The following is a 55,530-nucleotide window of genomic DNA, read 5'->3' as shown; positions in this document are numbered from 1 at the left end:
ACGACCACCCGCGAACGGGAGTTCATGGCGACGTTCCTCCCCGGCCCCGTCACCGTCCTCTGTCAGCGGCGAGAGAGCGTCCCGGACGAACTCACTGCCGGTGCTGATCGCGTCGGCGTTCGCGTTCCGGATCACCGACTCGCGCTGGCGCTCTGTGAGAAGGCCGAGACGCCGATCACGTCCACGAGCGCGAACGTTAGCGGCCGCTCGAGCGCCAGGCGAGTTGCGGATCTCGACCCGGAGATCCGCGACCGAGCGGCCGTAGTGCTCGACGGCGGCGAAACCGCGGGCACAGAAAGTACCGTCGTAAACGTCTCGACGGGGGAGATCCACCGCCGCGGCGCGATGGCCGGCGAGATCGAGCAGTGGCTCGAGACGCGGTGAGTCGGCCGAGCGTTACGGACCCGTACGACCGCACGAGACTCTCATCCCAGCCCGAGCAACGAACGGAGCGTTCGCGTTCTAACGCCACACTCGCCCGCGTACTCGCATGCTTCGCACTTCGAATCGTTTTGAATGCGCGCGGGAGGGCCGTCGAGTTCGCGAACCGTCCGAAGCACCCGACGGTACCGGGCCTTCCGGCGAGTCGTCATCTCGAGCCGTCGAACGACGCCGTATGAGGGGTACTCGAGCCAGACGCCCTCGACCGGCGTTTCGTGCTCCCAGGCGATCGCCTTCGCGGCCGCGACGGCGTGGACCGACTGGGACTCCCAGACGCCGGTTTCCGGCGGCTTTCCCGTTGAGACGAGCGTCGGCTCGAGTGGATCCGACAGAACCTTGTGAACGATTCCGCGCACGTCGCGTCCAGTGGCGAGGACGGATTCGGCAGCGGGGTTACAGATAGGGTCCCACCGGTCCGCCCGCTCGAGTTTGGACCGGGTGTGCTCGAGCGCACGTCGGAAGGAGTCTGGATCAGTTTTGATCGGCTCGCCCGCGAGGGCGTTCGCGTCGGCCTCGAGCAGGGCTTCGTACCGAAAAGCGAGCGACCGGATGTGTTCGACGGTCGCGGGCGGGTCGCGTTCGTCGCGGCGACGGTCGTAATAGCATTTGCGCGGACAGTAAGCGGCCGATCGGAGATCGCTGAAAGCGACGCGGGACACGGCCGTGTTGGCCGCCCGATCCGATAAAAAGGGTAGCAGGTCCTAGAGCGAGACGTCGGTTTCCATTCCCTCGGTTGCGTCCTCGAGGCCGTCCTCTCGAACGTCGCTGGCCATTCGATCCGTCAGATCCGAATCCGCCAGAACGCTATCGAACTCGTCCCGGTACCGATCGTTGGCCGCCCGGGATTCGTCTCGAGCCGACGCGATTCGACGGTATCGTCGGATCTGCTCCTCGCTGGCGTCGTACTCCGAAGCGATCGTGGCTGGGTCCTCATCACGTTCTCGGATCGCAACGAGGTCAACCTCGTCCGCGTCGACGTCGTCCACCAGATGAAGCGAGAGCCTCGCTTCGAAGATGCTCTCTTCCGTGGCATCAAGCTCCGAAGCGATCTCTTCGTCACTCGTCCCCTCGTAGAACTCCTTGGCCACGTCGATCAACTCCTCGTCCGTGAGCGGGGTATCGAACTCGTATCGCTCGCGCATCTGGGTGACAACGTTCTCGAGGCGCTCGTCGATCGTTCGCTCGTCTTTCTCGAGCGAGCCCCGACTCGCCGTCTGGGACTCAGTGACGGTCTCCTCACCGTCGGTAACGCTCGTAAAGAGATCGCGAAGTTCCTCGGTTTTTTCGTTCATGAGTGGACACTGGAGATAGGACGCTATATAAGCCTGTTGCCAGATATCGTCGCAAGGAGGAAGAAACGTCCCACAGTTGTAAACTCAAAACATAAATAACATTTTACGAAGAGGGCATCGGGTAGGGGTACCGAACGTGGTGATAAGAGTTAAGTCGAATCCCCGCACGTGATAGAACATGAACATTGTCGCACAGGCGGGCGCGTCGAGGGACATGTATCTTGGGCTTCACGGCGTCGAGATACTCCTGTTTTACTTCCTCGTCGCGGTCACGCTCTTCGTCTTCGCCTACGGAGTGTACCGCCGATTCGCGCGCTACACCCGCGGGAACGAAGATCCGTTCGCTCGACTCGACGACCTGCCGAACCGAATCGTGAGCGCAGCGAAGATCGTCCTCTCGAACGAGAAGCAGTTCAACAGAGATCTCTACGGCGGACTGATGCACTCCTTTATTATGTGGGGTTTCCTGACCCTCCTCATCGCGACGCTCATCATCGGCTTCGAAGCCTACGCGACCGACATGCTGTTTGGCATCCTCTTCTGGGAAGGCGACTTCTACCTAGCCTACCAGTTCATGGTCGACGCGATGGGGCTGCTGTTCGTCGTCGGTATCGGCATGGCGATGTATCGCCGGTACTGGGTCCGAAATCACCGCCTCTGGGATCGCCATACCTCGAGCGAGGACGACATCTTCATCTGGACGCTGTTCGGTCTCGGCGTCGGCGGCTTCCTCCTCGAGGGGTTCCGTATCTATATCACCGGGATGCCCGAACACGAGATCGTCAGCTTTGTCGGCTACGGCCTCGCAATGCTATTTGGTGCGATCGGGATCCCGACGGTCGGCGGCGCGGACGTCGCTCAGGAATACGTCGCAATGGGCGCGTTCGGCGCGAACGCCGAAACCCTCCACTGGCTCTCATGGTGGTCTCACTCCTTGCTGGCGCTCTTTTTCATCGCCTGGATCCCCTACGCCAAGCCGTTCCACATGATCTCCTCGTTCGCGAACGTCGTCACGCGCGACGAGAAAGCGGGCGCACGGCTCCCCGGCGTCCCCTCGGATCTCGACGCGACCAACGCCGAGGATATTGACGACTTTACCTGGAAAGATATCCTCGACCAGGACGCCTGCACCAAGTGCGGCCGCTGTTCGTCGGTCTGTCCCGCGAAAGCCTCCGACCGCCCGCTCGACCCGCGAAACGTCATCCTCGATCTGAAACAGTACCGCGAGGAGCTCGACGCTGGCGGCGAAGAGCAGCCGATAATCGCCGATGGTGGCACCTCGGTGATCAACACCGAGACGATGGAGTCCTGCATGGCATGCATGGCCTGTATGGACGCTTGCCCGGTCGAAATCGAGCACCTGAACTCCTTCACCAAGCTCAACCGTCAGATGACCGATCAGGGCGACATCGCCTCCTCGATGCAGGACGTCTTCCAGAACGTTATGCAGGACGGCAACACCTTCGGCAACAGTCCCCGAAACCGGGGCGACTGGGCCGATGAACTCGAGTTCGATGTGACCGACGCTCGCGAGGAGGAAGTCGACTACCTCTGGTACGTCGGGGACTTCCCCAGCTACGACGAGCGCAACAAGCAGGTCGCGCGCTCGCTCGCGACCATCCTCGAGGAAGCCGACGTGAGCTTCGGGATCCTCTTCGAGGACGAGAAGTACGACGGCAACGACATCCGGCGAGTCGGCGAGGAGTTCCTCTACATCGAACTCGCCGGCCACCACGTCGAATCCTTCGAAGCGTGCGAGTTCGATAAAATCGTCTGTACGGACCCCCACTCCTACAACACGTTCGAGAACGAATATCCGGAGGTCGACTTCGAGGAGTTCGCCGACGATCCGATCATGCCCTTCGAGTACGACGAGTTCTGGAACGACGACGGCGAGATCGACGTGCTCCACTGGACCCAGGCCGTCGAGGAGCTGGTCAACGACGGCAACCTCGAGCTATCCGGAACCGAGCTCGACTACACCGTCACCTACCACGATCCGTGCCACCTCGGGCGGTACAACGACGAGTACGAAGCGCCTCGAGAACTCATCAAAGCGACGGGCTGTGAACTCGACGAGATGCCGCGCAACCGTTCGAACTCGTTCTGTTGTGGCGGTGGCGGGGGCGGGCTCTGGATGGACTTCGAAGAAGAACCCAAACCGAGCGAAGAGCGCATTCGGGAAGCGCTCGAGGACACCGACGCGGGAAGCGGCGTCGAGAAGTTCGTCGTCGCCTGTCCGATGTGCATGACGATGTACGAGGACGGGCGCAAAACGGGCGGCTTCGAGGACGACATCGAGGTCGTCGACGTCGCCGAACTGATCGTCGAAGCGATCGGGAAAGAAGACGAAGCGAGTCTCGAGGTCGCGGCCGACTGATCGGGTCGGCTCAAGTCGGGCTCAGCTACGAATCGGGCTCGGCTACGAATCAGAGTCGTCCCGAAAGAGTTCGATCGTGGCCTCGTTCGATTCGTGTACGGTTCGAACGATTCGCTCGAAGAGTATTCGTTTCGGTATCGTGCGTCCCGTCTCGAATGTCTTCCTGTAGCTCCTCGAGAACGTCGGTAGTCTGTTCGCTGATTTCGATGGATGGACACATGGACTGTTGGGAGAGAGCCTCGCAAATCGATCAGCGACCTATCGAAGGGAGAGTTACCACCGACATTCGGTGTTGGCACTGCCGGTATCAACGATGTCGCCGTCTTCGTCGCGCAGGAGGATGTCTCGCTCCTGGCTATCGGTGTCATCGCCCGCTGACAGTTCGAAGTCCGTAACCTCGCGCTCGTCTACGTCGTGGGTCCGGACAACCTCGCCGTCGGGCGTTTGTACCTCGATCACATCGACTACGTCCGGATCGACCTCGAGGTGGCAATCTCGGCGTCTGGTTCCGACAAGATGAGAGAGAAAACAGGCTGTGTATCCGCCGGTAATCAAGGGACGGCCGTACTCATGCCGAGGCGTCGCGAGACGCCCTCCCGCCACCCTCCTCGAGTCGCACGTCGCGAACGTACTCGAGGAAGTTCTCGAAGACCAGCTTCGCCTGACAGGCTCGCTGGTAGTTCTCGTCGGTGATCTCACAGAGGACGGATTCGCGACGTTCGTCGGAGAGTTTCTTTCGGTGGACGAGTTCGCGTGCGGTTTTCGTATCGTACTCTGGATGGAACTGAACGCCGAAGACGCGGCCTTTGTTGAAACCGTGGTTCGAGTACTCGTTTTCGGCGAGGGGCTCTGCACCCGCCGGAAGCTCGGCGACTTCGTCGGAGTGACTCGTGAAGGCGGTGAACTTGCCGTCGATGCCGTCGAAGAGCCTCGAGGATCCGGTGTGTTCGATCTCGCTGTAACCGATCTCGTAGGCACCCATGTCGGCGACGGTTCCCCCGAGGACGTCCGCGAGGAGTTGGTGTCCCCAACAGATACCCAAAAACGGTACGTCGGCGTCGATTGCTTCACTAACCCACTCTTTGACCGGAAGGATCCACTCGTCGTCCCAGTAGACCGACGAGCGAGAACCGGTCACGATCGCGCCGTCGAAGTCGACCGTGTCGGGGAGCTCGCCGCCGTTAACGTCGAACTCCACCAGGGAGGCGTCGAGTTCGCGTCGAAAATTTCGCGTCGTGTTCGCGTCCTCGTGTGCGGCGTTGAGAACGGCGATACGAAGTTGACTCATTACCAGTTGTAGACACCTCGGTGGAAAAAGGCCTTGCGCCCACCACGGGCGTTGCCGTGACCTACGTCGAGGCAGAGTCGGAGCGACATTGTCCGAAACGTAGTCAAAACCACGGCCGTCGAAATCGTGGTTACACCCCTCGAGAGGGGTCATCGCTATCAGGACCTCGAGAGGAGCCACAGCTGTTACGAATCAGTGTCGCGTTTCCGGAAACGGCTATCTTCTCGAGGGGACTTAACTGATCGAACTGTGCAGTACGAGTTCCCATCACGGTTCGGATGATACGTTTCCGTAGAAACATGGATACAGGCTGGCTCTCCGGTGTGAATAGAAGGGATACTGTAAAGACAAACATCGCCGACCGGCTCTGGCTCACGCTCGGCGCTGCGACGCTCGCAATCGTAGTGATAATTGTCGCCATCTCCGGATACATTTTCACGGTCGGTGACCCGACCGTCGAGCCGCCGACCGGCGTCGTGTATGGCTCGAGCGCTATCGCGCTCGCGTTGGCGGCGTCCCTACTGTGGTGGCAGTTCGACGAAGCCGAACGGCGATCGGCGTTTCCGCTCCGTCGACCGACTCGAGCCGAACTCGCCTTGACGCTCGTTTTCTTTCCTCTCGGGTTGGGTGCGTTTCTCGGCGGCGAGTGGGTTGCAGGATTGCTCGGATTCGAAATGGAGCCGTTCTACGCCTACGATCTAACCGATCCGGCGACGTTCGTCGGAGTGGTGGTGGGTGCAGTGATCGTCTCGCCGGTCGCCGAAGAACTGCTCTACAGAGGTGCACTGATTAGTTCGCTCGGCGACCGCGGGTGGTCTCCGGTCGCCGCGGGCTTCGGTTCGATCGCCGTCTTCGCCGGGTATCACGTCTTCGCGCTCGGCGTCGCGGGGGTGTTTGCGATCGCCGCGTGGGCGGTCTTCCCGACGATACTCCGGATCCGTTTCGACAATCTCACGGGTGCGTGGTTACTGCACCTGTTAAACAACGTGTACGCGTACGTGATCGTGGCCCTATTCGTCGTCTAAGTGAGAAAACTGACAAGAGGCATCCCAGGAGACGGCGAGAGCATCTACCGGTTCTGCGACGGAACGAGCGCGTGAACGATCTCCCGCTCCGCTCGCCTGAGTAGATCCGAGGCGGTGCTCTCGGAGCAGTTCAATTCCGTTGCGATTTCGGCGAGCGACCCCTCTCGAGGGACTTCGTAGTATCCGACGTTCTCGGCGGTCCGTAAGGCGCGATACTGTCTCGCGGTTAGGCGATCGGTGATCCGTCGATCACGACCGTGGTATTCGCCGACCGACTCGATTTCGATCGACACCGCTTCGGAGAGATCGGCCACCACCTCGCGGAGTTCCTGAAAGTCCCCGAGAATCGTGACCGTGACCGTTCCGTCCTCGATGACGACCGGCGGAACGTGGATGAAATCGTGGCCCAAAAATACCGACCACCACGAGGTCCGCTCGTGGGCGTCTTCCTCCTGCGTGTAGACGTAGAACCTGCCGTCACTGACCGTCCTGATCTCGTGTTTGCGTATTTCGGGAGCGTCCGCCAGCGAATTGGCATAGACATCTGGATCCCCGTGAACGAAACACAGCTGATTGAGAATCAGTTGACGACTCATTCGCCACATGAGCAGTTCTTCCCTGATGATCGTATCACTGGCGGCCAGCCGGCGACTCAAATCGGACTGAATCGACGGGTCAGGAACGACGGTGAGATCGATAAACTGCATTCGACAAACCGTTCAGGTGAGTAATACAAAAATTTGGCTGGTGGGAGCCTGTCTCGAGTCCAAAACGGTGACTATCGGAATCAGCGCTCGTCTTCCTGTGACTCAAGAAAGCCCAGGAGCCAATCATTCACGGTCCGAGAGCGTTCGATAAACGCGAGGTGGCCCGCGTCATCGACCGCTTCGAACTCGCCCCGTGGGAGCCCTCGAGCGAGTCGCTCGCCGCCCTCAGGATCGACGAGTTCGTCTTCGGATCCGTGGACGACGAGCGCGGGCTGGGTGACCTCGACCAGCCAATCGGTCGCATCGAATCCGGAGAGTGCACCGAGTTGGGCCTCCCATCCCGTTCGGGAGGCGTCGCCGTCGGCTCGCCAGTCGACGATTCCCTCGAGAACCTCGGGCTGGCGTTCGCGAAAATCGGCCGACAGGACGGTCTCGAGCGACGAGCGGATCGCCTCACGGTCCTCTGGTGGGGCGAACAGGGGCTCGAGGTCGAACGCTGATTCCGTCGGTGCGGTTCCGAGCAACGTGAGCGTCTCTACTCGGTTTGTCGTACGTGCGGCCGCGAGCGCGACGGCACCGCCGAGTCCGGCACCGACGACGTGGGCCGATCGGGTTCCGGAGTCAGCGATAACGGCCTCGAGGTCCGCCGCGAGCGTCTCGAGGTCGTAGGGTCCAGACGGGGAGTCCGATCGCCCCGTTCCGCGAAGATCCCAAACGATGGTCTCGAACGGGCCGGCGAGAGCCGCGTGTTGCCAGCCCCACGACCAGCCGCCGAGGCCGGCTTCGGGGACGAACACGACGGTATCGGAACTACCGGCGGGACTGTCCCGATAGCCGTCGCCGTCGACCTCGTAGTGAAGCGAGACGTCTCTGTTCGACGCAGTTGGCATGTTCGACTCAAGGTGTTGGAGACGGGCACCGGTTTCGGTTTCGGCTTAACTTCGAAAAACGATATCAATCACACGACGCGTTAGCGCCACGCCGGAAGCTCCGGTGCGTCGTCGGCCTGCATCGAAAGCCACGCACCGTCGGCTGAAATGTCCGCGATGACGTACTCGCTGCTCGATCCTCCCGAATCGATGGAGCCAACGACGGTGTCGTCGGACCCAACCGAGTGTGCGTGACTGTTGGGCATGGGAGAAGTTCCCACCCACACACGTATAAACGCATCGAAATTGACTGTCCAATGGAAATGACTGTCACCACAATTGGCTCGATAGGGGAGATCGTAACGACCCCGAACAGACGAGGAGGGCTCCCGTCAGATCCGACCAGTGAAACACTGGGTTTATACTCATTTTAGCCGTACAAGCGGGACATGAACGTAGCCGACGCGATGACGCCGCGCGAGGAGGTCGTGACCGTCGAACTGCCGGGAACCAGAACCGACGTGCTCGAGTACTTGCAAGAACAGTCGTTCTCGTCGGTCCCCGTCGTCAAATCCACCGACGAGGAGACCGAATACCGCGGGCTCGTCTCCCGAGACGCCCTGATCGAACAGCCGGACGAAGACCAGCTCGTCATGCTGATGGACGACGTGCCGACGACGACCGCGGAGACGTCGCTCGAGGATGTCGCGCGCGAGATGGTCGAAACTGGCGCGCGGCGCGTGCCAGTGGTCGACGGGGAGTTTGAAGGAATCCTCACGGTAACCGACGTTATCCACGCCATCGCGACGGGCGATCAGGAGACCGACGACGTCGTCGGCTCCTACGCGAGCGAGAACGTGAACACGACCTACGAGGGCGCTCCCCTGGCTGTCGCAGAGCGCGAGTTGTACTACGCGAACGTTCCGTACACGGTTGCACTCGATGAGGACGGGAGTATGAGCGGCGTCCTCACCGAAGTCGACATCATCGACGTGGCTCGCATCGTCGAAGGCGAAGAGGAGACGGGGAACAACTTCCCGGATCAGGACGCCGACTACTCCTGGGAGGGAATCAAAGGCGTCGGGAGCCGCTACCTACCGACTCGAGACATCGAGATTCCGAACGGCCCGGTCGAGGACTTCATGACCGACGACGTCGTCACCGTGACGGCCAATCGGTCGGTACAGGAGGCCGCACAGGAGATGATTAGCAACGACGTCGAGCAGATTCCGATGGTAACCGGCGAACAGCTCGCTGGTATCGTCTGTGACATCGACTTGCTGGAGGCTCTGTATGAGTAACGAGAGCACAACCCAAGAGCAAGAACAGAACGGCGACGCCGAGCGGACGAGCGAACAGCTCGTCGAACTCGCCAAGCGTCGGGGCTACTTCTTCCAGTCTTCCGGAGCCTACGGCGGCGTCGGCGGCTTCTACACCTTCGGTCCGCAGGGAGCGTCGCTGAAGAGCAACGTCGAAGACGCCTGGCGCGATCGGTTCGCCCTCGAGGAGGGCAACATGGAAATCGACGCGCCGACGATCATGCCCGAACCCGTCTTCGAGGCCTCGGGTCACCTCGAGGGCTTCGACGACATGCTCGTCGAGTGCTCGGAGTGTGGCGAAAGTCACCGCGCGGACCACATCGTCGAGGACAACACGGACTTCGAGGACGCCGAAAGCCTCCCCATTCCGGAGGTCGAGGAGGTCATCGCCGAGCACGAACTCGTCTGTCCCTCCTGCGGTGCCGGACTCGCGGGCGAGGCCGTCGAAGCGTTCAATCTCATGTTCGCGACGAACATCGGCCCCGGCGACTCCCAGCCGGGCTACCTGCGACCCGAGACCGCACAGGGCATCTTCGTCGAGTTCCCGCGGCTCAAGGAGTACGCCCGGAACACGCTCCCCTTCGGCGTCACCCAGATCGGCCGGGCCTACCGCAACGAGATCAGTCCACGACGGTCGATCATCCGGACCCGCGAGTTCACCCAGGCCGAACTCGAGTACTTCATCGACCCCGAAGAGGACGAACCGGACCTCTCTGCGGTCGAAGACGTGGGTGTGCGGCTGTACCCCGTCACCGAACAGAACGCGGAAGACGGCAACGAGATCGAGACGACCATCGGCGACGCCGTCGCGAAGGGCGTCATCACCGACCCGTGGGTCGCCTACTTCCTCGGTATCGCCCAGGAATGGTACGACTCGATCGGCGTCGATATGGACCGATTTCGGTTCCGCCAGCACCTCTCGGGCGAGCGCGCCCACTACGCGAGCGACTGCTGGGACGCCGAGAGCGAGATAGATCGAAATTGGATCGAAATCGCCGGCTTCGCCCATCGGGGCGACTACGACCTCTCGAAACACGCCGAGCACTCCGGCGACCGGTTTACGATCTTCAAGCAGTACGACGAGCCCAAAACCGTCGAACGCGCCACCGTCGACCCCGATATGAGCTACCTCGGGCCGGAGTTCGGCGGCGACGCACAGGCCGTCGTCGAGGAACTCGAGGCCCTCGCGGGACGCGATCGGTCCGCATTTGACGACGAACCGGTCGAGATCGAACTCGAGGGCGAGAGCCACGAGATTCCCGTCGAGAAGACCGGTTTCGCCGTCGAGGAGCAGACCGAAGCCGGCGAGCACGTCGTTCCGAACGTCATCGAACCCTCCTTCGGCGTCGACCGTGTCGTCTACACCGTCCTCCACCACGCCTACCGGGAGGACGAAGTCGCGGGCGAGGAACGCACCTACCTCGAGCTCGAGCCCGAAGTCGCGCCGACGTTCGCGGGCGTGTTCCCGCTTCAGAACGACGACGAACTCGAGGCCCAGGCAGACGATATCGCGTCGGAACTGCGCGAAGCCGGGCTGTCGGCCACCTACGACGACTCGGGGAACATCGGTCGCCGATACCGTCGCCAGGACGAGGTCGGCACGCCGTTTTGCGTAACTGTCGACTACGAGACCATAGAAAATGAGGAGACGACGGTGACGGTTCGCGAGCGCGACTCGACCGACCAGAAGCGCCTGCCGGTGGACGGACTCGCCGAGACCCTCGTCGCGCTTCGGGAGGGCAACGTGGCGTTTTCGGAACTCGAGGGCGAGTAACCGTCGCGCCTGCGGCTGTCTCTGAACCGCTTTTTTGAACACCGTACGGGCTCACAGGCGGATCCGTTCCCAGAATAGGGTACGTTCGAAAAAAACGATCGAAAAGGGGGGAACGATCCGATCAGGTCAGGAAAGCGGCAGAACCGACGCGACGGTGACGATGATGAGGAACCCCGTAACCGAAATGATCGTCGTGAGCGCCGTCCAGATCTTGAGCGTCTCGGCCTGCGTGAGTCCGCCGATCTCCTTGACCATCCAGAATCCGCTGTCGTTGAACCACGAGAAGATGTTGCCGCCGGCCCCGATTATCAGCGCGAGGTAGACCGGGTGGACCGCGAGGTCGGGAACCTGCGGCGCCATGATCCCTGCGGTCGTGATCATCGCAACGGTCGCAGAGCCCTGCGCGATGCGGATCGCGGCGGCGATGAGCCACGCCGAGACAAGGACCATCACGCCGCCACCCGATCCGACGGTGACCAGATCCGTGATGTACTCGCCGATACCCGAGGCCGCGAGCAACCCGCCGAACGCCCCGCCGGAGGCGGTGATCGCGGCGATGTGCGCGCCGCTTTTGAGCGATTCGACCAGTTCGTCGGTCCAGATTTCCTGACTGATCTCGCGAACGCGAAGGTACGTCACGGCGGCGGCCAGCGCCGCGACGGTCAGCGCGAAGTTGGGGTCGCCGATAAAACTCGCGACGGGGGCGAACGACTCGAGCGGCCCCTGAATGCCGGCGAAGGGAGAGACCCCGTCGGCGGCCAGGTCGACCATGAAGTCCACCGTGGTGTTCGTGGCGACCAGAACGACGGTGAGCAGAATCGGGAGCAACGCTTCGAACATTCCGGGAAGGGTGCTGGCTGGACGGTCCGCCATCTCGTGAACTTCCTCGGCGGTCGATCCCATCGTCTCGCGTAGCGGGATGTCGTCGAGTTGGCTGTTGATCCACTTGCCGTAGAGGATTCCGGACACGGCGGCGGTCGGTACCGCGACGAGGACGCCCCCGAGCATCATCGCGCCGAGGTCGACCGCGTCGCCGAGTTCTCCCGCAACCGCCAGCGGGCCCGGCGTCGGCGGGACGAACACGTGAGTCGTCGCCGCACCGGCACCGACCACACAGAGGAACAGCGCGTAGTCGCGCCCGGTTCGGGCTCGCATCGAGCGAGCCAACGGCGCCATCAGGTAGAAGACGTTCTCGAAGAAGACGGGGATCGACAGCGCGCTACTGCTCCCCCACAGGGCGAGGTAGGACCGATCTTCGCCTGTCACCGACTGAAACGACCGAACGATGCGTTCTGCCGCACCACTTTCCATCATTCCCTTTCCGATAACCGCTGCCATCAAGATGGGAATACCGATCCCGACCATCGTGTCACCGAATCCGGCGGCAATCTCTTCGGGAACGTCACCGATCGGTACCGATGCCGTCGCAGCGCCGACGATAAAGGAGGCGACAACGAGCCCGATAACCGCGGGTAATTTCAACCAGACGAGTAGCGCGATAACCGCGACTAATCCGATTGCGAATACTATCAGTGGGTTAGCAATTGCCATATATGCTACAGATTATCTACCCTGACAGAGCGTATTATATTAATCGATAAGTAAACAACAGCAAATTTTCAAATATTAAATTTATAGGCGATCAAGTGCCAAGTGTTGTTTCAAACCAGTCTACTATAGGAATAGTAATTACTACAACCGTAGTAACAAGACGGGCGTCGAAAACTGTCTCGTATTGGTCAGCTAGCTCGGAATCAAACCGGTTTACTACGCCGGTTTCGCTCGAGACGCCCCAGTTCGAGTGCTCGATTCGTTCTCACAGTTCGTCGATCGCCGCGAGGATATCGACCGGCAACGGACGGTCCAAGGACGTCTGGCCCTCGTAGCTGTAGACGACCGACGGGTCTCCGTCGCGACAGTCCAGAACGAGCGTCACGGGAACGCGTCCGATCGACGCGACGAACCGACCGATCGTTCCGTACTGCGTCGGTTGGTGAAACTCCTCTCGGACGACACCGTCGTCGTCCGCCAAAATCGGAAACGGCGGGTCCACGAGTCGTCGCCAGGACCGGACTTTCGGGTGCGTTCCCGGAACCACAGCCGCAACCGTAGCGTCTCGCCGCCGAAACTCGTCGTACTCGGCCGCGATCTTGCGAACCTGCTGGCGACAGGTTCCGCTCCGATGACTCTGCATCAACAGGAGGACGAGAAACGCCGTGTCCGAGGCGAGTTCGGCCACCGACACCGGATCCGGCCCCTCCCCGACGTTCGAGTGCTCGAGTGCGAGAGAGCGTGATCCCATACCATACGTACGATCCGGCAAGCAAAGATGATAGCCCGGCAGTCGCAACGTGTCGAACGAGACGGTTCTGCGTCCGCCTCGGCGTCTCCGGGCCGTAAGTTACCGACGAGCGCCCGCGCGGAGAGTAATCCGACGAACTGAAGGTCACGTACTTCGAGGACTCACGGGATGGCCGACGAACTCAAGCGACGACTGGTCCACTCGAGCGGTGCCGGACTGGTCGCTCTCTACCTGCTCGCATCCTATCTCGATCTCGGATTGACGTGGGACCGTTTTCAAATCTTGATGGTCGTCCTCGCGGTCGGGACCATCGGCCTCGAGTTCCTCCGACTCAGGGCCGGCCTCGAGTTGTCGCTCTACGATAAACTCACTCGAGAGTACGAACAGGACCAGTTCGCCGGCTACGGCTACTACATGGTCTCGATGACCGTCGCCGTGCTCGCGTTCCCGTCCGAAATCGCCCTCCCGGCGATGTTGATGCTCGCGATCGGCGATCCGGTAAGCGGCGCGGTTTCGGACAACTCCCTCCGGCGATACAAGAGTCCGAAAGTGTTCGCGACGATGTTCGTCGTGAGCTTTCTGCTCGCCTTGCCGTTCCTGCGCGAACACCCCGAGGTCGCGGTTGCGGCGGCGATCGGTGCAATGGTCGCCGACTGTATTACGGTGAAAATCGGCGATTTCGTCGTCGACGACAACCTCACGATCCCGATCTACGCCGGGTTGTTGGGGTATCTGGTTCTCGAGTTCACACCGTTCTGATCGGTGTTGCTTTCGTCGGGGGTTTCAGCGAGGTGCCAGCTACAAGTCAGTCGCCCGGAACCGCCGATAGCCAAACCACGTCGCAAAGACGATCCAACCGAGGAGCACGGCGACTCGAGCATCGAACTCGAAACGTCTCGTCTGCCGACGACGCATCGCCGAACCGTCGTTTCAGTAGAAAAACCTATACCGTTACTGTAGAATCACGACGACAGATGGGTCCCACGACAATCACCTCCCTCCGCGAGTCGGGTAGCCGGCTTCGAAGTCGCCTCCGTGACGGCGTTCGAATCGACGCGCGAACGCTCGCGGTCTTTCGCGTGAGTATCGGCCTCCTCGTCCTCGCCGATCTGTTCCTCCGGGCGCGAAACTTCGGGTACTTCTACACCGACGGCCGCGTCGTCCCGCAATCGCTCGTCCTCGAGACAGCCACAACGTACCCGTTCTCGATCTACCACCTGACGACGGATCCGACCCTGATCGCGGGGCTGTTCGTCCTGCAGGGGCTGATCGCGATCCTGTTGATCGTCGGCTACAAAACGCGCCTTGCGGCGGTGCTAACATTTCTGTTCATCATCTCGCTGGACAACCACAACCCGTTCGTGTTGAGTTACGCGGACACGCTGTTTCGACTTCTGGCGTTTTGGGCCATCTTCCTCCCGCTGGGCGAGCGGTGGTCGATCGACGCCGTCCACGCCGACCGGGAACCCAGAACCGCCGTCGCGAGCGTCGCCTCGGCGTTGATACTGGGCCAGATGGTCTACATGTACTTCACGAACGGGCTGATCAAATCCCGATCCGACGTCTGGACGAGCGGGGACGCCGCGCCGCTTGTGCTCGGCCTCGACGAGATGACGTTCCTGCTGGGCGACACCGTTCGCCAGTTCCCAGTCCTGCTCGAGTACGGCGGCTTGCTCTGGTTCCTCATGCTCGTCTGCTCGCCGCTCCTGTTGGTACTACGAGGTCGTCCACGGATGCTGCTGGCCGGGATGTTCGTCGCGGGCCACCTTTCGTTCGCGCTGACGGTTCGTATCGGCGCGTTCTCCTACGTCTCGATCGCCGGCGTCCTCCTCTTCTTGCAAGCGCAGTTCTGGGACGATCTGGGCGCGGTAGCGACCCGGTTGGGAACCGGCGTTCCCGATATCGCCGCTCGAGCGACCCGGCGTCTCGAGGGGATCGCAGGGCGAGTTCCCAATTCCGGATTCGCCGACGAGCGGAAACGACTCAGCCTCGCCAGCGGGCGCGCGTACAGCCTTTCGCTGGGGGTCGTCGTCGTCACCGTCCTGTTCGTCGCTACCGTACTGGCGGTCAACGTCGGCGGGGCCGCACTCGACGTCGAGAGCGATCAGGAGTTCGAGGAACGAATCGAAGGATCGGTTCACGAGACCCTCGAGGAGCACCGAGGCGTCGCGCAGGTCGAGACGGTCGCCTCGAGTTTGGGAATTGACCAACCGGTGGGTTGGGGTGTCTTCGCCGGCCCGGATCCGCGGACGACCGACCGGTACTACGTCTTCCCCGCCGAAACCGAGAGCGGCGAGCTGGTCGACGTCTACAACGAACGGCCGCTGGCCTACGATCGTCCCCACGACGAGTTACAACTGCAGTACGACACCTACCGCGAGCGCTTCTACATGAACAGCGTCCGCCGCGGCGGCTACGGCGGCAACGACGTTCCCGGAACGTTGGCCGACAGTATCTGCGAGCAGTGGGCCGGAGAACACGACGAGGAGCTCGTTCGCCTGAACATGTACGTCGTCGAAGAGGACATCACCCACGAGACGATCGATACGCCCGGCGATCGCGACCGGGAATACACGGAGTTCTACCGCCACGGGTGTGGCGACAACGAACCGGCGACTGTCCAACCGCCGGAGTGACGGGTGTCCAACCGCTGAAATGACGGGCGTCAAACCGCTGGAGTGAGCGACGATCGAAGGAACTGAATATCGTCACGGTGCCCGAACTTGAGCGTCGACCAACCGCTTTTGCTGCGTTTCCGCCTATTGTGACTACTTCCACCGCGCTTTCTCAAACCTTAACCGCGGCCGCGTCGAACCGCCGGCAATGGCAGCGACGGACGAGGATATCCCCTCTATCGACCACCCCCTACTTGCGCCCGACTTTCTCGAGCGACGACTTTACCAGCTGAAACTCGCGGGAACGGCGGCGAACGACCACACGCTCGTCTGCCTCCCGACCGGGCTGGGAAAGACGACGGTGAGCCTGCTCGTGACCGCCCGGCGACTCGAGGAGGCCGGCGGCAAGTCGCTCATGCTCGCGCCGACGAAACCCCTCGTCCAGCAACACGCGGAGTTCTACCGCGAGGCGTTGCAGATTCCCGACGAGGAAATCGTCGTCTTCACGGGTGACGTGAGCCCGGAGGACCGCGCCGAACTCTGGAACGAGTCGACGATTATTATGGCGACGCCGCAGGTCATCGAGAACGACCTCGTCGGGAGCCGCGTCTCGCTTTCCGAGGTTACCCACATCACCTTCGACGAGTGCCACCGGGCGACCGGCGATTACGCCTACAACTACATTGCAGAGCGCTATCACGCGGACGCCGACCAGCCGCTCGTGACGGGAATGAGTGCTTCTCCGGGAGGCGACGAGGAGGCCATCCTCGAGGTCTGTGAAAACCTCGGGCTCCACGAGGTCGAGGTGATGACCGAGGAGGACGCCGACGTCTCGGAGTTCACCCACGACACCGACGTCGAGTGGGAGCGGATCGACCTCCCGGAAGACGTCATCGAAATTCGAGACGCGTTGAACGAGGTGATCACAGAGCGCCTCGAGAAGTTGAAGGAACTCGGCGTGGCAAAATCGACCCAGCCAGATCAGTCTCAAAAGGACCTCAATCGGATGCGTGCCGAGTTACAGGAGCTGATCAACAACGACCAGTCTGAAGGGTTCAAAGGGATGTCAGTCCACGCCGAGGTGATGAAACTTCGACAGGCGGTGACGCTGGTCGAGACCCAGAGTGTGGAGGCGCTCCGTCGGTATTTCGACCGACAGAAAAACCAGGCTCGCTCCTCCGGTGCCTCGAAGGCGAGCCAGCGACTTGTCTCGGATCCGCGGGTCAGGGAGTCGATGCGAAAGGCCGAAAAGTACGACGAACTCCACCCCAAGTATCGCAAGACGCGGATGCTGCTGGCCGAAACGCTGGGGCTCGACGGCGGCGAGCGCGTGATCGTCTTTACCGAATCGAGAGATACCGCGGAGGCGTTGACGGACTTTTTGAACGACAGCTTCGACGCCAAGCGCTTCGTCGGGCAGGGCGACCGCGAAGGGTCGGACGGGATGACCCAAAACCAACAGCAGGACGTGCTCAACGACTTCCGCGCCGGGGAGTTCGAAGTGCTGGTTTCGACCTCTGTCGCTGAGGAGGGCCTGGACGTGCCCGAAGTCGACCTCGTGCTCTTTTATGAGCCCGTCCCGACGGCGATTCGGTCTATCCAGCGGAAGGGTCGAACCGGCCGCCAGTCCGAAGGTCGCGTCGTCGTCCTGATGGCCGAAGACACCCGAGACGAGGCGTACTTCTGGATCTCGAGGCGGCGAGAGAAGGAGATGGAGAACGAATTACGGGAACTGAAAGGGATGGCCGACAACCTGGAGGAGGAACTCGACGACGCCCAACAATCGCTCGCCGCGTTCGAGAGCGGCGGCGAACGCACGGGGAGTGAGGCCAGCGATAGTGGTAGAATCGAAAGCGAAGCGGAAGTGAACACTGGTGCGACAAAATCGCCCGATGAAGCCGCATCTTCCAGTGGAAGTGGGGGGGTTTCCGGTCAGCCCGGATTGCAGGAGTTCGACGCCGAATCGGCCGACGACAGCGACGGAAACGAGGCGGACGGATCGACCGAAGACGAGGTCGAAACCCACGAGCCACACGCGGAGGGAGACGCGATCGAAATCGTCGCCGACCAACGCGAGATGGACGCTAACATCGCTCGAGAGCTTTCCAAACGCGAGGAGATCGACATCCGCCTCGAGACCCTCGAGGTAGGCGACTACGTCCTCTCGGATCGGGCCGTCGTCGAGCGAAAGTCGGTCGCCGACTTCGTGGACTCGCTGGTCGGCGGCGATCGGTCGGTCTTCGAGCAGGTCGGCGCGATGGCCAGACACTACTCCCGACCGATCGTGATCGTCGAGGGCGACGGGCTGTACGAACAGCGCGACATCCATCCGAACGCCATCAGGGGCGCGCTCTCGAGTCTCGCCGTCGATTTTGGCGTGAGCATTCTCAGAACGGAAGACGAAACCGACACGGAGGAGCTACTCGGCGTCATCGCCGGACGCGAACAGGAGACCTCGAGTCGCGAAATCTCGGTCCACGGCGAGAAACAGAGCAAGACCCTGGCCGAGCAACAGGAGTACGTCGTCGGTTCGATCGCCGAAATCGGGCCGGTGACCGCGCGATCCTTACTCGAGGAGTTCGGTACCGTCGAGGCGGTGATGATCGCGAGCGAGGACGAACTTCAGGCGGCCGACGGCGTCGGCTCGGTCACCGCAGAACGGATTCGGGAAGTTATCGGGAGCGACTACACCGGTTCCGGGAAGTAGCCGGGACCGAAGGGGTCGAACGGTCCTTACCGCAACGCCGACAACGCCTCGCTCGCCTCGCGGGCGGCCTCGAGGCACTCTTTGGCGTACCGCGGGTCGTCAGTTTCGGCGGCTTTCCGTGCGAATCGCTCGAGGGACTCGACCAGTGCGTCCTGTGCGACCTCGAGGTCGCCGTCGACGGGGGCGGGAGACGAACGGCTGTTGCCGGCAGGGTCTCGACTCGACCGGTCCCCAGAGGGGGTTCGAGACCGATCGAATGGTTCATCTCGAGCGTCGGACGGCTGAGCGGCCGTTTCGTTCGCGTTCGACGGCTCCGGTTCGTTCCGCGGTTGAGCGGGCGTGGCTCGAGACCCTGTCGATCGGTCGTTCGAAACCGATTCGGTCGGTTCGGGCCCGGATTCGGGAGCGTCGACGGTTCCGGATGCGCCTTCGGCGGTAGCGGGGTCAGCGCTATTCGATTCTGGTGATGCCGTCTGACCATCCGAAGCGTCAGTTCCTCGAGCGTCCTCTTCGGCCGACTGGTCGGCCACGGACGCCTCGACGCCCTCGGCGGTGCCGTGACAGGACGGACAGAACGTCGTTCCGTTCTGCTGGAAGAGCGGATCGCCGCAGGTGTTACAGTGGGTGTTGGTCATCCGCGCCCCCTTGAGCAGGAGGTCGCTCATCCGCTGGGTCGCCTCCCGCTCCTGTTTGTCGCGCTCGTACTTCTCTCGAAGCTTCTCGCGCTCGGCTTCCTTGTCGAAGTCGCTCATACTCGTCTCAACGGGCTGGAACGTCGAAAAGGCTACGAAGAGGGTTGAAGGGTTTGAGAAATCGGATACGAGCGACCGCGTCGCTATCGCTCCTCGCCCGTTCGGCGGTACATTCCCTTCGATTCGGGTCGCGTCTCCTTGAACCCGAACCGGTCGTAAAAGCCGTCGGTGTCCGCCATCAAGTTGACGTACGCCCGAGGAGGGGCGTTCTCCTCGAGGTGCGAAACGAGCGCGGCCATCATCGCCGTTCCGAGGCCGTTTCCCTGGTGTTCGGGACGGACCGCCAGGTCGCCAATCTGGAAGACCGTCCTGCCGTCGCCGATGATTCGCCCCATCCCCACGACCTCGTCATTGGGCCCGTACGCGACGGTCACGCCGTAAAGAGAGTTTGGAAGGCCGCGTTCGATTCCCTCGCGCGAGCGAGCCGGAAGTCCGGCGGCGTCGCGAAGCTCGGCGAACTGCTCGAGCGTCGGGAGGTCTTCGCGAAGGTCGTAAGATTCGGGAATGGTGGCGAAACCGCTCTCGGCATCACTAGTCATACCGGAAACGAGGGGTCCAGCAACCGAAGGAGCGCCGGCTTCGACGCAGCGACGACCGGCGACGGCGGCCGCCGGTAACGTCGACCGGTAAGTCCCTCGAGCCAGACATTATCTCTCCGCGACAGCTCGCTCGAGCGTCGCGACCGCCTCCTCGGGCGTCTCGACGGCATCGACGCCGGGAATCTCGTGGGTGTCGATTCCGACGACCGGGCGGTCGTACACCTGTGCGAAGCCGATTTCCGAGAGGGTCCCCGCACTGCCTGCCAGCGCGACGACCCCTTCACCATTCATCGGAACGAGGACGTTTCGGGCGTGACCCAGTCCCGTCGCAATCGCCGTGTCGACGTACTCGTTCGCATCGGTCCGACGATCCGTCGGGAGGATCCCGATGGTCGCTCCGCCTTCGGATTTCGCCCCGCGACAGACCGCTTCCATCGTCCCGCCGAGACCGCCACAGACGACGGTGTGGCCGTTTCGCGCCAGTGCCTTCCCGACCGCCACGGCAGTTCCCTCCTGTTCGTCGGTAATCGTTCCGCCGCCGACCACGCTGACTCGCATACTCGAGTCTCAAGGGCCGGCTGTATGATCGGTTCGGTCTCAGTCAGGAAGTCGACGAACACCAGTTCGATGATCAGTAAATCGTACAAATCGACGGGTTTCGACGGATTTAACGCGAGGGACGGTGCACCATTACGTGGTATGACGAAAGTTAGCGTAGTCGGCGCGGCCGGGACGGTCGGGGCCGCCGCAGGCTACAACATCGCGCTTCGGGACGTTGCAGACGAGCTCGTCTTCGTCGACATTCCGGACAAGGAAGACGACACGGTCGGACAGGCCGCCGACGCGAACCACGGCGCGGCCTACGACTCCAATACCGTCATCCGACAGGGCGGGTACGAGGACACCGAAGGATCAGATGTCGTCGTTATCACGGCGGGTATTCCACGGCAGCCGGGACAGACCCGTATCGACCTCGCGGGCGATAACGCGCCGATCATGGAGGATATCGGTTCCTCACTCGCCGAGCACAACGACGATTTCGTCACGATCACGACCTCGAACCCCGTCGACCTGCTCAACCGCCACCTCTACGAAACCGGCGACCGGGCGCGCGAGCAAGTGATCGGCTTCGGCGGCCGACTCGACTCCGCGCGATTCCGGTACGTCATCGCCCAGCGCTTCGACGTTCCCGTTCAAAACGTCGAGGCGACGATCCTCGGCGAGCACGGCGACGCGCAGGTTCCCGTCTTCTCGAAGGTTCGGGTCAACGGCCGGGATCCCGAGTTCACCGCCGACGAAAAGGAAGAACTCCTCGAGGAGCTTCAGACCTCCGCGATGAACGTCATCGAGAAGAAAGGCGCGACCGAGTGGGGTCCAGCTACCGGCGTCGGCCACATGGTCGAGGCCGTCATCCGCGACACGGGCGAAGTGCTCCCCGCGAGTGTCACGCTCGAGGGCGAGTTCGGCCATGAGGACACCGCCTTCGGCGTGCCCGCCAAACTCGGTTCGAACGGAATCGAAGAGATCGTCGAATGGGACCTCTCGGAGTTCGAACGCAACGAACTCGGCGAAGCCGCGGAGAAACTCTCCGAACAGTACGAGAAGATTTCCTAACTCGCGTCGATCGGCGCGACCATTTCTCGAGCCCGGCGTATCCGGGTCTCGAGCGACGTTTTCCAGAGAGGACAGTAGCAGGATTTCTCGACTATATCAATTGAGGAGACTGTCGGGTATCTCGACACCGGTGATTTCATACCCGTTCGCGAGAATAATACAATCATGGCTCCCGAAAACACAACGTACACACGGAGAAGATTCAGCGCTCTCGCGGGCGTCGGTATCATCGGACTGAGCGGCTGTCTCAGCGGAGACGATGACGACGAGCCGGAAGACGACGACGAGGAACCGAGCGAAGACGACAACGGCGAAGACGATAACGGCGAAATCGACGTCGGAGACCAGCCCGACGACGCAAGCGCGGTGTTTACGGCACCCGAGGACGGCGACACCGTCGAGTCGCCGGTCGAAATCGAGGCGGAAGCCGAGGGCATCGAACTCGCGCCAGCAGGAGAAGCCACTGAAGGTGAGGGACACCTGCACGTGCTGGTCGATCACGAGGGCTTCGAAGAAGGCGAAACCATCCCCGGACCAGGTGACGAAGCCGAAGCGGACGGTATCTATCACTGGGGTGACGGACAGTCCAACGGAGAGATCGAACTCGATCCCGGCGAATATGATCTAACCCTCCAGATCGCCGACGGACCGCACCGCGCCTTCGGTGAAACCGACGAAATAACGATCACCGTCGCGGAGGAGTGAGGAAGTCACTCCGTCGAAACGATTTCACCGCAAAACGACCCTACATCGAAACGATCCCGAAAAACGAGCCACTTCGTACTTGACGGCACTTTCGTAGACGACGTGCGGCCGAGATTTGAACGACGTTCGGGAGGTGATTCCGATTCAGCCGTTCCGACCGACCGTGTCCCTCGGCCGAGAGTCGGTGCCGACCTGGTTGAACGAGCGCCGCGTTATCGCTTCCGCACTCGCGCCTCGAGCGGGCCGGGATCGAGCGTCACACCGAGCGACGGCTCGAGGGTCTCCGTGAGGCGGCCGAACTCGACGCGGCTGACGATCGAGGCGAGGGCGAGTTGGAGTTCGACCATCGCAAAGCGCATTCCGAGGCAGTGGCGAGGCCCTCCCCCGAAGGGAAAGTACGCGTACTCGGGCCGATCGGTATCGGCGAGCCACCGCTCGGGGTGGAACGCCTCGGGGTCGTCCCACCAGCGTTCGTCGCGGTGGATACCGTACGCCGAGAGCTGGAGGGTCGTGTCGGCCGAAATTCGATACCCGGCGAGCACCGCGTCCGTGAGTGGTTCGCGATAGACGCCCGTTACCGGCGGGTAGAGACGCATCGCCTCCCTGAGAACGGCTTCGGTGTACTCGAGGCTGGCGAGGTCGCCGACTGCGGGGTCCCGATTGTCACAGACAGTCTCGAGTTCCGACTCGAGTTTTTCGCGAAGGTTTGGATTGCCTGCGAGGAGCCAGCACGCGACCGCGAGCGTGGTCGAAGTCGTCTCGTGACCGGCGAAGAGGAACGTGACGAGTTGATCTCGGATTTCGTCGGGCGAGAGTCGCGAGCCGTCCGGGTACTCCGCTCGAGCTAATACAGAGAGGAGGTCGTCACCCGTTGTGTCCGTCCGGCGTCGCTCCGTGACCAGTTCGGTGACGAGTTCCTCGAGGCCGGCCATCGCGGTCTCGTACTCGCGACCGACGCGGTCCGGAACCCACGACGGTATGAGCGAGCCGACAGCGAGGCGGCGGGGCGACGCATACTCGTTGACTGCGGTCGCCGCCCGCGTGACGGTTCGCGTGCGGTCGTCCTCGAGCGGGAGATCGAACAGCGTCCGGGCGAGAACGCGGACGCTGTAGGTCGCCAGACCGTCCCGAAGCGAGACGATGTCGCCGTCGTCCCACCCGTCGACGAGCGCGTCCGCCTCCGCGACCATCTCGTCGGCGACGGCGTGAATGCGATCGGGCGTAAACGACGACTGCAACAGGGTTCGCTGTCGACGCCACCGCTCGCCCTCCGTGAACGCGATTCCGTCGGGGGCGATGAGTTCGCCGAACTCGGTCTCGAACTCGCCTTTGTCGAACTCGTCCGATCGCGAGACGAGGACGGCCTCCACGACGTGGGGGTCGTAAACGAGGGCGAACTCGGTACCGTAGGCCCCGTAGGAGACGATATCACCGTACTTCCTGGCAGACTCGAGGAACGCGATCGGGTCGCGGGCGATCGAAAGCGTGCTCCCGATCAACGGAAGGCCGCGCGGTCCCGGCAGTCGGTCGGCGCTCGAGGGATCGGTGTTGGAGCCATCTACGCTCGAAGAAGTAGAAGTCGAGTGCTCATCGCTCGAGGAATCTGCCGCCAGCGACGCGGCATCGTCGGAGCGGAGCGAGTGCGGTTCGGTATCGGACATGTTCGTACGCAGGATGGGAAAGATGGTCGGCGTTTGCCCGAAGCACTGAACTTCTTTATTATAGAGCGTGACCAGCGAGTATGCAATCGACGGATCTAACGCTCCGACTGCCCGACCGAATGCAGCTGCCGGTTCCCAGGCCCGATTCCGAACTCGAGTTTCGCCGCGAGGAACTGCTTTCCTGGCACGTCGATCCCGAGACCGAGCGGGTGCGATTCCTCTCGCTGATCGTCGGCGACCGCGACAAAATCCGGGAGACGGCAACCGACCTGACCGTTGTCCACCGGTTCGAGATTACGCCCGTCGACGAGGACACGTTCTACGGCTACGCCGAGATGGACCTCCGGGGGGCCGACGAGGCGTTACTGGGAACGTTCGACGACTCCGGGCTCGTGATCGTGCCGCCGATCATCTACACCGGTCGCGAGAGCGTCCACGTTACCGTTCTCGGCGAGCCCGACGCGCTCGCGGGGCTGGTCGAACGCTTCCCCGATGACGTCGGCGTCGAGGTCGAGCGGGTGAGCGACCACCAGCGGAAAGCCGAGACCCTCGCCGGGCGACTGACCGCACGACAGTTCGAGGCGATGGAGACGGCTCGAGAACTTGGCTACTACGATATCCCCCGAACCGGATCGCTGGCCGAGGTTGCGGCGTCGCTCAAGTGTTCTGAAAGCGCGGCCTCGACGCTCCTGCGGACGGTCGAGTCGAAGCTTGTCGATGCAGCGTTACGACGGTGAGAAACGGAGCTACCTACGGAATCAACTGCTCGCCGTCGTCGTCGTAGATCGCGATCGCGTCGACGGGACAGGTCCGAGCGGCAAACTTCGCGTCGAGTTCCGCGTCGTCTGGCACCTCACGAACGAACATTCCCTCTTCTTTCTCTTCGCCCCCTTCGAGAACCGCCTTCCCGGCGGACTTGTCCTTCGAGAAGGCGTCCCATTCGGCGACACACTGGTACATGCCGATACACGTGTCTTCGTCGAATTCGACTTGCATACGCGACGGTTCGGGAGTCTTCGACATACCGCTTCCGGACCGAACCGGGTCCAAACCCGGCGAGAGACGATACTTTAAACCGCGGGACGGCACAAGAGCGAGTAATGAACGTCGAGGAGCTGTCGGGGCTCCCGCCGGGGGCGCTCGAGCACTTTCAGGACGAGGGGATCGAGGAGTTGTACCCACCGCAAGCCGAGTCCGTCGAAGCGGGGATCCTCGAGGGGGAGAGTCTCGTCGCCGCCGTGCCGACCGCGAGCGGGAAGACGATGATCGCCGCCCTCTCAATGCTTTCTGCGGTCCAGCGCGGGGGGAAGGCACTGTACATCGTTCCCCTCCGCGCCCTGGCAAGCGAGAAAAAGGCCGAGTTCGACGCCTACGAGGAGTTCGGCGTCACGACGGGCGTGACGACCGGAAACTACGAGTCGACCGACGAGTGGCTCGCCACGAAGGACCTGATCGTCGCGACCAGCGAGAAGGTTGACTCGCTCGTGCGAAACGGCGCGGACTGGCTCTCGGATCTCACCTGCGTCGTCAGCGACGAGGTTCACCTGATCGACGACCGGAACCGGGGACCCACCCTCGAGGTAACCCTCGCGAAGCTCCGGGAGCTAAACCCCGGATTGCAGACGGTCGCACTTTCGGCGACAGTCGGCAACGCAGACGAAATCGCGGACTGGCTCGAGGCTGACCTCGTCGACACGGATTGGCGACCGATCGACCTCCAGATGGGGGTCCACTACGGCAACGCCCTCGAGTTCGACGACGGCTCGACGAGAGAGGTTCCCGTCGAAGGATCCGAAAAGCAGGAGGCCGCTCTGGTCCGGGACATTCTACAGGAGGGGGGTTCGTCGCTCGTTTTCGTCAGTTCGCGTCGAAATGCAGAAGCCGCAGCGCGGCGACTTTCGCAGGTCTCGAAGCCGGAACTCACCGACGAGGAACGGAACGAACTGTCGGAACTCGCCGACGACATTCGGGACGTCAGCGATACCGAGACGAGCAAAGACCTCGCAGACTGCGTCGAACGCGGGGCCGCCTTTCACCACGCGGGACTCGCAAGCGAACACCGAACGATCGTCGAGGACGCCTTTCGCGACCGACTGCTCAAGATGATCTCCGCGACACCGACGCTCGCCGCCGGCGTCAACACGCCCGCCCGGCGCGTGATCGTCCGCGACTGGCGGCGGTTCGACCCCACTGCCGGCGGCATGTCGCCGCTGGACGTTCTCGAGGTCCACCAGATGATGGGTCGGGCCGGACGGCCCGGGCTCGATCCCTACGGCGAAGCCGTCCTGCTCGCGAACAGCCACGACGAGCGCCAGGAGCTGTTCGATCGGTACGTCTGGGGCGAACCGGAACCCGTTCGCTCCAAGCTCGCCGCCGAACCCGCGCTTCGCACCCACGTTCTCGCGACCATCGCCTCCGGATTCGCTCGGACACGCCGAGGATTGCTCGAGTTCATGCAGGCGACACTCTACGCGAGCCAGTCGACGGAGGGGAACCGACTCGAGACGGTCACCGACGACGTGCTCGAGTACCTCGAGTCGAACGACTTCATCGACCGCGAGGGCGGACCGACGACGACAGGAACAGGAGGGGCGACCGACGAGCAAGCAGAACCCGCGACCGACGCGTTTGTTTCCGCCGCGGAGCTTACGGATGACGAAACCGGCAGCGACAGGGATCATGATGCTGGCAGCGAGGTCGAACTCACCGCCACCAGCCTCGGACACACTGTCTCGAGGCTCTATCTCGATCCCATGACCGCCGCGGAAATCGTCTACGGGCTCGAGTCGGCGGACGATCGACCGACGGCCCTCGGGCTCTACCAGCTGATCTCGAGAACGCCGGACATGTACGAACTGTACCTCCGTTCCGGCGAGGACGAGACCTTCGGCGAACTCTTCTACAAGCGCGAGACCGAACTGCTCGGCGACGCGCCCAGCGAGTACGAGGACGGTCGGTTCGAAGATTGGCTCGCCTCGCTGAAGACCGGCAAACTGCTCGAGGACTGGGCCGAGGAACGCGACGAGGAGTGGCTCACCGACGAGTACAAGATCGGGCCGGGCGACCTCCGCGGGAAGGTCGACACCGCCGAATGGCTGCTCGGCGCGGCCGAATCACTCGCGAACGAAATCGGAAGCGAGTGGACCGTCGCGGTCCGAGAGGCCCGCGCCCGCGTCGAACACGGCGTGAGCGAGGACCTCCTCGAGTTGGTTTCGGTTCGGGGCGTCGGCCGCAAGCGCGCGCGCCAGCTCTACGACGTCAGCATCGAAGGTCCTGCGGACCTCCGAAACGCCGACAAGGGAGTCGTCCTCGCGGTGCTAAAAGGGGAGAAGACGGCCGAGAACATCCTCGAGAACGCCGGCCGTGAAGATTCGTCGATGGACGGTATCGAACCGCGAACGGACCTCGAGGGCGTCGAAGTGACGACGAGCGCGGGGAGCGACCGATCCGAAACGACAGCGGAGAACAGCGGAGCTGACGAAACCGATGACGACCAGGCCAGTCTGGGTGATTTCTGATGGAGTTACTCGAAGGCCGACTCGAACTCGAGGATTTGGACGCGTTCGTCGCCCGACTCGGCGAGTTGGGTGACCGCCACGGGGTCACGATTCAGGCCTTCGACGCGAGCTATATCGCCGGCGAACGCCACCTCGAGCGCTCTATCGAGCTGGCGGACCGAGCACGCGAGCGCGGCGAGAACGTCGCCCGCGATCGGGCCGTCGAAATCCTGCTGTACGCCGCCGGGCGCAGACAGATCGACCGAGCGCTCGAGATGGGCGTCAGCGAGGGAGGGAACCGCGTTGTCGTACTCTTCGATGCCGGTGGCAACGGCGAGGGCAGCGGAGATGATCGCGAAAACAGCGACAGTGGCGAAAGCGGCGAAACGCGGGCCCGCAAAGAGGTAATCGAAGCAGAACAGTTCGATCCCGAGCCGACGCTCGAGGGTCCGAACGAAGAGACGCTCCAGTCGTACTTCGACATTACGTCGGCCGAACGTGAGGCAACCGACGCGGGACTCGAGGATCTCGTCTGCGAGCGAGTTGCGTTGCTCGAGGTCGAAAAGTAGTCACCGGTGAGAGGGGTGACCGCACTCAGACTGCGACTCGACACTACGTTCTTGGTACTTCCGCCTGAATATACACCATGGCCAGTCTCGAGGATCCGATCGAAATTGGCGGAGTGCGGGTCCCGAATCGACTCTATCGAGCGCCGTTACTCGAGTGCGCCGGAAACGGCCCCGGCGCCATCGACGCGCTGATCGAGGATCTCGAGCCCGCGGCGGAATCGGGGGTCGGGCTCATCTGTCAGGGAGCGACCATCGTTCGCGGCGAGGGCGGGTGTGCCGCGCCGGGAATGACTCGCGTCCACGACCCCGAGTTTGTATCCCGATTGTCGCGGCTCACCGATCGAATTCACGAACACGGCAGTCGGATCTTCGTCCAGCTCGAACACGGCGGCCTCCGGAGTATGGAAACCTGGCACGCCGAGCACCGCGCCGAGAATCCGGATCTCGAGCAACTCGCCGTATCGAAGCCGCCGTGGCAGTTGCGAGTGCTCGATCGGCTCGGGTTTCTCTCCTGTGATCCTCACGTGCTGACGACCGAGGAGGTGTACGAACTGGCCGCGGACTTCGGCAGATCTGCAAACTACTGTATCGAAGCGGGCTACGACGGCATCCACCTCGCGGGGGCGAACATGGGGATTATCCAGCAGTTCCTCTCGCCGTTCTACAACCGCCGGGAGGACGAGTTCGGCGGGAGCCCCGAGGCTCGCCTCGAGTTTCTCACGCTGGTTCACGACGAAATTCGCGACCGGGCGGGGGACGTTCCGCTGTTGACGAAAGTGCCGGCCGAGACCGCCGCGCCGCCGTGGCCGGTCGTCCGGCGGACCCTCTCGCTCGAGGACAGTATCGAAATCTGCCGTCGACTCGAGAAAATCGGTTACAACGCCGTCGTTCCCGTCAACGCGTCGGTCGTCTGGGACATGAGCATCGTTCGCGGTGAATACCCCGACCGAGCCTGGGCGAACGAGGCGATGGTCGAGGGGTACGACGCGGCCTTCGGCGGTCCCAATCGCCGACGGCTCGTCGCCGCGGCGAACTGGGTACAATCGCTACAGTACGATTTCGAATCGGCCTGGAACGAAGGATTCTGTCGACGGGTTCGCGACGAAGTTTCGATTCCGGTACTCGCCGAAGGCGGAATACGGGAGCGGGACGAAATGGATCGGTTGCTCGGCGACTCGAGTCGTCAATCGGGTTCGAGCCGAAACGGCGGGTCGGCGGCCAGCGACATGGTCGGCATGGCTCGACCGTTCTACGCCGAGCCGAAACTGGGTGCGCGACTGCTCGAGCCCGAATCGGCCGAGACTCGCTTGCTGTGTGAAAGTTGCAACAACTGTACGGTGCCGCAAGTGACCGGCGCACCCGGTATCTGTCGAACGCCAGCCGTGCTCAGCGAACGCGGCGAACTCGAGCGCGCCGGCGTATACGAACGAGAAAGACGTGGGGGGTGAGACGGCTCAGCTATCGGCGGTAACGGGTTCGTCAGTCAACTCCTTGAGCGTGCCTTCGACGGTGTAATCGGGTGCCTCGACGATCAGTTCGGAGTCGTCAGTCAGATCGGGGAATCGGATTTCGGTTTCGTAGATTCCGTCGCCGTCGATTGGGGCGACCTCGTAGCTTCCGCCGTCGGCGGTAGAGATGTGGACGTACTCGTCCTCGTGGGACGGATCCGATTCGCCTTCGATCTCGTACGTTTCGACATCGGCATCGGCTTCGTTATACTCCGTCGGATAGCCAGCTTGTTCCCAGCCGTTGTAGCCTTCGTCGATCGCATAGACGTCTTCGAATCCGTCCGCCTTGAGATCGGCTCCGCGCCGGACGGCGAGCGAGTGCGGACAGTCACAGTAGGTTACGACCCGCGTGTCGGTCGACCAGTCGTCGGTCGGGTCGTCCCCTTCGTTATCGATTCCCGGACTCAGGACGGCACCGGGGATGTGTCCGGCGTCGTACTGACTGACGCCGCGGGTATCAACGAACTTCGCCTCGTCTTCCTCGAACCACTCGTGAACGTCCTCCGCGGGAGCGAGCGGGATCTCCGTTCCCTCGAAGGAGTCGGTTTCGTACTCCGACTCGTCCCCATCGCCGCTATCATCGTCACTCCCGAACTCGTCGAGACATCCGGCAGTGGTCGCGAGGGATCCACTCCCGGCGATAGCGAGAAACGATCGTCTATTCATACCATCGTGTACGAAATGTATTTAAATAGTTCTTCCGACAGATCGGACGCCGGTTGAGACCCCCTTGTTTCGACTGGAGAACAGGAGAGGGGAACGGTAAACTGCTCGAGTTGAAGTAAGAGGATAGTCCATCCTGGATTCGAACCAGGGTCTCGGCCCCCAGAAGGCAGAAGGATTGGCCACTACCCTAATGGACTTCGTGCGACCATAGATTGGGGAGGGTATAGTTTATCGCTTTCGGTTTGTAACCATTCAAATCCTGAGACGGGGCCGGGTTCAGTAGCGAATCAAAGCGAAAACGAACCGAGACGGATAATTCGTACTACGTTCCAGACGTGCGCGAGTGACCTTGTTCGATCCTGTGACAATTTGCACAAAGAACGATACAGTGGTCTATTTCAGTGCGTATGCGCTCCATCGATCGATTATCCGAAATTAGTTCGGACGAGGACGCAAATCAAATCAGAACCGATACCCCTTTTCCGCTCTCTGTCCATCCCCGAGTATGTACGTTGGACGCTTCGTCGTCGTCGGCCCCGATGTGGGAGCCTACCGCGTCTCCTCGCGGTCGTTCCCGAACCGAAAGATAACCGCTCGAGAGGACGCCTTGACCGTCGGCCCAACTGAAGACGCACCGGAGACCGACAATCCGTACGTCGGGTACAACTGCCTTCGCACGGTCGAGACCCCGAAAGGGGAGACGGCCGCCTTCGGAAACGGGTCACACGTCGATCCGATCGCGGAGAAACTCGAGCGGGGCTATCCCGCGCGGGACGCGCTCGCGACGAGTTTGCTCGCGCTCGACTACGAAAAAGACGATTACGATACGCCGCGGATCGCCGCGACGATCGGTGCGGACGGCGAGGCGCTGATCGCCACGGTTCGGAAGGACTCACTCATCGTCAAAACCGTCGAGGAGCCGACGCTCGTCGCGACCTACGAGACGGACACTCCCGGAGCGTTCGAGTTCGAAGCCACGAGTGCCAAAGAGGCCGCAGGCGAGGCCTACGACCTCGAGTTCGAACACGCCGTCTGTGCGGCGGGCGTCGTCCGAACCGAAGACGGGTTCGAGACGGCGATCGAAAACGGCGACTGATCGGCGGCGCTGCTTTTCCCAGCCGAGGTCACCGCCGAACCGCAGGAAGCTACAAACGCCTCGAGCGAGTTGTGTCTCCCATGAACGTCGGCCTCATTTCCGACATCCACGGCAACCGGATCGCCCTCAAGGCCGTCCTCGAGGACATGCCGCCGGTCGACGAGCTGGTGTGTGCCGGCGACGTGGTCGGCTACAATCCGTGGCCGGCCGAGTGCGTGGAAGCTCTCCGAGAAGGCGCGATGTTGAGCGCCGTCGGGACGCGGACGGGAGAGCCACGCGATCGCGACGTTCCGACGGTGATCGGAAACCACGACGCCGCCGTCGTCGAGGGAACGTCGTTCCGATTCAACGGAATGGCCCGCGCCGGCGTCGAACACGCGCAGGCGGAACTGACCGACGACCAGCGCGACTGGCTTAGATCTCTGCCCGAAGAACGCGTCGAATTCGACGGCCGAATGAAGCTGATCCACGGCCACCCCGACGATCCGGATCGGTACACCCGTCCGGAGGACTTCTCGCCGCGACTGCTCGAGGACGAGGATATCCTCATCCTTGGCCATACACACGTCCAGCACGTCGAGACGTACGCGGAGGGGATCGTCGTCAATCCGGGGAGCGTCGGACAGCCTCGAGACGGCGATCCGCGGGCGGGGTACGCCGTCGCGGATCTCGACGCCATGACCGTCGAAACCCATCGCGTCGAGTACGACATCGAGAGCGTTCAGGAGGCCGTCGACGCGGCCGGGCTTCCCGACCGTATCGGGACGCGACTCGCTCGAGGGAAGTGATCTAACGAACCTCGAAGCGCGAGAACGCTTGAAAGAGCGACCTCGAAGGGGTTTTCACAAAGCCGTTCGTGAGGTGGTGATATGGTAACCGCCTGCCACATCGGCCGAATCGACAGGAATCGACGGCGAACGACTGTGGCACGGTGTTGTAGCCGGCCCAGTATTGGGGATCGACTCGAACGGGCAAAACGGGTTGCTCACGAACAGCCGAGTTGGACGTCACACGAGAGCCGATGATCGGGCGAATACGCGAGGACGCGCTCACGATGTGCAATCGCGACCCCGCCGCAACCGGCTGTCTCGAGGTCGTGCTCTGTTACTCCGGATTGCACGCCGTCTGGGCGCACCGGATCAATCACCGGCTCTGGAATCTGGGTTTCAAGCTTCTCGCTCGAGTGTTCTCGCAGTTCGTCCGGTTCCTCACCGGCATCGAAATCCACCCCGGCGCGTCGATCGGACGGCGCGTAACGATCGATCACGGAATGGGCGTCGTAATCGGCGAGACGGCCGAAATCGGTGATGACGTGCACATGTATCACGGTGTCACCCTCGGCGGGGACACGAACAAACCCGTCAAACGACACCCGACGCTCGAGGACGGGGTCCAGATCGGGGCGAACGCGACGCTGTTGGGCGACATTACGATCGGGGAGAACGCGGCGGTCGGTGCTGGGTCGGTCGTGACGAGCGACGTGAGCCCGGAGACGACCGTCGTCGGCGTTCCCGCCGAGCCCGTCAACTAGAACGCAATTCCGGGGTCACAGCAGTTCAGGAATCGAACTGCTCCCAGATAGCGCCAATCCGGTCGTACACCTCGGGAGCGACCACCCGTGAGAGCAAATATAATTACTGGTCGCGTCTGTATCCCTGTTCGTTCCGCCTTATCCCTGCTCGTTACGACCTTATTCCTGCTCGTCGTCGACCGTCCCACCCGATCCCGGCGGCGTCCCTTCGCCAGTGACGCCGTCGTCCTCCTCGAGGCTCGCATCCATCTCATCACCGTTGGCGAAGCTATCATCGTCAGAGTGTGCTTCGCCACCGACATCGTCATCGGACGCCTCCACCGCAGGATCGGAGGTGTACGCAAGCTCTAGCGTGAGCTTCGCCGTACACTCCATGCGCCCCTCGTCGAGTTCCGTCTCACCTTCCTGCTGGTCGAGATACCCGTTACAGCGGTTGTGCTCGACGACGTTCATCAGCGTCGCCGCCGAGCCACATTCCGGGCAGTCGAGGTAGTAGTTTCCGTCGTCGTTCTGGTGCCAGGCGTCCGGCTCGAGTTCCATCCGGGCGACACCCGCCTGATCGCTCATGGAGACTGATAGGACGGTGAGACGGGTAAATTCGGACCCGGCAAACGCAACCAGGCGAAGTGTGATCGCCACCACGAATGGGGGAGAAACTGCCGAATGAGTCGTCCGCGGATTGTGGCGAGCGAGTCGTCTCAGACCAACGGCTCGAGCAGTTCCTCGCCAGCCGCGAGCAACTCCTCGATTCGTTCCTCGTCGGTCGCTTCGGCGTAGACTCGAAGCACGGGTTCGGTACCGCTCGGGCGAACCAAAAGCCACGAGCCGTCCTCGAGCAGGAGTTTGAAGCCGTCCGCGGTGTTTACGTCCCCGACCGCTGTTCCAGCGACCGTTTCGGGGATTTCCTCCTCGAGATCGAGGAGAACGCGCTCTTTTTCCGACTCCGGGCAGTCGACGCTGACCTTGTCCTGCGTGACGGTACCGTGTTCCTCGAGCAATCGATCGACGCGGTCGTCGAGCGGTTCCTCCGCGTGCATCGCCGCCGCGAGGAGGGCCATCAGGACGCCGTCTTTCTCGCGGACGTGGCCGCGAACCGTGAACCCGCCGGACTCCTCGCCGCCGACGACCGCGTCGTGGTCGGCCATCGCCTGGGCGACCCACTTGAAGCCGACGGGAACCTCGTGGACGGATTCGTCGTGTGCGTCGGCGACCCGATCGATCAGGTAAGTCGTCGACACGGTTCTGACCGCAGCGCCGTCGTTCGACTCGAGCAAGAAGTCATAGAGCGCGGCGAAAAACAGGTTCTCGTCGAGATAGCCCCGTTCGGGAGTGACGATTGCGAGACGATCCGCGTCGCCGTCGTTCGCGATGCCGAGGTCGACATCGGAGCGATCGTCCTCGGGTTCTCCCGAAACGATCTCGATCAACTCCTCGAGATTCTCGGGGGCGGGTTCGGGGCCGGTTCCGCCGAACTCGGGATCGAGGTCGCAGCGCAACCGGTTGACGGCGGCACCGGCATCCTCGAGGAGCCGATCTGTCGTCCCTCGACCGCTCCCGTGCATCGCGTCGTAGGCGACGGTGAGATCGGATATGGCGGCGCGAGTTCGAGTCGTCTCCTCGAGAACGTCCATCGCGGCCTCGGCGTGGGAGTCGACGAAATCGACCTCTCGGGCGGAGCCGTGTTCGGAGGCCGGAAGCGGATCGGGTTCAGCGAGCCGATCGGCGACGGCGTCCATCACGTCCGGGAGCGCAGGTGCGCCGTCTTCGGGGATGAACTTGACGCCGTTGTACTCTGGCGGGTTGTGCGAGGCGGTGACGACGAGCGCGCCGGCGAGATCCCTGTCGACGATAGCATGGGCGATCAGCGGCGTCGGGCGGTCGCGATCGCTGAGTAGAACATCGAACCCGTTCGCACAGAGGACACGCGTCAGTTCCTCCGCGAATCCGCGCGAGGTTTCCCGGGCGTCGTATCCGATCGCGACGGGTGCCTCGAGTCCCTCGTCCCGGAGATACGTTGCAACTGCCTGTCCGACTATCCGCACCCGAGGCGTGGTGAACTCCTCGAGTGTCGCCCGCCAGCCGTCGGTTCCGAACGAAATCGTCTCCATAGCGCGAGTATCAGCGGCCGGTGCGAAAAAAGCGACGACGTGCATCCGTTTCGAAGAATCGGCGGTTCCAGGCCGCTGTTCGAATCTCCGAACGACGATTGGGGACTCGAACGGCGATGACGTTTTCCCAACCGAGATGATAATCCACCTATGACACGTGGTCCCTCCGTCCTCGCCGTTTCCGGTAGCCTTCGGGACGAAAGCTACACCCGAACGGGGCTCAAATACGCCCTCCGGGCCGCTGAGCAAGCGGGTGCACAGACGCGTCTTCTCGATCTTCAGGAGTACGACCTCCCGCTCTACGACCCGGATATCGAAGGGCAGGGAGACGGCACGGAAGTCAAGCGGCTCGTCCGTGAAGCGGATGCCGTCGCGCTCGGAACACCGGTCTATCACGGCTCGTACTCCGGCGTTCTGAAGAACTTCCACGACTATTGTGGATTCGACGAATACGAGGACACGACCGTCGGGCTCCTTGCGACCGCCGGCGGCGGCAGTTACGGCTCGACGCTCGATCACCTGCGTATCACCGTTCGAGGGGTTCACGGCTGGGTGCTCCCACATCAGGTCGGTATCCGCGGCGCGTCGGGAGAGTTCGATGCCGACCCCGATGCGATCGACGGGCGGGCGTTCGTCGATCCGAGCCTCCAAAATCGCGTGGAGAAACTCGGACGGATGCTCACCGAGTACGCCTTCATCGAACCCGACGTGAGTTCGCCGCGGACGGCGAACACGGACGATTAGGGAGCCGGCGGCGGCAGGATCTGGGGTACTCGACGGGGCAGATCATCGACAGACCGGCTCAATCGAGGTCGACGAGCTGTTCCTTTTCGGTTCTCGAGCACTGCTTGATCTCGTACTCACGCGACATCGCAGCCGACTTCGAGTCGTATCGCTCGTGATAGACGAGCTCAACGGGCGTTCGCGGTTTCGTGTACTTCGCACCGTCACCAGCGTTGTGTTCGGCGACGCGACGCTCGAGGCCCGTCGTATAACCCGTGTAAAGGCTCCCGTCGGCACACTCGAGGACGTAAACGACGTGATCACTCATCGAGTATCGGTTCGCCGGCGGCGACAAAAAGTCCGACCTTTACCGTGTTCGGGGACGGTTCAGCGGTTGCGTGGTGATCGTCTCTGTTCGCGTTGGGATCAGACGCGTCGAGCGCGTTCTCGTGCAGCTTCTGCGATTCCTGCGTTCGCCGAGCAGCTGGTACACGCGTGGACGTCACCGTGTTCGTCTGCAAACACGCGAACGAAGCGCTCCGAGACGTGCGCACTGCAGTGGTTACACTCTGGCATAGTTCACCGGCGTTTGCCGGCACGTAGAAATAATCGGTAGTGTACTAAATAACCTTCCCCTATCGAAGACTCATATTTGGGCTATAGAAGAATATTTTTCCGGTATCAGTTATTCAGCGGGGTCGTCAAAAATCATTATCCCTCATTCGACTGTGTCACAGCTCGATCGACGGCCTGTGCGATAAGCGCCGCCTGGGCTCCAGCGACGAAGCCGGCATCGATGTTGACGACCGAAAGGACGGTACAGGACTGGAGCATGCCAGCGAGAGCGGCCTCACCATCGCCACCGTATCCGTAGCCACTCGAGACGGGCACGCCGATCACGGGTGCATCGATCAGTCCGGCGACGACAGTCGGCAACGCACCCTCGCGGCCGGCGACCACGATCACGACGTCCGCTGCCCGCAATCGATCGACTTGATCGAGTATGCGGTCGAGCGCGGCAACGCCGACGTCGTCGAGTCGGTCCACGGTCGCCCCCGCATCTTCACAGACGACCTGTGCCTCGTCGGCGACCGGGGCGTCGACGGTCCCTCCGGTCGCGATCGCGACCGTCGCTTCGAGCGACGGACGTTCGTACTCCGCTGTTCGGACGAGAGCCGATGTGCTCCAGTGATCGATGGTCGCGTCGGGTTCGGTGTCGTCGATAGCGGACTCGAGAACCCTGATTTGCTCATCCGAAAGTCGAGTTATGAGCGCTCGTCCCGTCGTTTCGAGTGCGGTCGTCGACAGCGACGCGACCGCTTCGGGTGATTTTCCCTGAGCGAAGATCGCTTCGGGAATCCCGCGTCGCTGTCGACGGGTCGCATCGAATCGACCGGCGTCGTCGGTGACGTACCCGGCGAGCTCGGCTTCGGCCTGGGCCGGGGAGAGAGATCCCTCCGCGACGGCCTCGAGAAGTTCGCGCATATTCGTTCTCGTCGGCGCACCTACTCGAATCCGTCGGCACTCGTTGCAAACCCACTCGAGGACCGCGCGCGAGCAGGTCTTCGGGGTATTTAGCCGGTCAGAGACCGATCGAAAACTCATAGGACATATATTTTCCGGTGAAATCAGGCGTCGGAACCGACGAATTGGCCCCTGCAGACCCGGTATTGGCGGTAGTAACCGAAACAATTATAAGAGGGAAACGGAAACGAACATTTCGTATGGCAGATCTGATCGTCAAAGCCGCCGTAAAAGAAGCGCTCGATGATAAGAACGTCGCCTCGGACTTCTACGAAGCACTCGACGAGGAAGTCGACGAGCTTCTCGAAGACGCAGCACGACGTGCCGAAGCAAACGACCGGAAGACGGTCCAGCCCCGCGACCTGTAAGGATCGCCCGCTAAAAATTTTTATTGGCGCTACAGTGCAGAGCGACGGCACCAGTCAGTGCCAGACCAACGACACCGTTCAGCGCAGAGCAATAGCACTGTCCACTCGAGACCACTAGCACTATCTAACGGAGAGCAACGGTCCCACGTTCGTCGCAGTTGTCTCGGTCCGGCGGAACTGTACTGGTCGCGTCGACAACGAACTCGGCCAGAAGCAACGGAACAGGAAAATCATCGTCGAACAGTTCAGTCTCTTATCGTCAGGGCGAAACCGGGCTCAGTGCTGGCGGCGTTGCTCGAGGTACTCCTTCGTCCGCCCGAGGACGACGTAATCGTTCCCCTGAAGCGCCGCGATCGATGCCGAGCCCGTAACGAACATCGCCGTCCGAAGCTCGAGCGAGAGCGTCTCGATCAGATCGACGACTGCATCGGTTCCCTGCCCGGCGGGGGCGAGAAACGGCTTCGCCAGGCCGCCGGCTCGAGCACCTAGTGCGATCGCTTTCGCGATGTCGAGTCCGGACCGAACGCCGCCGCTCGCGATCACGCAGTCGTGGGATTCGGCGGCCTCTAGCGTGCTGACCGCGGTCGGGACGCCCCAGGCGCGAAACAGCTGGCCGATCTCCTCCTGTCGGTCGGCACCGACCGCGGCGGCCCGGTACGATTCGATCCCGGACCACGTCGTTCCACCTTTTCCCGCAACGTCGATGGCGTCGACGCCTGCCTCGGTGAGCCGTCGAGCCGCATCCCTCGAGATGCCGTTGCCCGTCTCCTTGACGACCACGGGGACGCTTAGTTCGTCGGCCACGTGTTCGATCTCTGCGAGACAGCCGCGGGCGTCGATATCGCCCTCGGGCTGGACGGCTTCCTGCAGGAAGTTGAGGTGGATTGCCATCGCGTCCGCTTCAATCATCTCGACGGCGCGTTCGACGTCTTCGATATCGTACTCAAGCAACTGGGCGGCGCCAACGTTGCCGTAGAGGAAGGCGTCGGGTGCGACGTCTCGAACGACTGTGTAGGACTCGAGCAGATCCTCGTCGGTGAGCTCGAGGCCGGCACGTTGGCTGCCGACGCCCATGGCGATCCCCGTCTCCTGGGCGGCCTCAGCGAGCGCTCGGTTGAGCTTCGTCGTGTTTGGGTGGCCGCCGGTCATGCTCTCGATGACGATCGGAGCGGCCAGTTCGTGCCCGAACAGCGTCGTCGACGTGTCGATTTCGTCGCGATGAATCTCGGGAAGCGCGTCGTGGACCAGGTCGATATCTGCGAATCCCGTTCCCGACGTCTCGACGTCTTCTTCCTGAATGATACGAATGTGGTCGTCTTTCCGGTCGGAAGTCTCGGGCATCGGTTCGTCTCTACTACGCCAGTAGCCGACGAGAACTGAAAAGGTGTCTATTCGGGCCGGCGGTTCCGTGGGGCGGGAGAATCCACGGTAATAGGCCAAGAACGCTCTGTTACCGGGAATATTTTTGTTGGTTACTAGCAAACATCAGTCTATGAAACGACTTCTGCTCGTGGCGGTTGGCCTCCTCGAGATAGCGTTCCCAGACCGAATCGTCGCCTCGGCGGAACGGGTGGCGTTCGACAACCCCGGCGAGGGTCAGCTGCAGCCGTGGACCATTCCGATGGCTCGCCTCGAGGGACTGTTCTTTTGCTGGCTCGTCCTCACGGGGAGGGCAAAGGCACCCGCGGTCAGTCGGACTCTCGGAATCCTCGGCGTGCCGGCGTTTCTCTTTCCGCGACGGTTCGTCACGCTCGCGCTCGGAATGGCCTACGAGAATCCCGACGAACTCGAGTTGAAGCCGTGGGTGGTTCCCGTAACGCGATTTCTCGGCGTCTGTTACGTCGCCGTCGCGTTGTTTGCGGGCAAAGCGAGAACCGACACAGCCGGAGAGTGAAGAGGAGCCGAGATCGACGAGCGAACGACGAAATCGATGAGCGGACCACGAATGGCGGACTCGAGCGGAGTTCTCGAGTGGAAACGAAGGGGGTTCGGTGCGGGCTCGAGGGGAAACAAAGGGGGTCCGACAGGGGAAATTCCCCGAACCGAGAGGCGGACTTCGACCGGAGCCGCCGCCGACTCGCGGAGGTCCTCATCGGTGAGGGAAACCACCCGAACGGCGACGTCGACGCCGCCCGTTCCGATCTGGCATGGGACGACGTCCATCCCGTCGATGAGCGGACGGCCGTCACGGCAGGAGTGATCGCGAACGAGATCGACACCCGGCCGTCGCTACGGTACGCGGGTTTCCGTCGGGAGAGTACACGGAAATCGTGGCAGACATTGCGACAAACCGCGTCGAACTCGGCGCGGATTCGGCCACCTCACCGTCCGCTGGTTCGCCGGCGAGACCGACTCCGACCGGCCGGAGCTCTCCTTTCATCGGCGGTCGAGGCAGATACCCCGATCCTTGAGGTCGGGGTTGTTGACTATAGCGACGGCACTGGTGGCTTCGGTTGGCACCACCATCCACAAGAACACGTCGAAGGGTGGGGACAGTTCCAGGAGCGGAGTGACTCCGAAACGGCCTACACGTACGAGTCCTACGCGTTCTCCTCGAAAAATCCGACGCGAGTCGTTTGGGAAGCAATGTCTCGACTCACGTCCAAACTCGAGGCCGAGTGAAACGAATGGGAACCAGACGAATCAGGCGAAAAGAACGATGAGAATCGCAACGATAAGGAGTTCGCCGCCGACGAGAATCAAAAGAACGAGCCACTCCATGTTTCGCTTCATCCAGCCGTCAAACCGTCCTCGAGCGGAGACACCCACGTCCTGCGAAGCGTCGGTCTCCTCGTGCCGTTCGGGCGCGTACTCGCTCGCGACGATCCACCCCGATTCGGGGTCGAACGACGCCGGAATCCGCGAGCCGATCAGCTCCTCGAGTTCGAGCGGCGAAACGCCAGCCACCTCGAGAAACCGGAGGAATTCCTCGCACTCCTCGAGCGAGCCGTGTTTCGGGCCGTCGAAATACTTTGTGAAGTCGGTGTCGCCGTGGGGCGTCTCCATCTCGACGGCGATCGAGGAACCGCCCTCGGGCGAGGAGACGTCGACGACGATTAGCTCGTCTTCCATGTCGTTGCGATAGGCCTCCTCGAGCCGGCGTTTGACCGACTCGTCGACGATTCCCATCGGCGACGCTCGAGGCGCGTCGGCGGCGCTATCGGACGCTTCGATCTCGGCGTCTCGCTCGTCCTCGATCGTTCGACGCGCCATTCGCCCGCTAGTACGATGGAGGGAAAAATAAGCGTACAGGTCGGCGACACGTACGCCCTGGAGGCGACGGTCGGGTTGGCCGGGTACCAACGGACACACCAATCGCTCAGTACTCCCGAACCTCGACGCCGGTCTCGGTCCCGATGTAGGTCGCGTCCGTCCGCCCGACGAACAGCCCGTGCTCGAGAACCCCCGGAATCGACGCGAGTCGGCTCGCGAGTCGTTCGGGGTCCTCGATCGGGCCGAACGAACAGTCGAGCACGAGGTTGCCATTGTCCGTGACGACGGGGCCGTCCTTGTGTTCAGCCTCGCGAAGCGTCGGCTCGCCCTCGAGCTCTTGAACTGTGTCGGCGACGGCCGAATGGGCGTCGGGCACCACCTCGAGCGGAATCGGCCCCCCGAGCCGGTCGGCGAGCTTCGAGGGGTCGGCGACGACGACGAACCGGTCGGCCGCGGTGTCGACGAGTTTTTCCCGCATGTGGGCCGCCCCGCCGCCCTTGATCAGGTCGCCGTCGCCCGCGTCGGATCTGTCGAGGACCTGTTCGTCGCCGTCCCCGGTATCGACGACCCGATCGGCTCCGTCGATGGCCAGATCGACGCTCGAGATGGCGTCAAGCGAGGTGAGGGGAATGCCAACCTCGAGCGCGAGTTGGCGTGATTGAAAGGACGTGGGGATGCCTTGTATCTCGAGTCCGCCCTCGACCATCTCGCCGATCGCCCTGATCGCGTGGGCCGTCGTAGAGCCGGTTCCCAGTCCGACAACGAACCCGTCTTCGACCTCCTCGGCGGCGCGTTCGCCCGCCCGGCGTTTCGCCTCGTCGGAACCGCCCGTGCGTTTCATGTCTCGAGCACTGTGGGGAATCGGCAAAAACGTTGCACCTCCGGTCGAACGGGGCCAAACGACGAGCGCGAAACAGTTCGCGGCTCTCGGAAACCCCGCGAAGATTTTTCGCCGGGGATGTAGAGGGGACCACCATGTCGAATACGGGGACAGACTCGAACCCGGAGGCCGACCCGAGCCCGGGCACACACTCGAACGCAGGTACTGCGGTCTCTCTCGAGAACGTCCGCAAAACCTACCAGCTCGGGGAGCCGGTACACGCGCTCGACGGCGTCTCCCTCGACGTTCCCCGAGGATCCTACACCGCGATCATGGGACCGAGCGGCTCCGGGAAGTCCACGTTGATGAACCTCGTCGGCTGTCTCGACACGCCGACCGAGGGAACGGTCGTTGTCGACGGGCAAGATGTGAGCGCCCTTTCAGGACGCGAACGAACCAGCCTCCGCGGGACCGAGGTCGGGTTCGTCTTTCAGACGTTCAACCTCATGCCGCGGCTAAACGCTCTCGAGAACGTCGCACTCCCCCAGTTGTTTCAGGGGATTTCCCGCAGCGATCGACGCGACCGAGCGCGCGAACTCTTAGAGCGCGTTGGACTCGGCGACCGGACGGATCACCTCCCGAACGAGCTTTCGGGCGGACAGCGCCAGCGGGTTGCACTCGCTCGAGCGCTGGTGAACGACCCGGCGATCGTGCTCGCGGACGAGCCCTCGGGAAACCTCGACACGGAAACCGAGGCACAAGTGCTCGACCTCTTCGCGGAGTTCCACGGCGGCGGGACCACGATGATCGTCGTGACCCACGAGCGCCACGTCGCCGAGCGCGCCGAGCGGATCGTGCACCTGCTCGACGGTGAGATCGAGCGGATCGAAGAACTCGAAGGGGGCCCGGAGGGAGACGAGTAATGGGACCGCTCGAGAGTCTGCGTCTCTCCTGGCGCTCGATCGCGGGCCACAAGCTCCGGTCGGGGCTGACGATGCTGGGCGTCATCATCGGCATCGCGGCGGTGATCGCGTTCGTCACGCTCGGTGCAAGCCTGCAGGCTGGCGTTATCGGCGACATTAGTCCCGACGACCAGCGCAACCTCTACGGCTGGGCGGCAGATCCCGACGTCGAGGCTGGACCGGGTGCCGGCGCACAGCCCGTCTTCAGCCAGAACGACCTCGACGCCGTCGGCGATCTCGAGGACGTCGAGGCGGCCTACGGCTACGCCCCCTTACAGACCCAGACGATCAGCGACGGCAACGAGACGGTGCCACAGGGCGACGGCGTCGTCGCGTCGGGCTCGTCGTACATCCGGGCGGACACGCTCGAGGCGGGCGAGCAGTTCGAGTCGGGCGAGGAGCAGGCGGTGCTCAATCCCGCCGCTGCCGGCCAGTTCGAGGAGGACGTCGAGGTCGGCGACGAACTCACGATCACGCTGTTGACCGGCCAACAAGTCGAGACGGAGGTCGTCGGCATCACGGATACCTCCGAAGGGCTAAGCCCGTTCGAAGGGTTCGAGAACTCGCCAAGAGTCTACGTCCCGACCGAACCGTACTACACCGAGCAGGCGGCCGAGATGGGCGGCGGACAGCAGGAGGGGGACGGTGAGCAAACCGGAGACGGTCAGCAGGACGGAGAACAAACTGGAGACGAACAACAAGCAGACGGCGACCAACAGAACGGAGGTGAAGGAGACGACCCACAAACCGCCGCGCTGGCGATGCAGGACGAACCCGAAGCCGAAGGGGCCGACGACGCTTGGTTTACCGCGATCATCGTCGAGGCGGAATCGACCGACGAAGAGGCGATCGAGGACGCTCGAGACGCCGCGACGGCCTACCTCGAGAGCGACGAATCGGACGCGGGCGAGTTCCTCGGAGATGATCTCGTTGTATCGCTCGAGACCAGTACAGAACTGCTCCAGCAGTTACAGGACATCCTGAGTCTGCTCCAGAACTTCATCGTCGGCATCGCGGCCATTTCGTTGCTCGTCGGCTCGATCGGCATCGCGAACATCATGCTCGTATCGGTCACCGAACGAACGCGGGAGATCGGGATTATGAAAGCCGTCGGCGCGCAGAATCGGGACGTCCTCGGACTCTTCCTGATGGAATCGGTGATCCTCGGACTGGTCGGCGCGGTGCTGGGAACCGCACTCGGATTCGCCGCGGGCTATCTCGGGGCCTGGTATATCGGGCTCCCACTGGTCTACCCGCTCGAGTACGTCGTACTCGCCGTCGTCGTCGGGATCCTCGTCGGCGTCGTCTCGGGGCTGTACCCCGCCTGGCGGGCCGCGCGAACGGACCCGATCGACGCGTTGCGCTACGAGTGACGGTAACTGGGCGTCGGTCAGGTGTCGAATCGACCGTCGTCATCGTCTCGGGAATCGACTTCGTCGTTGGGCCTTCCGCTATCGCGGCGGTTCCCGACTCGATCATCGTCGGTATCCGTGTTGATCGGGGGCCGGTCTCGATCCCAGTAGGAGTCCGATTCGTGATCATCAACTCGGTCGCCGTCGGAGGGGCCGAATCCGTCGTCCTCGAGCGGGGCTTCGTCTGTCTCCGAACGGGTACTAGTCGTAGCGTACTCGCCCTCGGACGAACGACTCGAGTCGCGGGGCGCGTTTTCGTACCCTATCGTTTCTCGTGCGGAGGCGTGTTGTTCGGGATACTCGCGCGCCAAATACGCGCCAAGCAGGCCGCCGAACACGGAGAGTCCGACGACGTAGACGAAAAAGCCGCCGGCGACGATACCAAGAAACAACAATCCGACAGCGGCTCCGCTCGCGGGCATTCCGGCCACGCCGAAGCCGACGCCAAATATCACGGCGAAGAACATCGCGATACCGGCCATCGGCAGAAACATGATCAGTCCCGAGAGCGCGCCGGAAATCGCACCGTCGCGGCCGTCCGATCCCTCGAGAAATCCAGCGGCGGCACCGCCGAGAATCGTCGAAAACGGGATGAACGAGAAAACGACTGCGACGACCGCCCCGATAACCGCGTTCACGAGTGTCCGTCCGGAAACCATAGTCAGGTTCCTAGATGGCAGGTGCGGAGAAAAAGACATGGGATAGTGAAGACGACGGGAAGACTGGCGGACGAAAGCAACTGGGTCTCAACCGTTACCGGCAGGCCGAGACTCCGGATCGTCGGACGAGTCTTCAGATTGAGCGGGTTCTTTCGGTTCGAAGCCCGAGCCCTCGAGATCGGCGGTCTCCTCAACGATTTCGGTAAACGTTCGATCACCGTTGACTTCGTCTCCGAGCAGGTCGACGGCTTCGACGAAGACAGCGACGATCAGCGGGCCGACGACGATACCGATCGGACCGAGCGTGAACAGGCCGCCGGTAAACCCGACGAAGTAGAGACTTCCCGGCAGATTCGCGGATCGACGGGAGAAGTACGGCCGGACGCCCACGTCGGGGAACCACGCGATTAGCGCTACGCCGAGTACTCCCACGAGGATTCCGGCGACGAGTTCGCCGACCGCAACGTGGTAGATCGCGATTGGGGCGATGAGCAGACTCGGCCCGATTATCGGCACGAACTGGAGGATCGCGGCGATCATCGCCAGGGTAAAGGCCATGTCGTATCCGAGCGCCCAGAACAGCGGGTAGCCGATGAGCAACGTTGCGACGGAGGTCGCGAGTTGCAACACGTAGATAGCATACAGGGTTTCCCGCGCGCGCTGGGCGAGCGCGTAGACGATGTCGCGGTACCCGTGTGGAACCGGTGCGATGGCCGCTCTCCCAGCCGCATCACCCTTCCGAAGCAAGGCGAACAACAGGATGACAAACAGCGCGAACTTGATCGCGAGGACCGGCAAATCGGAAGCGAAGGCGATCGCGACGTCGCTCAGCCAGGAGAGAGCGAACGACTGCACTTCGCCCGCTTCGAGCGTGTACGTCTGGTCGTATACGTCGATCACGATTTCGGATGGAAGGCTTCGAACGAGCGCCTCGAGTTCCTCGAGACGGAGATAGAGCGTCAGGAAGATCGGCGAGAAGACGGCAAGAACGGTTACAAAGCCGAGCGTCGTCGCAGCGATGGCCGCCATGCGATCGGTGAGCCCTCGCCTGATGAGCCAGCCGTGGACCGGGATGAGAACGTATGCGACAGTCAGCGCGAACAAAATCGTCCCGAGCACGTCGAGTAAAATCGCTCCGGTGAGCACGCCGAGTATGGCAACGATTCCGGCGATAACGAGTCGGCGATTCGATGGCACAGATACACCTCACAGTCGATGCCTAAAGTCGTTCGGACCGCCGGAGCGCCGATCACGGCGTTTAAGACTACCCGGTGTCACAACCGAGTAATGCAACGACGTACGTTCGTTCGTGCCGTCGGCGGGGGCACAGCAACCGCGGGGCTTGCCGGCTGTCTCACCCGAGAAAACGGCGAAAACGGAGAAAACGGAGAGGAGGACGAAGGTGAACTCAAGATCGCGACGTACTCATCGTTCGTCGAGGGGGAACTCGAGGACGGAGACTCGCCGGCCGAGTGGCTCAAAGAAGCGTTCGAGGAAGAGTACCCGGATACGGAAATCGATTGGACGGTCCCCGAAGAGGGACTTAACGTCTACATCCAGCAGGCCCAACAGGAGAGCGGCGTCGATGCGGACCTCTTTCTCGGCCTCAACGTCGACGATCTGGTCCATGTCGACGACAACCTCGACGACCAGTTGTTCGAGTCGCTCGACCGAGACGAACTCGAGAACGCGAATCGAATTCGAGACGATATCGACTTCGGCGACCCGGACGACCGGGTGTTACCCTACGATACGGGATACATCAGTCTCGTCTACGACGAAAGCGCGGTCGAGACGCCCGAGACGTTCGACGATCTACTCGATTCGGAGTACGAAGACGAGTTCGTCGTCCAGAACGCACAGGACTCCGATCCGGGACAGGCGTTCTTGCTCTGGACGATCGACCAGTACGGCGAGGACGACTACCTCGACTACTGGCAGGATCTACAGGACAACGGCGTCATGGTCGGCGATAGCTGGACGGACACCTACTTCGGACCGTACGCGAACGAAGAGCGGTCGGTCATCGTCTCCTACTCGACCGATCAGGTCTTTCACGCGGGCGGCGACGATCCCGATCTCACCCGGAACCAGATCGCGTTTCTCGACGGCCAGGGCTACGAGAACCACGAGGGAATGGCCGTCTTCGCCGACAGTACCAAGACCGAACTCGCGCACAACTTCATGAACTTCGTCCTCACGAGCGAGGCCCAGGCCGCGATCGCCGAAAAGAACGTCCAGTTTCCCGCGGTCGCGGACGAGTTCGTCGACCTCGACGAGAGCTTCTATGACTACGCCCACGAGCCCGAGGAGTCGGTTACGTTCACCTACGACGAACTCGACGGCAATCTGAACGACTGGGTCGACGACTGGGAACAGACGATCGTCCAATAACGGATCGTGACACCGAGCGACGAACACGACAGCGGCCGGAGTTTGATCGGGAAACAGCCCGTTCGTCGCTTCCTCGAGGATAGTACCGTCGCCGACTGGCTCGAGCGCCACGCGCTGAAACTGACGGCGCTCCTGTCCGCCGGCGTGCTCGCCGTAATGCTGTATTTTCCCGTCGGAATCGTGTTCGCGAACGCGGTCTTCGTCGACGGCGTTCCGACGCTCGAGCACTTCCGGGCCGTGCTGGCCGATCCGTTCTACTTCGGGTCGCTGGCGGCAGTCTTCGAGAACCCGCTCGCGATCGGGGGTCACCTCGGCGCGCTCGTCGGCTGGCTCGGCGCGATTTCGATCTCGTTGTCCCTCGAGACGCCGCTTCCGAGCCTCGAGGTTCCGCTTCCCTGGGTTTCCGTTCAGACCCCCGGCGTTCGAGGCGGACTGTTCGGCTTTACCGCCTATCAGGCGGCGCTATCGACGATAGCGAGTTTGGTGCTCGGATTGCCGGCGGCGTACGTGCTCGCGAACTACGAGTTTCGGGGCCGACAAACGATTCGATCGCTGACGATCCTGCCGTTCGTCCTTCCCGGGATCATGGTCGCCGTCGGCTTTTACGCCATGTTCGGGCAGGCGGGAACGCTCAACTCGTTGCTCGGCGCGGTCGGGCTCGGACCGTACTCGTTCATGCAGTACAGTCCCCTCACGATCGTTATCGTCGCCCACGCGTTTTACAACGCGCCGCTAATCGCCAGAATCACCGTCGCCGCGTGGGAGTCCGTGGATACGCGAACCGTCGAAACGGCCCGCAGTCTGGGGGCGAGTCGCCGCCGTGCGTTCCTCGACGTGGTCGTTCCGCAGTTGCTTCCTGCGGTGTTCACCGGTGCGCTGTTGACGTTCATCTTCACCTTCATGACCTTCCCGATCGTGCTCGCGCTGGGCGGCCTCGAACTGGCGACCGTCGAGGTCTGGATCTACGATCGAATGCGCCGCCTGGACTACGCCGAAGCCGCGACGCTTGCGATCCTCGAGACGATCCTCTCGCTCGGACTCACTTACGCCTATCTCAGGTACGAGTCCGCCCAGTCCGGGCTTTCACGGGCCGCGTCGTCACCCGGCAGAGAAAAGCTCTTTCCGGACCTTCGAACCGCACTATCCCCCAAGCGGCTCGCCATCGTCGGCTACGGCGTCGTCGCGCTGGTCGTCTTCGTCGGGCCGATGGTGAGTCTCGTCATCGGAGGAGTTACCGATAGCAACGGTGTTACACTTCGGCACTACTCGTTCTTGCTCGAGCGTCAGGTCGAGGGCGCGGATTTCCAGACTCAGCCGTATCCGGCGATTCGAAACTCGCTGCTGTTTGGTCTGGGAACGCTCCTGATCGCCGTTCCGATGGGCGTCGTCGTAAGCGTGGTGACGGCTCGCGCCGGACAAAGCGGGACGATCATCGACACCCTCGCGATGGTGCCACTCGCCGTCAGCGGCGTCGTCTTCGGAATCGGGCTCCTCCAGGGACTCGTCTTCGGCATCTCGCTTCCGTTCGGCTGGCAGTTTCAGGTGACCGGGGCGGTCGCGATCGTCGTCGCACACGCCGTCGCCGCCTATCCGTTCGTGACGCGAAACGTTTCACCGCTTCTGTCAAATCTCGACCCGGCGATGATGGAATCCGCTCGTGCACTGGGCGCTTCGCGAACCCGCGCTCTGCTCGATATCGAACTGCCGTTAATCGCCAGCGGGATCGTCGCCGGCGCGGCGTTCGCCTTTGCAATCTCGATCGGCGAGTTCTCTTCGACGGTGATTTTGGCCGGCGGCAGCGAGACGTACACGATGCCAGTCGCACTCGAGCGGTATCTGGGCCGCCGATCCGGCCCTGCGATCGCCATGGGAACAATCTTACTCCTCGTCACCGCCTCGAGTTTCGTCGTCATCGACCGCGTCGGCGGGAGGTTCGAGCGGTGACCGAACTCAGCCTCGAGGCCGTCACCAAGCGGTACGGCTCGGGAGCCGGCGCGACAGAGGCCCTCGAGCGGGTCGATCTCGAGGTTCGAGACGGCGAGTTCTTCACGCTCGTCGGCCCCTCAGGCTGTGGCAAGACAACGACGCTCCGGACGATCGCCGGCTTCGAGGAGCCGACGACGGGAACAATCACATTCGACGGCGAACCGATGACCGGAACCGCTCCCGAGAACCGCGACGTCGGCGTCGTCTTCCAGAGTTACGCGCTCTTTCCGCACATGTCCGTCGCCGAAAACGTCGGTTACGGGCTGCGATTTCGAGATCCCCCTAACGGAACCTCGGGCGAGCAACGCATCGAACAACTGCTCGAGTTGGTCGACCTTGAGGGCATGGGTGAGCGAGACCCGACACAGCTCTCGGGCGGGCAACAACAGCGCGTCGCGCTCGCTCGAGCGCTCGCGCCCGAGCCGAGCGTTCTCCTGCTCGACGAACCGATGAGCGCCCTCGATGCGCAACTCAGAGAGTCGCTTCGCAGGCAACTGAGCCGGATCCAAGAGACGCTGGATATCACGACCGTCTACGTGACTCACGATCAGGAAGAGGCACTCGCCGTCTCGGATCGTCTCGCCGTAATGAACGAGGGGCGAGTCGAGCAGGTCGGAACGCCCGAAACGATCTACCGAACGCCGAAGAGTCGGTTCGTCGCGGAGTTCATCGGCGACAACAACGTTTTCGAGGGGGAAATCCTCGAGAAGGGGCCCGAGAAGGCACAAGTTACAGCCAACGGGCGAACGTTTCGACTCCCGCTCTTGGACGGGGCCGATGACGGCTCGACGCAAGACGGAAAAGCCGGGAACCGTGGCCGAGTAACGTTCTGCGTCCGTCCGGAGCACCTCTCGCAAAGCGCGGAAACCAACAGATTTCCCGTGGACATCGAAACGAGCGAATTCCTCGGAACCACCGTTCGCGTCCACGGAAAATGGAACGGGATGTCAGTCGTCTTGCTCCTCGAGGAGGTTCCGGACGGCGACCTCACAGTCGGCTTCTCTCCCCGCGATGCGACCATCGTCAGACGAACCACGCAAGGCTGAAAATCGAAGTTTCAGAGGGAGAACCGTTTGTTCGGTCGGAAGACGGTGGATCGTCGGTCACCGATCGTCGACCACCTCGATCGAACATATTCGGGACTGTTCTTCAGGGTTGAGAACCGGAACGGGACTGAAGGAACTGACCACTACAGTTCTTTTCAACGCTGGCTGGTATCACGACCGAGGCCACGAATACGCCGTGACACCGAACGTGTCCCGTTGAACCGGTTGCGAGCCCGTGGATGCGGTGGTCTTGCCAGAGCCACAAACGGGCCCGACGTTCCGATATTGCTGTCTCGGTCGTTCTACTGGTTGCCTCGTAGATCGTCTACTTTCGAATGTTCACTCAACACACACCGACAAACACGGCGACATCGTCGAACGCATCGAAATCGACGACCGCTCTCGGAACCCACGAATCAAGTACATGAACGGATACACGGCGGTCATTATGATCGCAAACACTGCGACCTTCCTCACCGGCGGTGCAGTCGCGCTGCTCGCGTTTCGGGCGTACAGACGAACGAACGCTCCAGCACTCCGAGCCGTCACGATCGGGTTTTGCTGTATCATCGTTGGATCGGTCCTCGGCGGACTCGCCCACTACCTCGAGGGGGACGTCGCGCTGGGCGTGGCCGTCCAGAGTTCGGCCACGGCGTTCGGTTTCGCGATCCTCCTGTACTCGTTGTACGCGGAGATGAGCGACTCGGCGTCCGGCTCGACGACGGTCATTCGATAAGCTGGACCCGGTGATCGAGCTGGTATCGGTGTCGGCCCTCAAGCTGGCTACGACTCGAGCTGGTTACGACTCGAGCTGGTTACGACTCGAGCCGGCTTCGGAACCGCTCGAGACCGAGTTCGAGCATGTCGGGACTCACCGGCTGGAACTCCTCGTCGGCGGCGAGATACGATCGAACCGAATCCCAACTGTCCCGAGCGTAGCGTTCGTCGAGCAGGACGCGAACGCCGACATCCTCGGGACTGCGGACCACCCGGCCGATCGCCTGTCGCGCTTTTCTGACTGCGGGAACGGTCAACGCGTACTCGAACCCGTCGCCGAACTCGTCGTCGTAGGCGCGGCGAACCGCTTTCGTTCGCGGGCTCGAGGTGTTGACGATGGGGACGCCACAGACGACCGCTGCCGAGAGCCGATCACCGCGATAATCGACCCCCTCGGTGAGCGTTCCCCGCAAACTCGTGACCAGTACCTTTCCCTCGCCCGAGAAGAATTCGTCTTTGAGCGACTGGGTCGTGTCGTCGCTGCTGGAGGCGTCCACAAGGACAGGTTTTGCGATTCGATCCTCGAGCGCTCCCGCCGCCCACTCCGCCTCGGCGTAACTGGGCATCCCGACGAGGACGTTACCGGGAAGGTCGGCGACCTGCTCGAGCGCGTCGACGTAGCTCCTGCGGGTCGGGTTTTCTTCGCCAGCGCGACCTCTGTTCTCGTAGGTGAATTTCGGCGCGGCGACCGCGAAGCTTTCGCGGTTTTCCGCCGGAAAATGTAACCCGTACTGTCGTTTGGCGACCGGCCGATCTTCCTCGCGTTCGAGGTACTCGAGGCCCGTCACCTCGGTGAACGCGTCCATCGGCTCGAGGGTCGCGCTCATGAGCACGCCGCCGCCGAACGTCGAGAGCTGCGAGCCGATCGCATCGCTCGGAACGCAGTTGTGCAAGGCGAGTTGAGCGGTGTAGGCCCGCCGCCACGAATCGTCGGGCTCCATCTCATTCCACGTTCGCTCGAGTTCGATCTCCCTGAAGTAGTCGGTGTGCCCGCGGCGGTACCACTCGCCGAGGAGACGACCGGCGGCGGGCATCGAGCGGGTTCGGTCCTCGTCCTCCGCGGAATTCAAGATGCGTTCGACGATCGCGCCGACCGCCTCCGCCCGAACCCAGACCGAATCGCTGTATCCCGCTCGAGACGCCCATTCGCTAATCTCGTCCTCTGCGGGTTCGGCGGGGTCTCGAAGCGGGATCTCGTCATCTTCGAGCTGCGTCAGATCCGCCTTCCAGTTTCCGTACTCCTTCTCGAGGTGGGCCTCCACGCGTCGCTCAAGTTCGCCCCGAAGATCCTGCACGAACTCAAGGGTCTTCTCGAGTTCCTCGTAGGAAACGTCGCTATCGGCGAGTTCCCCCCGAACGAGATCCGCGTCTGCGGTCTTGGACCCACCCTCGGTTTGTCTTCCCTGCCGTTCGTGTCGAACCGGCTGGATAACGCGCGAGAGTTCCGTCTCCGCATCTCGTAGCGTCCTGTCGGCCACCCCGTCGCTGACGAGGTTTCGAACGCGGGGCTCGAGCATGTGAGCTTCGTCGCAGACGACGAACGTCGAGTCGTCGAGCAATGCGCCGGTAAACGAAGACGTCGTCGTCGGATCGAACGCGTGGTAATAATTCCCGATCACGACCTCGACGTGGCCGAGTACGGCCCCCATCACCGAGTGTGGACAGGTTCCGTGGCTGGCGGAGAGGCCGACGAGGTCTTCGGGCGTGACGAGTCCCGTCTCGGCGAAATCGAACGGAACCGCTTCGGCGGCGTCGCCGTCGCTACCCTCGTCCGGAAGATCCTCGAGGTATTGGGCGTAGAACGGACAGTACTCGACTTCGCTTCCGGCCGGCCCGCCATCGTCGTACTCGGGCATGTCTGGTGGATAGGGCGTTGCTTCGCCTGCAGTCTCGAGGAAGTTGGCCGAGCCGCCTCGAGAGCCGCTGTCGGCGAGCCCGATCTGTTGACTTCGCGCGCGAGAGGCGAGATTACCCGCCGTCGTCGAACCGCCTTCGCCTGTGAGTGCTCGCGTACGATCGCGAAGCGACTCACACCGATCGTAGACATTGCTATCGTCGATCCCCGCCTTTCCCTCGCGGTTATACGGGCAGACATCCGCCTTTCCGACGAGCGTGAGCCCGGAGACGGGGTCCCAATCGGACGGGAGATTCGCGTTGATCGTCTCTAAATCCTCTTCGAACTGATGGAGTTGCTGTTTGACGCTCGTGAGGACAAACACGCGCTCGTACTCGCTGTCGGGATCGCGAACGAGGTCGATCCCTGCGGTGAGCGCGATCATCGTCTTGCCGGTGCCACAGGCCCCCTCGATCACGGTATAGCCGCCGTCGCGTGCGGTTTCGATGGCTGACTCGATACCGTCGACCTGCTCGTCGTAGGGAGTCGGATGGCCGAACACCGAGCGCCAATTCGTCATGCTGTGCGTATTCATCGTCGGTCAGCCATATCCTTGACGGACCTCGATTGGTCCGGCTTCCGGGATAAACCCTGGCCCGCTGATCGCTCAGTTGCGTGACTACAGTCTCGATCTACGTTCGACCGCGATTTTGCCACGGTTCGACCGCAAGCCGGCCGAAATTCGACTCGAGGAATGTTGAATATAGTCGGGCGTACACGATGAACTCTCGGGAAGAATTTTATATTGATACTGCCAGCGTGGGGCTTACACGTGTTGGTCACCTAAGGAAGGTATGAGAGTCCCGAAACAACTACGAGACGTCGACCGACACGGAGCCACCGTTCGGACCTACAACTACGACGACAGCGGTGTTATCGTGGTCGATTTCGGCGCTGCTGCCAGCGACATCACGGTCGACGTGATCGACGGCACGGCAATCGTCGTCACCGACGGCGAGCAGTTCGAATTCGAACTGCCGGCCGACGCGAGCGAGGTTTCCGTGAACAACGGGATCCTCACGATCACCGAATAGCGCTCCACCATACCATCGCATCACTGGCTACCCATTATTAGCCACCCCGTCACTGACCACCTCGATCAGTAGTCCTCGTGCAACCGAATTTCGGTGTCCGTGATCGAATCGATCGTGTAGATGCGCTCCGAAACCACAACCCACTCGAGTGCTCGGCCACTACGATCGCCATGAGCGATTCGTTCGACGTCGAGACCTGGCGCTCGGAGCTCGAGGAAAAACGCGCCGAAAAAGACGAGTTCTTCGCCGACCATCCGCAGTCGCCGATCCCCCCGGAAGAGCGCGAGGAGTTTTCCGGCCTCGAGTACTTCGAGCCGGACTCGGACTACCGCGTGGACGCGACCGTCACCGTCCACGACGATCCCGAACCCGTCACGATGGATACGACCACGGGTCGAGAGGTCAGATACCTCCGAGTCGTGACGCTCTCGTTCGACCTCGAGCGAGCGGATCCGGAGCTAGCCGATGGGACCTACGAACTGGCGGCGTATCAGATGGAGCGGCCCGAAGAGGAACCCCTATTTATTCCGTTTCGGGACAAAACAACCGGACAGCAGACCTACACGGGCGGTCGGTACATGGAACTCTCGCCGGAGAGAGATGTGGTGGATGGCGACGACATCGTCCTGGATCTGAATCTCGCGTATACGCCGTTCTGTGCCTACAGTGAGACCTTTGACTGCCCGCTACCGCCGGAAGAGAACTGGCTCGAAGTAACGGTTCCAGCGGGCGAACGGTTCGAGCAATAGCGCATCCGAAACGGGAGATTCAAGTTTCGAGAACGGTGTCCTCTCGAAAAGAGGACGGTTTCAACTCGAGCGCGATCGAAGTGAGAGGAAAGCAACGAGCCGTAACCGGGGGATGTGAGGGGTTTTCAATCGGTCTCGAGTGGAAATTAGGGGGTTCGGAACTGGTCGGCATTCTCGCCGCCCACGAGCTGAAAAACGACGGCACTGGGCCGATCAGGGCGAGACGCCGACAGTGAGGAGGGTTCCATACTCCCGATAGCGTTCGACCATCTCCTCGCGCGTCTCCCAGTCATCCGTCGGGAATTCGGCTTCGTGCGGGATCGTGGTCTCGCGGTCGGGTATGTTGTCCTGTTCGGCGACGTGAAGGCCCGCGTCTCGAAAGGCAGTTCGGTACTGCTCGCGGTCCCACCGTGTCATCTCGACGGAGATGAACTCCTGCCACTCGTGAGAGTGAACGTTCTCCTCGTAATAGTTGACCGCACAGTAGAAGGTCCCGCCGGGTGTGAGGACCCGGGCGATCTCCTCGAGGGTCTCGTGGGGGTCCGCCGCGTAATAAAATGCTTCCATCGACCAGACGTGATCGATCGAGTCGGTCGCGAACGGCAGCGAGCCGAAGTCGCCGACGACGTAGCCGACCTGTGAATCGTCCGTGTAGTCCGCGGCGTTGCGGGCCATCTCCGGCGAGCCGTCGAGTCCGTAGATGCGGCCCGCGTCGTTGGTGTCGCGGATCGCCCGACCCGCGTACCCGCTTCCGCAACCGAGGTCGAGGACGGTGTCGCCGGCTTCGACCGGCATTCTCGCAAGCGCGTGCTTTGCGGTGTGCCAGTGGCGATCCTCCATCCCTTTATCACGACCGTCCGTCGCCCACTCGTCGAACTCCTCGCGAACGCTCATGTGGGCGCTATTGTGCCGCGGGAGACAAAACGCGTTCGCATGACCGATACACTTTTTAGGATAGCCTAAATTAGTAGAGACAGAGAGGTTTAGGCTGGCCGAAACCCCTG

The 55,530-nt window shown here is 62.3% G+C and carries 56 protein-coding genes and 1 tRNA gene (1 of these 57 cut by a window edge); 29 read left to right on the top strand and 28 right to left on the bottom strand.

The genetic code is table 11. The annotated features are described in order from the left end of the window. Window positions 1–384, top strand: partial view of an L-threonylcarbamoyladenylate synthase gene (locus tag QNM96_RS12205; protein ID WP_283836664.1) — the 3' portion only. The gene continues 207 nt to the left of window position 1, outside the view; the window shows 384 of its 591 coding nt (coding positions 208–591); the start codon falls outside the window, past its left edge; its stop codon occupies window positions 382–384. A 41-nt stretch (window positions 385–425) separates the two neighbouring features. Here QNM96_RS12205 and QNM96_RS12200 read toward each other — a convergent pair whose 3' ends face one another. Together QNM96_RS12200 and QNM96_RS12195 are read right to left on the bottom strand one after the other, a co-directional pair. Continuing rightward, window positions 426–1,100, bottom strand: coding sequence for a hypothetical protein (locus tag QNM96_RS12200; RefSeq protein ID WP_283836663.1), 675 nt, complete (start codon window positions 1,098–1,100; stop codon window positions 426–428). Window positions 1,101–1,142: 42 nt separating this feature from the next. Next, complete coding sequence (locus QNM96_RS12195; protein ID WP_283836662.1) at window positions 1,143–1,733, bottom strand: conditioned medium-induced protein 4; 591 nt, start codon at window positions 1,731–1,733, stop codon at window positions 1,143–1,145. A gap of 178 nt (window positions 1,734–1,911) precedes the next feature. Between QNM96_RS12195 and QNM96_RS12190 the strand changes: the two genes are divergently transcribed. After that, a complete protein-coding gene (locus QNM96_RS12190) occupies window positions 1,912–4,113 on the top strand; it encodes a heterodisulfide reductase-related iron-sulfur binding cluster (protein ID WP_283836661.1) in 2,202 nt (733 codons plus the stop codon). A gap of 273 nt (window positions 4,114–4,386) precedes the next feature. On the opposite strand, the gene QNM96_RS12185 is transcribed toward QNM96_RS12190, so the two are convergent. Both QNM96_RS12185 and QNM96_RS12180 read right to left on the bottom strand, forming a co-directional pair. Further along, a complete protein-coding gene (locus tag QNM96_RS12185; RefSeq protein WP_283836660.1) occupies window positions 4,387–4,572 on the bottom strand; it encodes a hypothetical protein in 186 nt (61 codons plus the stop codon). A 109-nt stretch (window positions 4,573–4,681) separates the two neighbouring features. Further along, a complete protein-coding gene (locus tag QNM96_RS12180) occupies window positions 4,682–5,401 on the bottom strand; it encodes a type 1 glutamine amidotransferase (protein ID WP_283836659.1) in 720 nt (239 codons plus the stop codon). A 299-nt stretch (window positions 5,402–5,700) separates the two neighbouring features. On the opposite strand from QNM96_RS12180, the gene QNM96_RS12175 reads away from it, so the two are divergent. Further along, window positions 5,701–6,426: a CPBP family intramembrane metalloprotease gene (locus tag QNM96_RS12175; RefSeq protein ID WP_283836658.1), complete on the top strand. Its 726-nt coding sequence runs from the start codon at window positions 5,701–5,703 to the stop codon at window positions 6,424–6,426. Window positions 6,427–6,470: 44 nt separating this feature from the next. On the opposite strand, the gene QNM96_RS12170 is transcribed toward QNM96_RS12175, so the two are convergent. From QNM96_RS12170 to QNM96_RS12160, 3 genes are all read right to left on the bottom strand, one after another. Further along, window positions 6,471–7,133 carry a helix-turn-helix domain-containing protein gene (locus QNM96_RS12170; RefSeq protein ID WP_283836657.1) on the bottom strand — a complete coding sequence of 221 codons (663 nt, stop codon included), beginning with the start codon at window positions 7,131–7,133 and terminating at the stop codon, window positions 6,471–6,473. 80 nt (window positions 7,134–7,213) lie between these two features. Then, window positions 7,214–8,023: an alpha/beta hydrolase gene (locus tag QNM96_RS12165; RefSeq protein WP_283836656.1), complete on the bottom strand. Its 810-nt coding sequence runs from the start codon at window positions 8,021–8,023 to the stop codon at window positions 7,214–7,216. A gap of 80 nt (window positions 8,024–8,103) precedes the next feature. Then, a complete protein-coding gene (locus tag QNM96_RS12160) occupies window positions 8,104–8,268 on the bottom strand; it encodes a hypothetical protein (RefSeq protein WP_283836655.1) in 165 nt (54 codons plus the stop codon). A 183-nt stretch (window positions 8,269–8,451) separates the two neighbouring features. Between QNM96_RS12160 and QNM96_RS12155 the strand changes: the two genes are divergently transcribed. Then, entirely contained in the window at window positions 8,452–9,303 is an 852-nt protein-coding gene (locus QNM96_RS12155) for a CBS domain-containing protein (protein ID WP_283836654.1), read from the top strand. Beyond that, window positions 9,296–11,095 (top strand): glycine--tRNA ligase, encoded by a 1,800-nt coding sequence (gene glyS / locus QNM96_RS12150; protein WP_283836653.1) that lies wholly within the window; start codon window positions 9,296–9,298, stop codon window positions 11,093–11,095. The genes QNM96_RS12155 and glyS overlap by 8 nt, the downstream gene beginning before the upstream one ends. 126 nt (window positions 11,096–11,221) lie before the next feature. Here glyS and QNM96_RS12145 read toward each other — a convergent pair whose 3' ends face one another. Continuing rightward, window positions 11,222–12,646 carry an SLC13 family permease gene (locus QNM96_RS12145; protein ID WP_283836652.1) on the bottom strand — a complete coding sequence of 475 codons (1,425 nt, stop codon included), beginning with the start codon at window positions 12,644–12,646 and terminating at the stop codon, window positions 11,222–11,224. 265 nt (window positions 12,647–12,911) lie between these two features. After that, complete coding sequence (locus QNM96_RS12140) at window positions 12,912–13,397, bottom strand: redoxin domain-containing protein (RefSeq protein ID WP_283836651.1); 486 nt, start codon at window positions 13,395–13,397, stop codon at window positions 12,912–12,914. 168 nt (window positions 13,398–13,565) lie between these two features. On the opposite strand from QNM96_RS12140, the gene QNM96_RS12135 reads away from it, so the two are divergent. The 3 genes from QNM96_RS12135 (at window position 13,566) to QNM96_RS12125 (ending at window position 18,719) form a co-directional block, all read left to right on the top strand. After that, a complete protein-coding gene (locus QNM96_RS12135; RefSeq protein WP_283836650.1) occupies window positions 13,566–14,156 on the top strand; it encodes a dolichol kinase in 591 nt (196 codons plus the stop codon). Between the two features lie 215 nt (window positions 14,157–14,371). Continuing rightward, on the top strand, window positions 14,372–16,033 hold the full coding sequence (locus tag QNM96_RS12130) for an HTTM domain-containing protein (protein WP_283836649.1): 1,662 nt from the start codon (window positions 14,372–14,374) through the stop codon (window positions 16,031–16,033). Window positions 16,034–16,220: 187 nt separating this feature from the next. Further along, window positions 16,221–18,719 (top strand): DEAD/DEAH box helicase, encoded by a 2,499-nt coding sequence (locus QNM96_RS12125; protein WP_283836648.1) that lies wholly within the window; start codon window positions 16,221–16,223, stop codon window positions 18,717–18,719. 26 nt (window positions 18,720–18,745) lie between these two features. On the opposite strand, the gene QNM96_RS12120 is transcribed toward QNM96_RS12125, so the two are convergent. The 3 genes from QNM96_RS12120 to QNM96_RS12110 form a co-directional block, all read right to left on the bottom strand. Beyond that, window positions 18,746–19,471 carry an Sjogren's syndrome/scleroderma autoantigen 1 family protein gene (locus tag QNM96_RS12120; protein WP_283836647.1) on the bottom strand — a complete coding sequence of 242 codons (726 nt, stop codon included), beginning with the start codon at window positions 19,469–19,471 and terminating at the stop codon, window positions 18,746–18,748. 83 nt (window positions 19,472–19,554) lie between these two features. After that, complete coding sequence (locus QNM96_RS12115) at window positions 19,555–20,010, bottom strand: GNAT family N-acetyltransferase (protein ID WP_283836645.1); 456 nt, start codon at window positions 20,008–20,010, stop codon at window positions 19,555–19,557. Window positions 20,011–20,118: 108 nt separating this feature from the next. Then, window positions 20,119–20,568 carry a TIGR00725 family protein gene (locus tag QNM96_RS12110; protein WP_283836644.1) on the bottom strand — a complete coding sequence of 150 codons (450 nt, stop codon included), beginning with the start codon at window positions 20,566–20,568 and terminating at the stop codon, window positions 20,119–20,121. 141 nt (window positions 20,569–20,709) lie between these two features. Between QNM96_RS12110 and mdh the strand changes: the two genes are divergently transcribed. Beyond that, window positions 20,710–21,624 carry a malate dehydrogenase gene (gene mdh / locus QNM96_RS12105; RefSeq protein ID WP_283836643.1) on the top strand — a complete coding sequence of 305 codons (915 nt, stop codon included), beginning with the start codon at window positions 20,710–20,712 and terminating at the stop codon, window positions 21,622–21,624. 165 nt (window positions 21,625–21,789) lie between these two features. Next, window positions 21,790–22,329 (top strand): DUF4399 domain-containing protein, encoded by a 540-nt coding sequence (locus QNM96_RS12100; RefSeq protein WP_283836642.1) that lies wholly within the window; start codon window positions 21,790–21,792, stop codon window positions 22,327–22,329. Between the two features lie 212 nt (window positions 22,330–22,541). Here the strand turns inward: QNM96_RS12100 and QNM96_RS12095 are convergent, their stop codons facing one another. Continuing rightward, window positions 22,542–23,990, bottom strand: a complete 1,449-nt coding sequence (locus tag QNM96_RS12095; protein WP_283836641.1) for a cytochrome P450 — start codon at window positions 23,988–23,990, stop codon at window positions 22,542–22,544. Window positions 23,991–24,070: 80 nt separating this feature from the next. Here QNM96_RS12095 and QNM96_RS12090 point away from each other — a divergent pair, with 80 nt between their 5' ends. Further along, a complete protein-coding gene (locus QNM96_RS12090) occupies window positions 24,071–24,727 on the top strand; it encodes a helix-turn-helix domain-containing protein (RefSeq protein ID WP_283836640.1) in 657 nt (218 codons plus the stop codon). A 13-nt stretch (window positions 24,728–24,740) separates the two neighbouring features. Here the strand turns inward: QNM96_RS12090 and QNM96_RS12085 are convergent, their stop codons facing one another. Beyond that, complete coding sequence (locus QNM96_RS12085; RefSeq protein ID WP_283836639.1) at window positions 24,741–24,986, bottom strand: ferredoxin; 246 nt, start codon at window positions 24,984–24,986, stop codon at window positions 24,741–24,743. A 104-nt stretch (window positions 24,987–25,090) separates the two neighbouring features. Between QNM96_RS12085 and QNM96_RS12080 the strand changes: the two genes are divergently transcribed. The 3 genes from QNM96_RS12080 to QNM96_RS12070 all read left to right on the top strand — a co-directional run bounded on the left by QNM96_RS12080 (window position 25,091) and on the right by QNM96_RS12070 (window position 29,504). Beyond that, a complete protein-coding gene (locus tag QNM96_RS12080; protein WP_283836638.1) occupies window positions 25,091–27,508 on the top strand; it encodes an ATP-dependent DNA helicase in 2,418 nt (805 codons plus the stop codon). Next, window positions 27,508–28,056, top strand: coding sequence for a KEOPS complex subunit Cgi121 (gene cgi121, locus QNM96_RS12075; protein ID WP_283836637.1), 549 nt, complete (start codon window positions 27,508–27,510; stop codon window positions 28,054–28,056). The genes QNM96_RS12080 and cgi121 overlap by 1 nt, the downstream gene beginning before the upstream one ends. A 77-nt stretch (window positions 28,057–28,133) precedes the next feature. After that, window positions 28,134–29,504, top strand: coding sequence for an NADH:flavin oxidoreductase (locus tag QNM96_RS12070; protein ID WP_283836636.1), 1,371 nt, complete (start codon window positions 28,134–28,136; stop codon window positions 29,502–29,504). 6 nt (window positions 29,505–29,510) lie between these two features. Here the strand turns inward: QNM96_RS12070 and QNM96_RS12065 are convergent, their stop codons facing one another. Together QNM96_RS12065 and QNM96_RS12060 are read right to left on the bottom strand one after the other, a co-directional pair. Next, window positions 29,511–30,230 (bottom strand): rhodanese-like domain-containing protein, encoded by a 720-nt coding sequence (locus tag QNM96_RS12065; RefSeq protein ID WP_283836635.1) that lies wholly within the window; start codon window positions 30,228–30,230, stop codon window positions 29,511–29,513. Between the two features lie 124 nt (window positions 30,231–30,354). Continuing rightward, window positions 30,355–30,427: transfer RNA gene (locus QNM96_RS12060), tRNA-Gln, on the bottom strand. Window positions 30,428–30,735: 308 nt separating this feature from the next. Between QNM96_RS12060 and QNM96_RS12055 the strand changes: the two genes are divergently transcribed. The 3 genes from QNM96_RS12055 to cysE all read left to right on the top strand — a co-directional run bounded on the left by QNM96_RS12055 (window position 30,736) and on the right by cysE (window position 32,857). Further along, window positions 30,736–31,326 (top strand): IMP cyclohydrolase, encoded by a 591-nt coding sequence (locus QNM96_RS12055; RefSeq protein ID WP_283836634.1) that lies wholly within the window; start codon window positions 30,736–30,738, stop codon window positions 31,324–31,326. Between the two features lie 80 nt (window positions 31,327–31,406). Further along, the gene (locus tag QNM96_RS12050; RefSeq protein WP_283836633.1) at window positions 31,407–32,114 is read left to right on the top strand and encodes a metallophosphoesterase family protein; all 708 of its coding nucleotides are present in this window, start codon (window positions 31,407–31,409) and stop codon (window positions 32,112–32,114) included. 233 nt (window positions 32,115–32,347) lie between these two features. After that, window positions 32,348–32,857 (top strand): serine O-acetyltransferase, encoded by a 510-nt coding sequence (cysE, locus tag QNM96_RS12045; protein WP_283836632.1) that lies wholly within the window; start codon window positions 32,348–32,350, stop codon window positions 32,855–32,857. Window positions 32,858–33,016: 159 nt separating this feature from the next. Here the strand turns inward: cysE and QNM96_RS12040 are convergent, their stop codons facing one another. Together QNM96_RS12040 and QNM96_RS12035 are read right to left on the bottom strand one after the other, a co-directional pair. Then, window positions 33,017–33,424 (bottom strand): hypothetical protein, encoded by a 408-nt coding sequence (locus QNM96_RS12040; RefSeq protein ID WP_283836631.1) that lies wholly within the window; start codon window positions 33,422–33,424, stop codon window positions 33,017–33,019. A gap of 131 nt (window positions 33,425–33,555) precedes the next feature. Further along, entirely contained in the window at window positions 33,556–34,965 is a 1,410-nt protein-coding gene (locus tag QNM96_RS12035; protein ID WP_283836630.1) for a phosphoglucomutase/phosphomannomutase family protein, read from the bottom strand. A gap of 150 nt (window positions 34,966–35,115) precedes the next feature. On the opposite strand from QNM96_RS12035, the gene QNM96_RS12030 reads away from it, so the two are divergent. Next, entirely contained in the window at window positions 35,116–35,709 is a 594-nt protein-coding gene (locus QNM96_RS12030) for an NADPH-dependent FMN reductase (RefSeq protein ID WP_283836629.1), read from the top strand. A 58-nt stretch (window positions 35,710–35,767) separates the two neighbouring features. On the opposite strand, the gene QNM96_RS12025 is transcribed toward QNM96_RS12030, so the two are convergent. The 3 genes from QNM96_RS12025 to larB form a co-directional block, all read right to left on the bottom strand. Then, window positions 35,768–36,016 carry a GIY-YIG nuclease family protein gene (locus QNM96_RS12025; protein WP_283836628.1) on the bottom strand — a complete coding sequence of 83 codons (249 nt, stop codon included), beginning with the start codon at window positions 36,014–36,016 and terminating at the stop codon, window positions 35,768–35,770. A 98-nt stretch (window positions 36,017–36,114) separates the two neighbouring features. Next, window positions 36,115–36,264, bottom strand: a complete 150-nt coding sequence (locus QNM96_RS12020; protein WP_283836627.1) for a hypothetical protein — start codon at window positions 36,262–36,264, stop codon at window positions 36,115–36,117. Window positions 36,265–36,399: 135 nt separating this feature from the next. Next, a complete protein-coding gene (larB, locus tag QNM96_RS12015; protein WP_283836626.1) occupies window positions 36,400–37,173 on the bottom strand; it encodes a nickel pincer cofactor biosynthesis protein LarB in 774 nt (257 codons plus the stop codon). Between the two features lie 239 nt (window positions 37,174–37,412). Here larB and QNM96_RS12010 point away from each other — a divergent pair, with 239 nt between their 5' ends. Continuing rightward, complete coding sequence (locus QNM96_RS12010) at window positions 37,413–37,580, top strand: DUF1931 family protein (RefSeq protein ID WP_005578700.1); 168 nt, start codon at window positions 37,413–37,415, stop codon at window positions 37,578–37,580. 276 nt (window positions 37,581–37,856) lie between these two features. On the opposite strand, the gene fni is transcribed toward QNM96_RS12010, so the two are convergent. Further along, the gene (gene fni, locus QNM96_RS12005) at window positions 37,857–38,921 is read right to left on the bottom strand and encodes a type 2 isopentenyl-diphosphate Delta-isomerase (RefSeq protein WP_283836620.1); all 1,065 of its coding nucleotides are present in this window, start codon (window positions 38,919–38,921) and stop codon (window positions 37,857–37,859) included. A gap of 151 nt (window positions 38,922–39,072) precedes the next feature. On the opposite strand from fni, the gene QNM96_RS12000 reads away from it, so the two are divergent. Both QNM96_RS12000 and QNM96_RS11995 read left to right on the top strand, forming a co-directional pair. Further along, window positions 39,073–39,474: a hypothetical protein gene (locus QNM96_RS12000; protein ID WP_283836619.1), complete on the top strand. Its 402-nt coding sequence runs from the start codon at window positions 39,073–39,075 to the stop codon at window positions 39,472–39,474. Window positions 39,475–39,551: 77 nt separating this feature from the next. Beyond that, window positions 39,552–40,202 carry a hypothetical protein gene (locus tag QNM96_RS11995; protein ID WP_283836618.1) on the top strand — a complete coding sequence of 217 codons (651 nt, stop codon included), beginning with the start codon at window positions 39,552–39,554 and terminating at the stop codon, window positions 40,200–40,202. A 21-nt stretch (window positions 40,203–40,223) separates the two neighbouring features. On the opposite strand, the gene QNM96_RS11990 is transcribed toward QNM96_RS11995, so the two are convergent. Both QNM96_RS11990 and rpiA read right to left on the bottom strand, forming a co-directional pair. Then, a complete protein-coding gene (locus QNM96_RS11990; protein WP_283836617.1) occupies window positions 40,224–40,793 on the bottom strand; it encodes a hypothetical protein in 570 nt (189 codons plus the stop codon). Between the two features lie 106 nt (window positions 40,794–40,899). After that, window positions 40,900–41,634 (bottom strand): ribose-5-phosphate isomerase RpiA, encoded by a 735-nt coding sequence (gene rpiA, locus QNM96_RS11985; RefSeq protein WP_283836616.1) that lies wholly within the window; start codon window positions 41,632–41,634, stop codon window positions 40,900–40,902. A 134-nt stretch (window positions 41,635–41,768) separates the two neighbouring features. Between rpiA and QNM96_RS11980 the strand changes: the two genes are divergently transcribed. After that, entirely contained in the window at window positions 41,769–42,536 is a 768-nt protein-coding gene (locus QNM96_RS11980) for an ABC transporter ATP-binding protein (RefSeq protein WP_283836614.1), read from the top strand. After that, entirely contained in the window at window positions 42,536–43,948 is a 1,413-nt protein-coding gene (locus QNM96_RS11975; protein WP_283836612.1) for an ABC transporter permease, read from the top strand. Before QNM96_RS11980 ends, QNM96_RS11975 begins: the two co-directional genes overlap by 1 nt. Window positions 43,949–43,965: 17 nt before the next feature. Here QNM96_RS11975 and QNM96_RS11970 read toward each other — a convergent pair whose 3' ends face one another. Beyond that, entirely contained in the window at window positions 43,966–44,646 is a 681-nt protein-coding gene (locus QNM96_RS11970; protein ID WP_283836610.1) for a DUF5518 domain-containing protein, read from the bottom strand. Window positions 44,647–44,733: 87 nt separating this feature from the next. Further along, entirely contained in the window at window positions 44,734–45,843 is a 1,110-nt protein-coding gene (locus QNM96_RS11965) for an AI-2E family transporter (protein ID WP_283836608.1), read from the bottom strand. Between the two features lie 90 nt (window positions 45,844–45,933). Between QNM96_RS11965 and QNM96_RS11960 the strand changes: the two genes are divergently transcribed. The 4 genes from QNM96_RS11960 to QNM96_RS11945 all read left to right on the top strand — a co-directional run bounded on the left by QNM96_RS11960 (window position 45,934) and on the right by QNM96_RS11945 (window position 50,808). Then, window positions 45,934–47,040: a thiamine ABC transporter substrate-binding protein gene (locus QNM96_RS11960; RefSeq protein WP_283836606.1), complete on the top strand. Its 1,107-nt coding sequence runs from the start codon at window positions 45,934–45,936 to the stop codon at window positions 47,038–47,040. 42 nt (window positions 47,041–47,082) lie between these two features. Beyond that, window positions 47,083–48,984 carry an iron ABC transporter permease gene (locus QNM96_RS11955; protein WP_283836954.1) on the top strand — a complete coding sequence of 634 codons (1,902 nt, stop codon included), beginning with the start codon at window positions 47,083–47,085 and terminating at the stop codon, window positions 48,982–48,984. After that, window positions 48,981–50,072 (top strand): ABC transporter ATP-binding protein, encoded by a 1,092-nt coding sequence (locus QNM96_RS11950; RefSeq protein ID WP_283836605.1) that lies wholly within the window; start codon window positions 48,981–48,983, stop codon window positions 50,070–50,072. Before QNM96_RS11955 ends, QNM96_RS11950 begins: the two co-directional genes overlap by 4 nt. A gap of 424 nt (window positions 50,073–50,496) precedes the next feature. After that, entirely contained in the window at window positions 50,497–50,808 is a 312-nt protein-coding gene (locus QNM96_RS11945) for a hypothetical protein (protein WP_283836604.1), read from the top strand. A gap of 79 nt (window positions 50,809–50,887) precedes the next feature. Here the strand turns inward: QNM96_RS11945 and QNM96_RS11940 are convergent, their stop codons facing one another. Then, a complete protein-coding gene (locus QNM96_RS11940) occupies window positions 50,888–53,263 on the bottom strand; it encodes an ATP-dependent DNA helicase (RefSeq protein WP_283836953.1) in 2,376 nt (791 codons plus the stop codon). 274 nt (window positions 53,264–53,537) lie between these two features. On the opposite strand from QNM96_RS11940, the gene QNM96_RS11935 reads away from it, so the two are divergent. Continuing rightward, window positions 53,538–53,777: a hypothetical protein gene (locus QNM96_RS11935; protein ID WP_283836602.1), complete on the top strand. Its 240-nt coding sequence runs from the start codon at window positions 53,538–53,540 to the stop codon at window positions 53,775–53,777. Between the two features lie 170 nt (window positions 53,778–53,947). Then, on the top strand, window positions 53,948–54,526 hold the full coding sequence (locus QNM96_RS11930) for a DUF1684 domain-containing protein (RefSeq protein ID WP_283836600.1): 579 nt from the start codon (window positions 53,948–53,950) through the stop codon (window positions 54,524–54,526). A 213-nt stretch (window positions 54,527–54,739) separates the two neighbouring features. Here the strand turns inward: QNM96_RS11930 and QNM96_RS11925 are convergent, their stop codons facing one another. After that, window positions 54,740–55,420, bottom strand: a complete 681-nt coding sequence (locus tag QNM96_RS11925) for a class I SAM-dependent methyltransferase (protein ID WP_283836598.1) — start codon at window positions 55,418–55,420, stop codon at window positions 54,740–54,742. Window positions 55,421–55,530: the final 110 nt, after the last annotated feature.

The organism is Halostagnicola sp. A-GB9-2, assembly GCF_030068615.1.
Lineage (GTDB): Archaea > Halobacteriota > Halobacteria > Halobacteriales > Natrialbaceae > Halostagnicola.
The sequence above is the reverse complement of the archived record's forward strand: the minus strand, read 5'-3'. Positions and strand labels throughout refer to the sequence as shown.

What these genes read in the sequence shown, in the direction of transcription:
- QNM96_RS12195 (WP_283836662.1), bottom strand. Translation starts at nt 1,733, where the DNA reads ATGAACGAAAAAACCGAGGAACTTCGCGATCTCTTTACGAGCGTTACC.
- QNM96_RS12190 (WP_283836661.1), top strand. Translation starts at nt 1,912, where the DNA reads ATGAACATTGTCGCACAGGCGGGCGCGTCGAGGGACATGTATCTTGGG.
- QNM96_RS12180 (WP_283836659.1), bottom strand. Translation starts at nt 5,401, where the DNA reads ATGAGTCAACTTCGTATCGCCGTTCTCAACGCCGCACACGAGGACGCG.
- QNM96_RS12175 (WP_283836658.1), top strand. Translation starts at nt 5,701, where the DNA reads ATGGATACAGGCTGGCTCTCCGGTGTGAATAGAAGGGATACTGTAAAG.
- QNM96_RS12170 (WP_283836657.1), bottom strand. Translation starts at nt 7,133, where the DNA reads ATGCAGTTTATCGATCTCACCGTCGTTCCTGACCCGTCGATTCAGTCC.
- QNM96_RS12165 (WP_283836656.1), bottom strand. Translation starts at nt 8,023, where the DNA reads ATGCCAACTGCGTCGAACAGAGACGTCTCGCTTCACTACGAGGTCGAC.
- QNM96_RS12160 (WP_283836655.1), bottom strand. Translation starts at nt 8,268, where the DNA reads ATGCCCAACAGTCACGCACACTCGGTTGGGTCCGACGACACCGTCGTT.
- QNM96_RS12155 (WP_283836654.1), top strand. Translation starts at nt 8,452, where the DNA reads ATGAACGTAGCCGACGCGATGACGCCGCGCGAGGAGGTCGTGACCGTC.
- glyS (WP_283836653.1), top strand. Translation starts at nt 9,296, where the DNA reads ATGAGTAACGAGAGCACAACCCAAGAGCAAGAACAGAACGGCGACGCC.
- QNM96_RS12145 (WP_283836652.1), bottom strand. Translation starts at nt 12,646, where the DNA reads ATGGCAATTGCTAACCCACTGATAGTATTCGCAATCGGATTAGTCGCG.
- QNM96_RS12140 (WP_283836651.1), bottom strand. Translation starts at nt 13,397, where the DNA reads ATGGGATCACGCTCTCTCGCACTCGAGCACTCGAACGTCGGGGAGGGG.
- QNM96_RS12135 (WP_283836650.1), top strand. Translation starts at nt 13,566, where the DNA reads ATGGCCGACGAACTCAAGCGACGACTGGTCCACTCGAGCGGTGCCGGA.
- QNM96_RS12130 (WP_283836649.1), top strand. Translation starts at nt 14,372, where the DNA reads ATGGGTCCCACGACAATCACCTCCCTCCGCGAGTCGGGTAGCCGGCTT.
- QNM96_RS12125 (WP_283836648.1), top strand. Translation starts at nt 16,221, where the DNA reads ATGGCAGCGACGGACGAGGATATCCCCTCTATCGACCACCCCCTACTT.
- QNM96_RS12120 (WP_283836647.1), bottom strand. Translation starts at nt 19,471, where the DNA reads ATGAGCGACTTCGACAAGGAAGCCGAGCGCGAGAAGCTTCGAGAGAAG.
- QNM96_RS12115 (WP_283836645.1), bottom strand. Translation starts at nt 20,010, where the DNA reads ATGACTAGTGATGCCGAGAGCGGTTTCGCCACCATTCCCGAATCTTAC.
- QNM96_RS12110 (WP_283836644.1), bottom strand. Translation starts at nt 20,568, where the DNA reads ATGCGAGTCAGCGTGGTCGGCGGCGGAACGATTACCGACGAACAGGAG.
- mdh (WP_283836643.1), top strand. Translation starts at nt 20,710, where the DNA reads ATGACGAAAGTTAGCGTAGTCGGCGCGGCCGGGACGGTCGGGGCCGCC.
- QNM96_RS12100 (WP_283836642.1), top strand. Translation starts at nt 21,790, where the DNA reads ATGGCTCCCGAAAACACAACGTACACACGGAGAAGATTCAGCGCTCTC.
- QNM96_RS12095 (WP_283836641.1), bottom strand. Translation starts at nt 23,990, where the DNA reads ATGTCCGATACCGAACCGCACTCGCTCCGCTCCGACGATGCCGCGTCG.
- QNM96_RS12090 (WP_283836640.1), top strand. Translation starts at nt 24,071, where the DNA reads ATGCAATCGACGGATCTAACGCTCCGACTGCCCGACCGAATGCAGCTG.
- QNM96_RS12085 (WP_283836639.1), bottom strand. Translation starts at nt 24,986, where the DNA reads ATGCAAGTCGAATTCGACGAAGACACGTGTATCGGCATGTACCAGTGT.
- QNM96_RS12080 (WP_283836638.1), top strand. Translation starts at nt 25,091, where the DNA reads ATGAACGTCGAGGAGCTGTCGGGGCTCCCGCCGGGGGCGCTCGAGCAC.
- cgi121 (WP_283836637.1), top strand. Translation starts at nt 27,508, where the DNA reads ATGGAGTTACTCGAAGGCCGACTCGAACTCGAGGATTTGGACGCGTTC.
- QNM96_RS12070 (WP_283836636.1), top strand. Translation starts at nt 28,134, where the DNA reads ATGGCCAGTCTCGAGGATCCGATCGAAATTGGCGGAGTGCGGGTCCCG.
- QNM96_RS12065 (WP_283836635.1), bottom strand. Translation starts at nt 30,230, where the DNA reads ATGAATAGACGATCGTTTCTCGCTATCGCCGGGAGTGGATCCCTCGCG.
- QNM96_RS12055 (WP_283836634.1), top strand. Translation starts at nt 30,736, where the DNA reads ATGTACGTTGGACGCTTCGTCGTCGTCGGCCCCGATGTGGGAGCCTAC.
- QNM96_RS12050 (WP_283836633.1), top strand. Translation starts at nt 31,407, where the DNA reads ATGAACGTCGGCCTCATTTCCGACATCCACGGCAACCGGATCGCCCTC.
- cysE (WP_283836632.1), top strand. Translation starts at nt 32,348, where the DNA reads ATGATCGGGCGAATACGCGAGGACGCGCTCACGATGTGCAATCGCGAC.
- QNM96_RS12040 (WP_283836631.1), bottom strand. Translation starts at nt 33,424, where the DNA reads ATGAGCGATCAGGCGGGTGTCGCCCGGATGGAACTCGAGCCGGACGCC.
- QNM96_RS12035 (WP_283836630.1), bottom strand. Translation starts at nt 34,965, where the DNA reads ATGGAGACGATTTCGTTCGGAACCGACGGCTGGCGGGCGACACTCGAG.
- QNM96_RS12030 (WP_283836629.1), top strand. Translation starts at nt 35,116, where the DNA reads ATGACACGTGGTCCCTCCGTCCTCGCCGTTTCCGGTAGCCTTCGGGAC.
- QNM96_RS12025 (WP_283836628.1), bottom strand. Translation starts at nt 36,016, where the DNA reads ATGAGTGATCACGTCGTTTACGTCCTCGAGTGTGCCGACGGGAGCCTT.
- QNM96_RS12020 (WP_283836627.1), bottom strand. Translation starts at nt 36,264, where the DNA reads ATGCCAGAGTGTAACCACTGCAGTGCGCACGTCTCGGAGCGCTTCGTT.
- larB (WP_283836626.1), bottom strand. Translation starts at nt 37,173, where the DNA reads ATGCGCGAACTTCTCGAGGCCGTCGCGGAGGGATCTCTCTCCCCGGCC.
- QNM96_RS12010 (WP_005578700.1), top strand. Translation starts at nt 37,413, where the DNA reads ATGGCAGATCTGATCGTCAAAGCCGCCGTAAAAGAAGCGCTCGATGAT.
- fni (WP_283836620.1), bottom strand. Translation starts at nt 38,921, where the DNA reads ATGCCCGAGACTTCCGACCGGAAAGACGACCACATTCGTATCATTCAG.
- QNM96_RS12000 (WP_283836619.1), top strand. Translation starts at nt 39,073, where the DNA reads ATGAAACGACTTCTGCTCGTGGCGGTTGGCCTCCTCGAGATAGCGTTC.
- QNM96_RS11990 (WP_283836617.1), bottom strand. Translation starts at nt 40,793, where the DNA reads ATGGCGCGTCGAACGATCGAGGACGAGCGAGACGCCGAGATCGAAGCG.
- rpiA (WP_283836616.1), bottom strand. Translation starts at nt 41,634, where the DNA reads ATGAAACGCACGGGCGGTTCCGACGAGGCGAAACGCCGGGCGGGCGAA.
- QNM96_RS11980 (WP_283836614.1), top strand. Translation starts at nt 41,769, where the DNA reads ATGTCGAATACGGGGACAGACTCGAACCCGGAGGCCGACCCGAGCCCG.
- QNM96_RS11975 (WP_283836612.1), top strand. Translation starts at nt 42,536, where the DNA reads ATGGGACCGCTCGAGAGTCTGCGTCTCTCCTGGCGCTCGATCGCGGGC.
- QNM96_RS11970 (WP_283836610.1), bottom strand. Translation starts at nt 44,646, where the DNA reads ATGGTTTCCGGACGGACACTCGTGAACGCGGTTATCGGGGCGGTCGTC.
- QNM96_RS11960 (WP_283836606.1), top strand. Translation starts at nt 45,934, where the DNA reads ATGCAACGACGTACGTTCGTTCGTGCCGTCGGCGGGGGCACAGCAACC.
- QNM96_RS11945 (WP_283836604.1), top strand. Translation starts at nt 50,497, where the DNA reads ATGAACGGATACACGGCGGTCATTATGATCGCAAACACTGCGACCTTC.
- QNM96_RS11940 (WP_283836953.1), bottom strand. Translation starts at nt 53,263, where the DNA reads ATGACGAATTGGCGCTCGGTGTTCGGCCATCCGACTCCCTACGACGAG.
- QNM96_RS11935 (WP_283836602.1), top strand. Translation starts at nt 53,538, where the DNA reads ATGAGAGTCCCGAAACAACTACGAGACGTCGACCGACACGGAGCCACC.
- QNM96_RS11930 (WP_283836600.1), top strand. Translation starts at nt 53,948, where the DNA reads ATGAGCGATTCGTTCGACGTCGAGACCTGGCGCTCGGAGCTCGAGGAA.
- QNM96_RS11925 (WP_283836598.1), bottom strand. Translation starts at nt 55,420, where the DNA reads ATGAGCGTTCGCGAGGAGTTCGACGAGTGGGCGACGGACGGTCGTGAT.